The sequence below is a fragment of the Nocardia sp. FDAARGOS_372 genome (genome assembly GCF_002554515.1).
In the GTDB taxonomy this organism is placed as follows: Bacteria; Actinomycetota; Actinomycetes; order Mycobacteriales; family Mycobacteriaceae; genus Nocardia; species Nocardia farcinica.
Map to the genome: position 1 here is coordinate 5,262,704 of NZ_PDDW01000001.1, position 56,383 is coordinate 5,319,086.

53 protein-coding genes, 1 tRNA gene and 1 pseudogene (2 of these 55 cut by a window edge) are annotated in these 56,383 nt (G+C 71.0%); 35 read left to right on the plus strand and 20 right to left on the minus strand.

Annotated features, from left to right (window positions below):
• A protein-coding gene (locus tag CRM89_RS24730) for a trehalose-6-phosphate synthase (protein ID WP_060593663.1) crosses the window boundary here: on the minus strand, window positions 1–1,109 show its 5' portion. The gene continues 457 nt to the left of window position 1, outside the view; only the first 1,109 of its 1,566 coding nucleotides appear in the window; the start codon lies at window positions 1,107–1,109; its stop codon lies off the left edge, out of view.
• Between the two features lie 99 nt (window positions 1,110–1,208).
• On the minus strand, window positions 1,209–1,379 hold the full coding sequence (locus tag CRM89_RS31135) for a hypothetical protein (RefSeq protein WP_011207080.1): 171 nt from the start codon (window positions 1,377–1,379) through the stop codon (window positions 1,209–1,211).
• Window positions 1,380–1,553: 174 nt separating this feature from the next.
• Here CRM89_RS31135 and CRM89_RS24735 point away from each other — a divergent pair, with 174 nt between their 5' ends.
• From CRM89_RS24735 to CRM89_RS24750, 4 genes are all read left to right on the plus strand, one after another.
• Window positions 1,554–2,387, plus strand: coding sequence for an alpha/beta fold hydrolase (locus tag CRM89_RS24735; protein WP_011207081.1), 834 nt, complete (start codon window positions 1,554–1,556; stop codon window positions 2,385–2,387).
• A 198-nt stretch (window positions 2,388–2,585) separates the two neighbouring features.
• The gene (locus CRM89_RS24740) at window positions 2,586–2,828 is read left to right on the plus strand and encodes an MbtH family protein (protein WP_011207082.1); all 243 of its coding nucleotides are present in this window, start codon (window positions 2,586–2,588) and stop codon (window positions 2,826–2,828) included.
• Window positions 2,829–2,937: 109 nt separating this feature from the next.
• Window positions 2,938–3,009 (plus strand) — tRNA-Thr (locus CRM89_RS24745).
• 394 nt (window positions 3,010–3,403) lie between these two features.
• On the plus strand, window positions 3,404–4,513 hold the full coding sequence (locus tag CRM89_RS24750; protein WP_098086437.1) for a helix-turn-helix domain-containing protein: 1,110 nt from the start codon (window positions 3,404–3,406) through the stop codon (window positions 4,511–4,513).
• Between the two features lie 4 nt (window positions 4,514–4,517).
• On the opposite strand, the gene CRM89_RS24755 is transcribed toward CRM89_RS24750, so the two are convergent.
• The gene (locus tag CRM89_RS24755) at window positions 4,518–4,943 is read right to left on the minus strand and encodes an HIT family protein (RefSeq protein ID WP_098086438.1); all 426 of its coding nucleotides are present in this window, start codon (window positions 4,941–4,943) and stop codon (window positions 4,518–4,520) included.
• 39 nt (window positions 4,944–4,982) lie between these two features.
• Window positions 4,983–5,360 carry a PH domain-containing protein gene (locus tag CRM89_RS24760; protein WP_011207086.1) on the minus strand — a complete coding sequence of 126 codons (378 nt, stop codon included), beginning with the start codon at window positions 5,358–5,360 and terminating at the stop codon, window positions 4,983–4,985.
• 222 nt (window positions 5,361–5,582) lie between these two features.
• Between CRM89_RS24760 and purD the strand changes: the two genes are divergently transcribed.
• Window positions 5,583–6,854 (plus strand): phosphoribosylamine--glycine ligase, encoded by a 1,272-nt coding sequence (gene purD / locus CRM89_RS24765; protein WP_098086439.1) that lies wholly within the window; start codon window positions 5,583–5,585, stop codon window positions 6,852–6,854.
• A gap of 3 nt (window positions 6,855–6,857) precedes the next feature.
• Here purD and CRM89_RS24770 read toward each other — a convergent pair whose 3' ends face one another.
• A complete protein-coding gene (locus tag CRM89_RS24770) occupies window positions 6,858–7,826 on the minus strand; it encodes a M23 family metallopeptidase (RefSeq protein WP_228821908.1) in 969 nt (322 codons plus the stop codon).
• A gap of 53 nt (window positions 7,827–7,879) precedes the next feature.
• Between CRM89_RS24770 and CRM89_RS24775 the strand changes: the two genes are divergently transcribed.
• The 5 genes from CRM89_RS24775 to CRM89_RS24795 all read left to right on the plus strand — a co-directional run bounded on the left by CRM89_RS24775 (window position 7,880) and on the right by CRM89_RS24795 (window position 12,874).
• Window positions 7,880–9,055 (plus strand): pyridoxal phosphate-dependent aminotransferase, encoded by a 1,176-nt coding sequence (locus CRM89_RS24775; RefSeq protein ID WP_195039592.1) that lies wholly within the window; start codon window positions 7,880–7,882, stop codon window positions 9,053–9,055.
• A 128-nt stretch (window positions 9,056–9,183) separates the two neighbouring features.
• Window positions 9,184–9,840 carry a TetR/AcrR family transcriptional regulator gene (locus tag CRM89_RS24780; protein ID WP_011207090.1) on the plus strand — a complete coding sequence of 219 codons (657 nt, stop codon included), beginning with the start codon at window positions 9,184–9,186 and terminating at the stop codon, window positions 9,838–9,840.
• A 6-nt stretch (window positions 9,841–9,846) separates the two neighbouring features.
• The gene (purB, locus tag CRM89_RS24785; RefSeq protein ID WP_011207091.1) at window positions 9,847–11,268 is read left to right on the plus strand and encodes an adenylosuccinate lyase; all 1,422 of its coding nucleotides are present in this window, start codon (window positions 9,847–9,849) and stop codon (window positions 11,266–11,268) included.
• A 91-nt stretch (window positions 11,269–11,359) separates the two neighbouring features.
• Entirely contained in the window at window positions 11,360–11,800 is a 441-nt protein-coding gene (locus CRM89_RS24790) for an HIT family protein (protein ID WP_060593652.1), read from the plus strand.
• A gap of 114 nt (window positions 11,801–11,914) precedes the next feature.
• Window positions 11,915–12,874: an alpha/beta hydrolase family protein gene (locus CRM89_RS24795; RefSeq protein WP_098086442.1), complete on the plus strand. Its 960-nt coding sequence runs from the start codon at window positions 11,915–11,917 to the stop codon at window positions 12,872–12,874.
• A gap of 7 nt (window positions 12,875–12,881) precedes the next feature.
• Here CRM89_RS24795 and CRM89_RS24800 read toward each other — a convergent pair whose 3' ends face one another.
• Window positions 12,882–13,928: a DUF2330 domain-containing protein gene (locus CRM89_RS24800; protein WP_098086443.1), complete on the minus strand. Its 1,047-nt coding sequence runs from the start codon at window positions 13,926–13,928 to the stop codon at window positions 12,882–12,884.
• Window positions 13,929–14,005: 77 nt separating this feature from the next.
• Between CRM89_RS24800 and CRM89_RS24805 the strand changes: the two genes are divergently transcribed.
• The 3 genes from CRM89_RS24805 (at window position 14,006) to CRM89_RS24815 (ending at window position 18,511) form a co-directional block, all read left to right on the plus strand.
• On the plus strand, window positions 14,006–16,156 hold the full coding sequence (locus CRM89_RS24805) for a S9 family peptidase (RefSeq protein WP_098087114.1): 2,151 nt from the start codon (window positions 14,006–14,008) through the stop codon (window positions 16,154–16,156).
• A gap of 76 nt (window positions 16,157–16,232) precedes the next feature.
• Window positions 16,233–16,934, plus strand: coding sequence for a DUF2334 domain-containing protein (locus CRM89_RS24810; protein ID WP_060593649.1), 702 nt, complete (start codon window positions 16,233–16,235; stop codon window positions 16,932–16,934).
• A 212-nt stretch (window positions 16,935–17,146) separates the two neighbouring features.
• Window positions 17,147–18,511 (plus strand): dipeptidase, encoded by a 1,365-nt coding sequence (locus tag CRM89_RS24815; RefSeq protein ID WP_098086444.1) that lies wholly within the window; start codon window positions 17,147–17,149, stop codon window positions 18,509–18,511.
• 423 nt (window positions 18,512–18,934) lie between these two features.
• Here CRM89_RS24815 and CRM89_RS24820 read toward each other — a convergent pair whose 3' ends face one another.
• Window positions 18,935–19,585, minus strand: a complete 651-nt coding sequence (locus tag CRM89_RS24820; protein WP_098086445.1) for an MBL fold metallo-hydrolase — start codon at window positions 19,583–19,585, stop codon at window positions 18,935–18,937.
• A 156-nt stretch (window positions 19,586–19,741) separates the two neighbouring features.
• Between CRM89_RS24820 and purS the strand changes: the two genes are divergently transcribed.
• Entirely contained in the window at window positions 19,742–19,978 is a 237-nt protein-coding gene (purS, locus tag CRM89_RS24825) for a phosphoribosylformylglycinamidine synthase subunit PurS (RefSeq protein WP_011207099.1), read from the plus strand.
• The gene (purQ, locus tag CRM89_RS24830; RefSeq protein ID WP_011207100.1) at window positions 19,975–20,652 is read left to right on the plus strand and encodes a phosphoribosylformylglycinamidine synthase subunit PurQ; all 678 of its coding nucleotides are present in this window, start codon (window positions 19,975–19,977) and stop codon (window positions 20,650–20,652) included. Before purS ends, purQ begins: the two co-directional genes overlap by 4 nt.
• A 28-nt stretch (window positions 20,653–20,680) precedes the next feature.
• Here the strand turns inward: purQ and CRM89_RS24835 are convergent, their stop codons facing one another.
• Window positions 20,681–21,757, minus strand: coding sequence for an ABC transporter substrate-binding protein (locus CRM89_RS24835; protein ID WP_098086446.1), 1,077 nt, complete (start codon window positions 21,755–21,757; stop codon window positions 20,681–20,683).
• 52 nt (window positions 21,758–21,809) lie between these two features.
• Here CRM89_RS24835 and CRM89_RS24840 point away from each other — a divergent pair, with 52 nt between their 5' ends.
• Together CRM89_RS24840 and CRM89_RS24845 are read left to right on the plus strand one after the other, a co-directional pair.
• On the plus strand, window positions 21,810–22,235 hold the full coding sequence (locus CRM89_RS24840) for a MarR family winged helix-turn-helix transcriptional regulator (protein ID WP_011207102.1): 426 nt from the start codon (window positions 21,810–21,812) through the stop codon (window positions 22,233–22,235).
• Window positions 22,236–22,519: 284 nt separating this feature from the next.
• On the plus strand, window positions 22,520–23,809 hold the full coding sequence (locus CRM89_RS24845; RefSeq protein ID WP_098086447.1) for a M18 family aminopeptidase: 1,290 nt from the start codon (window positions 22,520–22,522) through the stop codon (window positions 23,807–23,809).
• On the opposite strand, the gene CRM89_RS24850 is transcribed toward CRM89_RS24845, so the two are convergent.
• Window positions 23,767–25,068: a glycosyltransferase 87 family protein gene (locus CRM89_RS24850; RefSeq protein ID WP_229434854.1), complete on the minus strand. Its 1,302-nt coding sequence runs from the start codon at window positions 25,066–25,068 to the stop codon at window positions 23,767–23,769. The genes CRM89_RS24845 and CRM89_RS24850 overlap by 43 nt on opposite strands.
• 304 nt (window positions 25,069–25,372) lie before the next feature.
• Here CRM89_RS24850 and purL point away from each other — a divergent pair, with 304 nt between their 5' ends.
• From purL to CRM89_RS24880, 6 genes are all read left to right on the plus strand, one after another.
• The gene (purL, locus tag CRM89_RS24855) at window positions 25,373–27,667 is read left to right on the plus strand and encodes a phosphoribosylformylglycinamidine synthase subunit PurL (RefSeq protein WP_011207105.1); all 2,295 of its coding nucleotides are present in this window, start codon (window positions 25,373–25,375) and stop codon (window positions 27,665–27,667) included.
• A 109-nt stretch (window positions 27,668–27,776) separates the two neighbouring features.
• Window positions 27,777–29,510, plus strand: coding sequence for an alpha/beta-hydrolase family protein (locus CRM89_RS24860; RefSeq protein WP_172964569.1), 1,734 nt, complete (start codon window positions 27,777–27,779; stop codon window positions 29,508–29,510).
• Complete coding sequence (locus CRM89_RS24865; protein WP_098086449.1) at window positions 29,507–30,157, plus strand: CPBP family intramembrane glutamic endopeptidase; 651 nt, start codon at window positions 29,507–29,509, stop codon at window positions 30,155–30,157. Before CRM89_RS24860 ends, CRM89_RS24865 begins: the two co-directional genes overlap by 4 nt.
• 263 nt (window positions 30,158–30,420) lie before the next feature.
• Window positions 30,421–30,720: a hypothetical protein gene (locus CRM89_RS24870; protein WP_098086450.1), complete on the plus strand. Its 300-nt coding sequence runs from the start codon at window positions 30,421–30,423 to the stop codon at window positions 30,718–30,720.
• A 249-nt stretch (window positions 30,721–30,969) separates the two neighbouring features.
• Window positions 30,970–31,356, plus strand: a complete 387-nt coding sequence (locus tag CRM89_RS24875) for a sterol carrier family protein (protein ID WP_062954221.1) — start codon at window positions 30,970–30,972, stop codon at window positions 31,354–31,356.
• A 94-nt stretch (window positions 31,357–31,450) separates the two neighbouring features.
• The gene (locus CRM89_RS24880) at window positions 31,451–31,921 is read left to right on the plus strand and encodes a hypothetical protein (RefSeq protein ID WP_098086451.1); all 471 of its coding nucleotides are present in this window, start codon (window positions 31,451–31,453) and stop codon (window positions 31,919–31,921) included.
• 4 nt (window positions 31,922–31,925) lie between these two features.
• Here CRM89_RS24880 and CRM89_RS24885 read toward each other — a convergent pair whose 3' ends face one another.
• A complete protein-coding gene (locus CRM89_RS24885) occupies window positions 31,926–33,203 on the minus strand; it encodes a YhgE/Pip domain-containing protein (RefSeq protein WP_255266241.1) in 1,278 nt (425 codons plus the stop codon).
• A gap of 206 nt (window positions 33,204–33,409) precedes the next feature.
• Here CRM89_RS24885 and purF point away from each other — a divergent pair, with 206 nt between their 5' ends.
• Both purF and purM read left to right on the plus strand, forming a co-directional pair.
• Window positions 33,410–34,990, plus strand: a complete 1,581-nt coding sequence (gene purF / locus CRM89_RS24890) for an amidophosphoribosyltransferase (RefSeq protein WP_041559808.1) — start codon at window positions 33,410–33,412, stop codon at window positions 34,988–34,990.
• Window positions 34,991–35,082: 92 nt separating this feature from the next.
• Window positions 35,083–36,159: a phosphoribosylformylglycinamidine cyclo-ligase gene (gene purM / locus CRM89_RS24895; protein WP_011207112.1), complete on the plus strand. Its 1,077-nt coding sequence runs from the start codon at window positions 35,083–35,085 to the stop codon at window positions 36,157–36,159.
• 644 nt (window positions 36,160–36,803) lie between these two features.
• On the opposite strand, the gene CRM89_RS24900 is transcribed toward purM, so the two are convergent.
• From CRM89_RS24900 to CRM89_RS24915, 4 genes are all read right to left on the minus strand, one after another.
• Window positions 36,804–37,010: a DUF3073 domain-containing protein gene (locus CRM89_RS24900; protein WP_041559809.1), complete on the minus strand. Its 207-nt coding sequence runs from the start codon at window positions 37,008–37,010 to the stop codon at window positions 36,804–36,806.
• 176 nt (window positions 37,011–37,186) lie between these two features.
• The gene (locus tag CRM89_RS24905; RefSeq protein WP_098086452.1) at window positions 37,187–38,134 is read right to left on the minus strand and encodes an asparaginase; all 948 of its coding nucleotides are present in this window, start codon (window positions 38,132–38,134) and stop codon (window positions 37,187–37,189) included.
• On the minus strand, window positions 38,131–38,820 hold the full coding sequence (locus tag CRM89_RS24910; protein WP_098086453.1) for an MOSC domain-containing protein: 690 nt from the start codon (window positions 38,818–38,820) through the stop codon (window positions 38,131–38,133). Before CRM89_RS24910 ends, CRM89_RS24905 begins: the two co-directional genes overlap by 4 nt.
• 59 nt (window positions 38,821–38,879) lie before the next feature.
• Window positions 38,880–39,995: a folate-binding protein YgfZ gene (locus CRM89_RS24915; RefSeq protein ID WP_098086454.1), complete on the minus strand. Its 1,116-nt coding sequence runs from the start codon at window positions 39,993–39,995 to the stop codon at window positions 38,880–38,882.
• Window positions 39,996–40,165: 170 nt separating this feature from the next.
• Here CRM89_RS24915 and CRM89_RS24920 point away from each other — a divergent pair, with 170 nt between their 5' ends.
• From CRM89_RS24920 to CRM89_RS31140, 6 genes and pseudogenes are all read left to right on the plus strand, one after another.
• Window positions 40,166–41,083, plus strand: coding sequence for an aminodeoxychorismate lyase (locus tag CRM89_RS24920; RefSeq protein ID WP_011207116.1), 918 nt, complete (start codon window positions 40,166–40,168; stop codon window positions 41,081–41,083).
• A 196-nt stretch (window positions 41,084–41,279) separates the two neighbouring features.
• Window positions 41,280–42,779 carry a cytochrome ubiquinol oxidase subunit I gene (locus tag CRM89_RS24925; RefSeq protein WP_098086455.1) on the plus strand — a complete coding sequence of 500 codons (1,500 nt, stop codon included), beginning with the start codon at window positions 41,280–41,282 and terminating at the stop codon, window positions 42,777–42,779.
• Between the two features lie 11 nt (window positions 42,780–42,790).
• Window positions 42,791–43,822, plus strand: coding sequence for a cytochrome d ubiquinol oxidase subunit II (cydB, locus tag CRM89_RS24930; RefSeq protein ID WP_086847237.1), 1,032 nt, complete (start codon window positions 42,791–42,793; stop codon window positions 43,820–43,822).
• Between the two features lie 4 nt (window positions 43,823–43,826).
• A complete protein-coding gene (gene cydD / locus CRM89_RS24935) occupies window positions 43,827–45,686 on the plus strand; it encodes a thiol reductant ABC exporter subunit CydD (RefSeq protein WP_098086456.1) in 1,860 nt (619 codons plus the stop codon).
• A gap of 50 nt (window positions 45,687–45,736) precedes the next feature.
• Entirely contained in the window at window positions 45,737–47,365 is a 1,629-nt protein-coding gene (cydC, locus tag CRM89_RS24940; protein ID WP_098086457.1) for a thiol reductant ABC exporter subunit CydC, read from the plus strand.
• A 380-nt stretch (window positions 47,366–47,745) separates the two neighbouring features.
• Window positions 47,746–48,015: pseudogene (locus tag CRM89_RS31140) on the plus strand (Uma2 family endonuclease); the annotation flags it as partial.
• An 18-nt stretch (window positions 48,016–48,033) separates the two neighbouring features.
• On the opposite strand, the gene CRM89_RS24950 reads toward CRM89_RS31140, so the two are convergent.
• The 6 genes from CRM89_RS24950 to CRM89_RS24975 all read right to left on the minus strand — a co-directional run bounded on the left by CRM89_RS24950 (window position 48,034) and on the right by CRM89_RS24975 (window position 52,120).
• A complete protein-coding gene (locus tag CRM89_RS24950; RefSeq protein ID WP_011207123.1) occupies window positions 48,034–48,741 on the minus strand; it encodes an FABP family protein in 708 nt (235 codons plus the stop codon).
• Window positions 48,742–48,935: 194 nt separating this feature from the next.
• A complete protein-coding gene (locus CRM89_RS24955) occupies window positions 48,936–49,241 on the minus strand; it encodes a DUF1416 domain-containing protein (protein ID WP_011207125.1) in 306 nt (101 codons plus the stop codon).
• Between the two features lie 5 nt (window positions 49,242–49,246).
• Window positions 49,247–50,080, minus strand: a complete 834-nt coding sequence (locus CRM89_RS24960; RefSeq protein ID WP_011207126.1) for a sulfurtransferase — start codon at window positions 50,078–50,080, stop codon at window positions 49,247–49,249.
• Window positions 50,081–50,109: 29 nt separating this feature from the next.
• A complete protein-coding gene (locus tag CRM89_RS24965) occupies window positions 50,110–50,598 on the minus strand; it encodes a DUF4395 domain-containing protein (protein ID WP_060593633.1) in 489 nt (162 codons plus the stop codon).
• 266 nt (window positions 50,599–50,864) lie between these two features.
• Window positions 50,865–51,311 (minus strand): thioredoxin family protein, encoded by a 447-nt coding sequence (locus CRM89_RS24970; RefSeq protein ID WP_098086459.1) that lies wholly within the window; start codon window positions 51,309–51,311, stop codon window positions 50,865–50,867.
• Complete coding sequence (locus CRM89_RS24975; RefSeq protein WP_011207129.1) at window positions 51,308–52,120, minus strand: LmeA family phospholipid-binding protein; 813 nt, start codon at window positions 52,118–52,120, stop codon at window positions 51,308–51,310. Before CRM89_RS24975 ends, CRM89_RS24970 begins: the two co-directional genes overlap by 4 nt.
• A 170-nt stretch (window positions 52,121–52,290) precedes the next feature.
• Between CRM89_RS24975 and CRM89_RS24980 the strand changes: the two genes are divergently transcribed.
• From CRM89_RS24980 to pstC, 4 genes are all read left to right on the plus strand, one after another.
• Window positions 52,291–53,049, plus strand: coding sequence for a response regulator transcription factor (locus tag CRM89_RS24980; RefSeq protein WP_011207130.1), 759 nt, complete (start codon window positions 52,291–52,293; stop codon window positions 53,047–53,049).
• Window positions 53,050–53,052: 3 nt separating this feature from the next.
• On the plus strand, window positions 53,053–53,964 hold the full coding sequence (gene mshD, locus CRM89_RS24985) for a mycothiol synthase (protein WP_098086460.1): 912 nt from the start codon (window positions 53,053–53,055) through the stop codon (window positions 53,962–53,964).
• 265 nt (window positions 53,965–54,229) lie between these two features.
• Window positions 54,230–55,342: a phosphate ABC transporter substrate-binding protein PstS gene (gene pstS / locus CRM89_RS24990; RefSeq protein WP_011207132.1), complete on the plus strand. Its 1,113-nt coding sequence runs from the start codon at window positions 54,230–54,232 to the stop codon at window positions 55,340–55,342.
• An 85-nt stretch (window positions 55,343–55,427) separates the two neighbouring features.
• Window positions 55,428–56,383, plus strand: the 5' portion of a protein-coding gene (pstC, locus tag CRM89_RS24995) for a phosphate ABC transporter permease subunit PstC (RefSeq protein WP_011207133.1). 19 nt of this gene lie beyond the right edge of the window; only the first 956 of its 975 coding nucleotides appear in the window; its start codon is at window positions 55,428–55,430; the stop codon falls past the right edge of the window.

Sequence of the window (56,383 nt, forward strand, 5' to 3'; positions counted from 1 at the left end):
TCGCCGTTGATGCGGCCCACCTGGCGCTCGATGTCACCGCGCATCTGGATGTAGCTCTCCACCCGCTCCCGACTGGGGGTGGCCAGCTGCACCATCACCGTCTCCGCCGGATCGAAGCGGCCCTCGACCAGCAGCTCTTCCAGCGCGTTGAGGCGGATGTCGATGCCCTTGGTGTAGTCGAGCCGGTCGACGCCGAGCAGGATGTTCTTTGGATTGCCCAGCTCCGCGCGGATCTTGGCGGCGCGCTCGCGGATCGACCGCCGGCGCGACTGCTCGTCCAGTTCGGCCGAGGCGATCGAGATCGGGAAGGCGCCCACCCGCACCGTGCGGAAGCCGACCTGCACCACGCCCAGCTTGGACCGCACGCCGACGGTGCCGCGCGAGGTCGGCTGACCGGCCAGCCGCCGCGCCAGATACAGGAAGTTCTGCGCGCCGCCGGGCAGGTGGAATCCGATCAGGTCGGCGCCGAGCAGACCCTCGATGATCTCGGTGCGCCACGGCATCTGCATGAACAGCTCGACCGGCGGGAACGGAATGTGCAGGAAGAAGCCGATGGTGAGATCGGGTCGCAGCATCCGCAGCATCTTGGGCACCAGCTGCAACTGGTAGTCCTGCACCCAGACCGTCGCGCCCTCGGCGGCCACCTTCGCGGTCTCCTCGGCGAAGCGCCGGTTGACCTGCACGTAGGCGGCCCACCAGGCCCGGTCGTAGGTGGGCCGGACGATGACGTCGTGGTAGAGCGGCCACAGCGTGCCGTTGGAGAAACCCTCGTAGTAGTCGGCGACCTCCTGGGCCGAGAGCGGCACCGGATGCAGTTCGAGCCCGTCCTCGATGATCGGGTCGACGTCGACGTCGGGGACGCCGGCCCAGCCGACCCAGGCGCCCTTGTTGTTGCGCAGCACCGGCTCCAATGCCGTCACCAGACCACCGGGGCTGCGCTTCCAGCGCGTGCTGCCGTCGGGCAGGCGTTCCAGGTCGACCGGCAGCCGATTGGCCACCACGACGAAGCCGGAACCCGCGCCCTGCGGCGCGTTCGCGCCGGTGCGCACCGCACCGGTCTCCGGGTCGGACGGGGCGTGCTGGGATTCGTCGGACGGCTGATCGGTCATCTGGTCCACTCACGCATCCTTGTTCTGTTCTTCGGGCGGCGCAGGAGCCCCTCGCTCACGCCGCGGTCGCGCTGGTCGGAATTGCCCGTTCCGACGCGGTTATTCAGCGCGGCTGTTGGGCCCGATACCCAGCATGGAGAGCAGCATCCGGCACTCGTCGGCGTCGGCGGCGTAGGCCGCGACGACCCGCTGCGCCTGCCGGGCGGTCTCGTCGGCCAGTGGTTCCAGGTCCTCGTCCGCGATATCGTTCGCGCTGCCCTTCGCGGCCATTCTTCTCGTCCTCCCGACTCGTTACGCTCGAGCGTTTCGAAGTGTCCATGGTATGCGACAAAAGTGAGCGGGTTGCCATCGCCCGCGAGCATCATCGCGCCCCCCGGCTCGATGCGGGCGCCCGGTGGTGCCTATACCGTGGGTGCGCAGCACCAACTGACGAAAGGGTCGACAATGCCGCTGGCCACGGTGAACGGAATTTCCCTGAACTACCAGGTCAAAGGTGATCGAGCCAAGGGCACCGAGGCGAAGGGATCGGCGCCGCTGGTCGTCATGATCATGGGCACCGGCAGCCCCGGCCGGGTCTGGGAGCTGCACCAGGTGCCCGCGCTGCTGGCCGCGGGCTACCGCGTGTGCACCTTCGACAACCGCGGCATCGCGCCGTCGTTCGAGGCCGCCGACGGCATCACCATCGACGACCTCGTCGGCGACACCGCGGGTCTGATCGAACTCCTCGACGAGGGCCCCGCGCTGGTGGTCGGCACCTCGATGGGGGCGCGGGTGGCCCAGGAGCTCGCCCTGGCCCGGCCCGACCTGGTGCGCAAGGCGGTCTTCATGGCCGGGCACGGCCGCCTCGACCAGTTCCAGAAGACCCTCTCCCTCGGCGAGCACGACCTCGACGCCAGCGGCATCACCCTGCCGCCGAAGTACGAGGCCGCCGTCACCGCGGTCATGAACCTCTCGCCCGCCACGCTGGCCGACGCCAACGCCGCCCGCGACTGGCTCGACCTGTTCGAGTTCACCGGCGGCCCGGTCACCCCGGGCATCCGCGCCCAGCGGCGGATGGATCACGATTTCGACCGGGTGCAGGCCTACCGCGGCATCACCGTGCCGTGCCTGGCCGTGGGGTTCGCCGACGACCGCATGATCCCCGCCTACCTCACCCGCGAGGTGGCCGAGGCCATCCCCGGCGCCCGCTACCAGGAGGTGCCCGACGCCGGCCACTTCGGCTACCTGGAGCGGCCGGAGATCGTCAACAAGATCCTGCTCGACTTCTTCGCCGCCTGAGTTCGGCCGAGGTGGATCGAATACGGCGGGGGAATCGAATACAGCCGAGGTAACCACCTACGCGTAACGTGTCCCTTGCTAGGGTCGACACAACGCTCGGGGAGTCATCCGGTGCGGGGCTCGTCGTGGCACGACCCACCGCAGCGGACGGGCCCAGGAGCCTAATCCCGTACAAGCGCCAGTATCCAGTGAGGTGAAATGAGCACCAACCCCTTCGACGACGAAGACGGCCGGTTCTTCGTCCTGGTCAACGACGAGGAACAGCACTCCCTGTGGCCCGCCTTCGCGGAGGTTCCGGCCGGATGGCGAGTGGTGTTCGGTGAGGACAGCCGCGCCGCGTGCGTGGAGTACGTCGAGAAGAACTGGACCGACATGCGTCCCAAGAGCCTGCGCGACGCGATGGCCGCCGACGACGCGGCCCGGCAGGGCGCCCAGTCCTGACGCCGCGGTAGTCGATACTGCGCCGGGAATCTCTCGCTTGACCGCCGCCGCGTGCACCGATATCCGGTGCCACGCGGCGCGCGGGCGCGGTTATGATGACACCGCTCCCGCCTCCTTAGCTCAGTGGTAGAGCACTCGCCTTGTAAGCGAAAGGTCGTCAGTTCAATCCTGACAGGGGGCTCTCTCTCCAGAAAATGGCTCCGACCCGAGGGTCGGAGCCATTTCCTTTCCCAGGGGTGTTCGCACCGCTCAGGGTGCCCGATCAATGGAGGTCGGCCCGGCGATGGGGCGAGGCATTGAGCGGGCCCGCGGTGGCCGTGGCCGGGGGCGCACCCGCTGCTCGGGGTGTTCGAGCGCTTCCAGCGTGCTCGCGTGCTGGCGCTGGTCGGTGAGCGCCTGGCCGCGGAATCGGCGGTGCACCTGGCGGATCGCGCCCAGGAGGCCGCCGAGGGCGGATCGAGAGTCGGTGCATCGGAAGGCGTTGGTGGCGAACGACGGTGGGGCCGAAAGGTGTGCGTGCTTGGCGGGCAACGGCTTACGGTGGTGCCGGGGTTCCGGCTGAACCGGAGGATCGTATGCACAGGGGTGCTCGGTTGCGGGCCGCGCGGGAGGCGGCGGGCGTCGGCCTGCGCGAGATGGCGAGGCTCACGCATTACTCGCCCGCGTATCTGTCGCTCGTCGAGTGCGGGAAGCGGCCGGTGCCGCCCGCGGTCGCTGCCGCCTACGGCGCGGTGCTCGGCGAGGCCGCCGACGGGGACCCTGCCGGAGCGGAATGGGTGGCGCGGGTCGCGGCATCCGATGTCTGCGGCGCGACACTCGAGCGGCTGGAGACGGCGGTGGACGATCTGGCGGTGGCGTACGCGACGACACCGCCCGCGGAACTCCTGGTCGACATCCGCCGGCAGCTCGGCGGCGCAGCCCGCCTGCTCGCCGGACGGACCACGCTCGTGCAGCATCGCCGCCTGCTGGTGGCCGCCGGGTGGCTCGCGCTGCTGGCGGGCACCTGCCACATCGACCTCGGGCACCGGCGGGCCGCCGATGTCCGGCTGCGCGCGGCTCGGGAGATCGCCCGGGAGTGCGAGCACCGGGAGATCGCGGCGTGGACGCTGGAGACCCGGGCCTGGCAGCACCTCGTCGATCGCGAGTTCGGGCCGGCCGCCGAGTTGTCCGAGGCCGCGCGCCGGATCGCCCCGGGCGGCGGTTCGGCCCGCATCCAGGCCACCGCGCAGCGGGGGCGGGCCCTGGCGCGGCTCGGCGACAGCGCGGGCAGCTACGGCGCACTGCGCGGCGTCGCGCGCCTGGTGTCCGGCCTGCGCGCCCCGGAGCGGCCCGAGCACCACTTCCGTTACGACCCGGCGAAGGCCGACGCCTACGTCGCCACGACGCTGTCCTGGCTCGGTGATCCGGCGGCGGAGTCCTACGCCCGCCACGTCCTGCTGGATCTGGAGCGCGCGGCGTGCGTGCGGCCCCGTCGCATCGCCATGGCGCGGCTCGACCTGGGGCTGGCACTGGTGGCGGCGGGCAAGCCGGAGGAGGCCACGGACGTGGCGCTGGCCGTGGTCACCTCCGGCCGGTTGGTGCCGTCGCACCACTGGCGGGTGGCGGACGTCGTGGCCGCGATCGGGCAGCACGACCGGCGCGGCGCCGCGCTGGTGTGCGCGGCGTTCCGGGACACCTACGCCTGACCGCTCAGTCCGGGACGTTGGCCGAATGCCCGAGATCCCGCAGGGCCTGCTTGATCTTGGCCTGGGCTTCGTCGAGGGATTCGGGGGAGGGGTCGGGGTCGGCGCCGGAGATGTCGAAGTTGCCCATCTCGTAGGCGGGGAAGACGTGCAGGTGCAGGTGCGGGACCTCGAGGCCGGCGATGAGCAGGCCGGCGCGCGGGGCGTCGAAGGCGGCGCGCACGGCCTGGCCGATCTTCTGGGCGACGCCGGTGAGCCGGGCGAACAGCTCGGGGTCGACGTCCTGCCACTGATCGATTTCCGCGCGCGGCACCACCAGGGTGTGGCCCTGGGTGACGGGGGCGATGGTCAGGAAGCCGACGAATTCGTCGTCCTCCCAGACGAATCGACCAGGAAGCTCACCGGCGATGATCGCGCTGAAGACAGATGCCATAGTCCGCAGACTAGTCAGGCCGCGGACCGGCCGCCCGCGCTACACCGCCACGAAGTGCGACAGGATGCCCTGCACCTCGTAGATGTCGACCTGTCGGTTGAACCGCTTGTGCACCGGTTCGGCGGTGCCGGCGATCCAGATCAGCAGTTCGGCGTCGAGGTCGAACGTGCCCGCCGTCTCCACCGCGAAATGGGTGATGGCCCGGTAGGGGATGCTGTGGTAGTTCACCTTCCGCCCGGACAGCCCCTGCTTGTCGACGATGATCAGGCGGCGGTTGGTGAACAACATCGCGTCCCGCACCAGAATGTAGGCGGCGTAGACCTGCTCCCCGTTGCCGAACAGCTTGGCGTACTCCTGCTGGGCCTGTGCCGGGTCGACCCGCCCGGCGTTGCCCATCAGTCCGTCGATCAGACCCATGATCTCCCCGTGTCCCCTCGCGGTGCCGGACCCCGGCGGCTGCTCGGGGCCTCCCTCTCCACTATCCCCGGCGCGGGCCGCGCGTGGGGGAAACGGCGACAAGCGTTTTCGCGGAGCACTGCGAACGGCGGGTGAACGGGCCCGTCCGGCCGGGCGAACGGGAGCCGTCCGGAAGGCCGATGCCCGGCGGAGCGGCACCGCGCTTCACCTAAGCTGTTGCGGGTGCGCGTACTCGTCATCGGATCCGGAGCCCGTGAACATGCCCTCGTCCTGGCACTGCGCCGGGACCCCGCCGTGACCGCGCTGATCGCGGCACCCGGCAACGCGGGCATCGCCCAGCACGCGCAGGTGCGCCCGGTCGACGCCTCCTCCGCCGACGCGGTGGTCGCGCTGGCCACCGAGGTCTCCGCCGACCTGGTCGTCATCGGCCCTGAGGTGCCGCTGGTGCTCGGCGTCGCCGACGCCGTGCGCGCGGCGGGCATCGCCTGCTTCGGCCCCTCCGCGGCGGCGGCCAGGATCGAGGGGTCCAAGGCGTTCGCCAAGGACGTCATGGCCGCGGCCGGGGTGCGCACCGCGCACAGCGAGGTGGTCGACTCGCCCGCCGAACTCGACGCCGCGCTGGACCGCTTCGGCCCCACCTGGGTGGTCAAGGACGACGGCCTGGCCGCGGGCAAGGGCGTGGTCGTGACGGCGGATCGGTCCGCCGCCCGCGACCACGGCGCCGAGCTGCTCGAACAGGGCCATCCGGTGCTGCTGGAGTCGTTCCTCGACGGACCGGAGGTGTCGCTGTTCTGCCTGGTGGACGGTGCGACGGTGGTGCCGCTGCTGCCCGCGCAGGACCACAAGCGGGTCGGCGACGGCGACACCGGCCCCAACACCGGCGGCATGGGCGCCTACACCCCGCTGCCGTGGCTGCCCGCCGAGACCGTCACCGAGATCGTCGAGGACGTGGTGCGTCCGGTCGCCGCGGAACTGGTGCGGCGCGGCTGCCCGTTCTCCGGTCTGCTCTACGCGGGGCTCGCGATCGGTGCGGCCGGTCCTGCCGTCGTCGAATTCAATTGCCGCTTCGGCGATCCCGAGACGCAGGCGGTGCTGGCGCTGCTGGAGAGTCCGCTGGGCGAACTGCTGCACGCCACCGCCACCGGCACCCTGGACAAGGTCGCGGCGCCGCGCTGGCGCGACGGCGCGGCGGTGACCGTGGTGCTCGCGGCGGAGAACTACCCGGGCAGGCCCCGGCTGGGCGATGTGATCAGCGGCGCGGGCGAGAGCTCCGGCGACGACACCGCGACCGTGTTGCACGCCGGGACCGCCACCAGGGAGGACGGCGCGCTCGTGTCCTCGGGCGGCCGGGTGCTCAACGTCGTCGGTGTCGGCGCCGATCTGGCCGAGGCGCGGGCGAAGGCCTACCAGCGGATGAGCGGAATCAAGTTGCCGGGCGGGCATTTCCGCACCGACATCGGGCTGGCGGCGGTGGAATCGCGCATCAGCGTGTAGTGCTCAGTAGCTGAGGCCGCGGGCGGCCAGCCAGGCCCTCGGGTCGACGTGCTGGCCGTTGACGATCACCTCGAAATGCAGGTGCGGCCCGGTCGAATCGCCCCGGTTGCCCATGCGCGCGATCTGCATACCGGCGGGGACGCGTTCGCCCACCGAGACGAAGAAGTCGTACATGTGGCCGTAGACGGTGATCGCGCCGTCGTCGTGCCGGATGCGTACCCAGAGGCCGAAGCCCTGGGCCGGTCCGGCGTCGATGACGGTGCCCGCGGCCACCGCGTAGATCGGGGTGCCGATGGGGCCCGCCACGTCGATGCCGTTGTGGAAGGTGCCCCAGCGGGAGCCGAAACCGGAGGTGAACATGCCGCGCGCGGGCAGCACGAAACCGCTGATGTCGGGGATGACCGAACCGGGGACGATGACGGTGCCGGGCTCGTTGATCCACGGCTGCCATTCCCCCGCGGCCGCGGCGGCGGCCTCGGCCTTGGCGCGCTCCAGGGTGGCGCGGGCGGCCGCGGCGACCACCGCCTGCTCGCGCAGCCGCTCACCGTTGGCGATGGCGTTGAGGTAGCGGCGCACCGAGGGCGGGGTGGACTGGAACTGCTGCGGGTGCGCGAAGAACACCCGCTGCGCCTCGTTCGGGCCGAGCGGACCGGTGCCCGGACGGGAAGCGACCCCATCGGCGGCGGCGACCAGCAGCACCGCGGCCAGGCCCGCGATCAGCCACTTGTGTGTGCGCAGCAGCGCGCGATACTCGGCCTTCTTCTGCTCGGTCCACCACCGCCGCGGGTCCGGGCGCGGCTTGCGCCCCAGGGCACGCGCCTCGCGGCGAGCGCGCCGCCACAGGGCGATGAGGTCGCGGCCCGCGGCCGTGGTGCGCGGGCGGGCGCGGGTACGCCAATCCGGCGGAACGACGACGATGCCTCCCGCTTCGCGTACCCGATCCAGCCCAGCGCGGCGAGCCTTGTCAAGCATTACGCCGACCATAACCCGGACCGCCGCCGCGACGGTGCTCTACCGTCGGACGGGTGTCACGAGAATCTCGCCGGTCGACCATCCCACCTTTCTACGTGATGGACGTCTGGAAAGCCGCCGCGGAACGCGCCAGAACCCACGGTGACGTCCTGGTGCTGGCCGCCGGCCAGCCCTCCACGCCCGCGCCGGCGCCGGTGCTGCGCGCGACCAAGGCCGCCATCGACGCCGAACTGCTCGGCTACACCGAGACGTTCGGTATCCTGCCGCTGCGCCGCGCCATCGCCGAACACCACAGCCGCACCTACGGGTACGCCGTCGACCCCGACGACGTGGTGGTCACGACCGGCTCCTCCGGGGCGTTCACCCTGATCTTCCTGGCCGCCTTCGACGCGGGCGACACCGTGGTGGTGGCCCGGCCCGGCTACCCGGCCTACCGCAACACCCTCACCGCGCTCGGCTGCCGCGTTGTGGAGCTGGACTGCGGTCCCGACACCCGCTTCCAACCGACCGTGGCGATGCTCGACGCGCTGCCGGAGCCGCCCGCGGGGCTCGTCGTGGCCAGCCCGGCCAACCCGACCGGCACCATGATCGACCCCGCCGAACTCGCGGCGCTGGCGCGCTGGTGCGACGAGCACGGCACGCTGCTCGTCTCCGACGAGATCTACCACGGCATCACCTACCCATCCGCAACTACGGGCGCCGACAGCCGCACCGCCTCGGCCTGGGAGACCTCGCGGACCTCGGTGGTGATCGGCTCGGTGTCGAAGTACTTCTCCATGACCGGGTGGCGGCTGGGCTGGATGCTCGCCCCGGCCGATCTGCGCCCGGCCCTGCAACGGCTGGCCTCGAACATGACCGTGTGCCCGCCGGCGATCTCGCAGTACGCGGCCGTGCACGCCTTCGGCGCGGAGGTCAAGGCCGAACTGGACGGGCACGTGCGCCGCTACGCCACCAACCGGCGGCTGTTGCTGGACGGATTGGCCGCGCTCGGCATCACCGATCTGGCGCCCGCCGACGGCGCGTTCTACGCCTACGCCGACATCGGCCACCTCACCGACGACTCGCTGAAATGGTGCGCCGAACTGCTCGGGCAGACCGGGGTCGCGCTGGCGCCCGGCATCGACTTCGACACCGTGGCCGGGCACCGGTTCGTCCGGTTCTCCTTCGCGGGCGCCACCGCCGAGATCGAGGAGGCGCTGGCCCGTCTCGGTCGCCATCTGGCCTCGTGAGTCGTTGGCGGCCAACAAGTTAGCCCGGTCCGGCACCCGTCCGGGCCGGATGAGGTAAAACAACCTCGGCTGGGTTTTCTCTTTCGATTTCGCACGGATGAACTGATGACGACTGGCACGATGGCACGGTGATAACCGCGACGACCCCGAAAGGCGAACGGCGTCGCCAAGCCCTGGTCGCCGCCGCCGCCGAGTTGCTGCTCGAAGGTGGTTTCGATGCGGTGCGGCATCGCTCGGTGGCCACGCGGGCGGACCTCCCGCTCGCCTCGACGACCTACTACTTCGAGTCGCTGGAAGACCTGATCGCGCGCGCGGTGGAGTTCAGCGGCAACGCCGAGCTGGAGGCGATGCGCCGCCGCATCGGCGAGGTGAGCCATCGTCGTCGCGGCGCCGAGGCCACCGTCGAACTGGTGCTCGACCTGCTGATCGGCGGTGACTGGCAGGACGAGGCCGCGCGCGGGCAGCTGATCGCGCGCTACGAACGCTCGGTCGCCTCGGCCCGGCATCCGGAGCTGCGCGAGGTGCAGCTACGACTACGCGCCCAGCTCGAGGAACTGCTCGCCGACGTGCTGCGCCGCTCCGATCGCGGCGTGCGGGCCGAGCATCTGCGCAGGCTCGTGGCGGTGGTGGACGGGGCCGTGGTCGCCGCGCTCACCGAGAACGACCCCGATCCCCGCCGGATGGCCAGGGCCGCGCTGCTGGAGGTGATCGACATCGTCGCGCCGCCGCTGCGCTCGCCCGGCCCGGAGCACGTCAACGGCCACGGAGTGCGGCAACTAGACTGACCCCACGTGAGCCTCGTCCCCAACGTCCTCGCCACCCGTTACGCCAGCCCCGAGCTGGTGCACCTGTGGTCGCCGGAACACAAGATCGTGCTGGAGCGGCGGCTGTGGCTGGAGGTGTTGCGGGCGCAGTCCGAGCTGGGCATCGACGTGCCCGACGGGGTGCTCGCCGATTACGAGCGAGTGGTCGACCGGGTCGATCTCGCCGCCATCGCCGAACGTGAGCGGGTGACCCGGCACGACGTCAAGGCCCGTATCGAGGAGTTCAACGCGCTCGCCGGGCACGAACACGTGCACAAGGGCATGACCAGCCGCGACCTCACCGAGAACGTCGAGCAGCTGCAGATCCGGCTCTCGCTCGAGCACGTGCACGCCCACGGCGTCGCGATCGCCGCGCGGCTGGCCGAGCGGGCCGCCGAGTACCGCGCGCTGGTGATGGCGGGCCGCTCGCACAACGTCGCCGCGCAGGCCACCACCCTGGGCAAGCGCTTCGCCTCGGCCGCCGACGAACTGCTCATCGCGCTCACCCGCCTGCGCGAGCTGATCGACCGCTACCCCCTGCGCGGCATCAAGGGCCCGATGGGCACCGCCCAGGACATGCTCGACCTGCTCGGCGGCGACCCGGCCAAGCTGGCCAGGCTCGAGCAGCAGGTGGCGCGGCACCTCGGCTTCGCCACCGTGCTGACCAGCGTCGGCCAGGTGTATCCGCGGTCGCTGGACCACGACGTGCTCTCGGCGCTGGTGCAGGTGGGCGCTGGTCCGTCGTCGCTGGCGCACACCATCCGGCTGATGGCCGGGCACGAGCTGGTCACCGAGGGCTTCCAGCCGGGTCAGGTGGGCAGCTCGGCGATGCCGCACAAGATGAACACCCGCTCCTGCGAGCGCGTCAACGGCCTGCAGGTGGTGCTGCGCGGTTACGCCTCGATGGCCGCCGAACTGGCCGGGGCGCAGTGGAACGAGGGCGACGTGTTCTGCTCGGTGGTGCGCCGGGTCGCGCTGCCGGACGCGTTCTTCGCCGTCGACGGCATGATGGAGACCTTCCTGACCGTGCTCGCCGAGTTCGGCGCCTACCCGGCGGTGATCTCCCGTGAGCTGGATCGCTACCTGCCGTTCCTGGCCACCACCCGCATCCTGATGGCGGCGGTGCGCGCCGGTGTCGGTCGCGAGACCGCGCACGAGGTCATCAAGGAGCACGCGGTGGCGGTGGCGCTGGCGATGCGCGAGCAGGGCCGCGAACCCGACCTGCTGGACCGGCTGGCCGCCGACGACCGGCTGCCGTTGGACCGGGCCGCGCTCGACGCCGCGCTGGCGGACAAGTCGGTCTTCGTCGGCGCCGCCGACGACCAGACCGGCGCGGTGATCGCCCAGGTGCAGAAGCTGGTCGAGGCCTACCCGGAGGCCGCTCGGTACACGCCGTCGCCGATCCTCTGAGGTCGTGTCCCCGCTGCCGCGCCCCGGCGTGCGAATCCGGTTGCGGCGCACGCTGCCCCGGCTGGCGCGGCGGCTCCGGTTAAGGTTCGGTGTGGATCCGTACACGATTTTCTCCGACATCATCGCCGGTCGCGCGCCCGCCTCGACGGTGTACGAGGACTCCGACGTGCTGGCGTTCATGGACATCCGCCCGATGACACCCGGCCACCTGCTCGTGGTGCCGAAGGTGCCCGCCCGCAGCCTCGCCGAACTCGATCCGGCGATCGGCGGCAAACTGTTCCAGGTGGGGCAGAAGCTGGCCGCGGCTCTGCGCGCCAGCGAGGTGGCCTGTGACGGGGTGAACTTCTTCCTCGCCGACGGGGTGGCGGCCGGGCAGGAGGTCTTCCACGTGCACCTGCACGTCATCCCGCGCACCGCGGGGGACGGTTTCGGCCTGCGCGGACGGCCGACCAGCCCGCCCCGCGCCGACCTGGACTACCTGGCCGGTTCCATTCGTGGCGCGCTGACCAGGGCGGAATCGGCGTCGTCCTGAGCCGCACGGACCTTCCGGTTTGCTGGCGAAACGCCGGGGTACCGGGGTGCGGGTGTGTCATGATCACCTGGGTTACGTTTGACGGCGTTGTCTTGCGGTGACGGAGGTGGGGACGTGCGGCGGAGAAGAATTGCCGGTGCGGTGCTGGCGGCGGTGCTCGCGGTACTCGGCCCGCTGGGCGCCGTGCAGGCCCCGGCCTCGGCGGCGCAGGTGGTGCGGGTGGACGAACTCAGCCCCACCCGGTCGGCGGTGTTCGTCGACTCGCCCGCGATGGGCCGCGTCATCCAGGTGCAGGTGCTGCACCCCGCGGGCGGCGGCGCCCGCCCCTCGTACTACCTGCTCGACGGCCTCGACCCCGGCGTCGGGCAGAGCACCTGGACCAACGCCACCGACGCCGAGGCGTTCTTCCGCGGCAAGAACGTCAACGTCGTGCTGCCCGTCGGTGGGCAGGCCAGCTACTACACCGACTGGCAGACCGACGATCCCAAGTTCGGCCGCTACAAGTGGGAGACCTTCCTCACCAGGGAACTGCCGCCGATCATCGACGCGCAGTTCGCGGGCAACGGCGTCAACGGCATCGGCGGGCTGTCCATGGGCGGCAACGCCGCCTACATCCTGGCCGCGCGCAACCCGCACCTCTACACCGCCGTCGCCGGTTACAGCGCCTGCCCGGACACCGGCCTGGCCACCGGCGCGGTGATGTTCTCCATCGCCAACCGCGGCGGCAACCCGCTGAACATGTGGGGCCCGCCCGGCAGCCCCGCCTGGGCCGAGCACGATCCCGCGCGGCTCGCGGGGAACCTGCGCGGCAAGACGCTCTACCTGTCCACCGGCACCGGCATCCCCGGGCCGCACGAAGCCGAACTCAAACCCCAGCTGGCCGAGAACATCTTCCTCGGCGGCCCGGTGGAAGTCGGGGTCAACATCTGCACCGTCGCCTTCGAACAGCGCCTGCGCGGCCTCGGCATCCCCGCCCGCATCGACTACAGCCCGGTCGGCACCCACTCGTGGTCGTACTGGCAGGACACCCTGCACGCCTCCTGGCCGACCATCGGCCGCGCCCTGGGAGCCTGAGCGCGGCTCACGCCCCCGGGCGGGCGCGGGCGACGCGGACGACCGCGATCACCACGACGGCCGCCGCCAGGCCGGCCGCGCCGAGGACGACGTATCCCGCGGGGAGGCCGAACAGCATCACCTCGTCGGTCTGCACGAACCGCCTGCGGTAGTCGGCGTCCTCGGGGGCGGCGGTGAAGGTGAAGTCGGTGGTGACGGTCGCGGGATCGGCGATGTGGACCTGCATTTCGGTGAGGTAGTCCTGCCCGGCGGCGGTCAGTTCGCGCAGCAGCGGGTCCGCGACGTCGGCCGGGTCGACGCGCCCGGCGAATTCGACCGACGAATAGTGGTGCGCCGCATCGTCGTCGGCGCGCGCCACCCGGTGCCGGTCGAGGACGTACAGGTGCACCGACTGTGGCGTGCGCGCGGCGGCCGACATCCGCATCGGATAGACGAGCCGGTCGGAGTCGAAACTCAACCGCACCGGATCGAGCGCGCCGTCCAGCGGTTGCGCCCCGGTGAGCCGCATCGCCACGAACGACCAGCCCTCGCGCACATACGGCGCCAACGTGGCGGTGACCTCGGGGCGGAGCGCATAACCGTTGGCGCCCAACCAGGTTCGCAGCCCGGTCAGATCGCCGCCGGACAGCGTGGTGGCTTCCAGCGGGCCCAGGCGCACCTGGTCCAGCACCGTCGGTGCGACCGCCGCGGGGGCGCCGGAGCCGTCCGCCGCGTCGGCGAACCACTCGGTCTCCACGACGAATTCCGGTGCGGTGAGCCGGGAGAGCTCGGCGAAGGTGTCCGGTGACCCGGCCGTGACGGTGGCGGGCCGCGGGGTGGGCACGATCAGCGCCGCGTGCTCGGACTCGGCGGTCAGCGCCAGTCGCATGAGGATCGTCTCGCGGCGGCCGTCCCAGGCCAGCACGGCCGTCTCCTGGTCGACCCGGGCGGTGTCGCCGGGGCTGACGACGCCACCGCAGGCGCACGCCGAGGCGGGCGCCACCGCCCCCATCCCGAGCGCGGTGCACAGCACCGCCGCGGCGGCGGCGAGACGGGCGGCCGTGGCGGTACGCATTCCCCGAGCCTAGTGGGCCGGTGGGTGGGCGGCGGATCGGCCGGGCGGGTCGGGCGGGGATCAGTAGGGTGGAGCCCATGTCTGTCGAGAGTGGGGTGGCGGCGCCGATCGCCAAGCGGGTGCCGACCGAACGGGTGCATCACGGCGACGTGTTCGTCGACGAGTACGAATGGCTGCGGGACAAGGAGAACCCGGAGGTCATCGCCTATCTCGAGGCCGAGAACGCCTACACCGAGGCGCAGACCGCGCACCTGTCCGGACTGCGCGAGAAGATCTTCGAGGAGATCAAGTCGCGCACGCAGGAGACCGATCTCTCGGTGCCCACCCGGATGGGCGAGTACTGGTATTACTCGCGCAGCTTCGAGGGCAAGCAGTACGGCGTGCACTGCCGCTGTCCGATCGACACCACTGCCGACGCGGCCGCGGCCTGGAACCCGCCGCAGCTCGAGGCCGAGGGCGAGATCCCGGGCGAAGAGGTGCTGCTCGACAGCAACGAACTGGCCGAGGGTCACGAGTTCTTCGCCCTCGGCGCGTTCTCGGTCAGCCACGACGGCACCCTGCTGGCCTACTCGGTCGACACCGTCGGCGACGAGCGCTACACGTTGCGGTTCAAGGATCTGCGCACCGGCGAACTGCTCGCCGACGAGATCACGGGCACCGCACCGGGCGCGACCTGGTCGCTGGACGGCACGCACGTCTTCTACCAGACCGTGGACGAGTCCTGGCGGCCCGACACCGTGTGGCGGCATCGCCTCGGCACCGGTACCGACGCCGACGTGCGGGTGTTCCACGAGCCCGACGAGCGCTACTGGGTGAGCATCGGCGCCACCCGCTCGGAGAAGTACCTGATGATCTGGGTCGGGTCCAAGATCACCACCGAGGGCTGGGTGCTCGAATCCGACGATCCCGAGGGCGAGTTCCGCGTGCTGCTGCCGCGGCGCGAGGGCGTCGAGTACTCCGCCGAGCACGCGGTGATCGGCGGGCAGGACCGGTTCCTGATCCTGCACAACGACGTCGTCGACGGGGTGAAGGCACAGAACTTCGTGCTCGCCGAGGCACCCGTGGACAACCCCGCCGACCTGCGGATCCTCATCGGTCACCGCGACGACGTGCGGCTGGAGGACATCGATGCCTTCGCCGACCACCTGGTGCTCAGCTACCGGCGCGAGGCGCTGACCCGGCTGGCGGTGTGGCCGCTCACCGAGACCGGCTACGGCGACCTGCGCGAGCTGGAGTTCGATCTGGAACTGTTCGCCGTCGGCATGGGCGGCAACCCGGAGTGGGCGCAGCCGACGCTGCGGCTGGGGCTGACCTCGTTCATCACCCCGATGCGGGTCTACGACTACGTGCCCGCGACCGGGGAGCTGCTGCTGCGCAAGGAACAGCCGGTGCTCGGCGGCTACGACGCGGGCGACTACCGGCAGCGCCGGGAGTGGGCGGTCGCCGCGGACGGCACCCGGGTGCCGATCTCGCTGGTGTGGAAGACGGGCGTCGCCGACCCGGGCGCCGAGCCCCGGCCGCTGCTGCTCTACGGCTACGGCTCCTACGAGGCCAGCATGGATCCGTCGTTCTCGGTGGCGCGGCTGTCGCTGCTGGACCGCGGCATGGTGTTCGCGGTGGCGCACGTGCGTGGCGGCGGCGAGATGGGCAGGCTCTGGTACGAGAACGGCAAGACGCTCACCAAGAAGAACACCTTCACCGACTTCGTGGCCTGCGCCCGGCACCTCATCGACACCGGCGTGACGGCACCGGACCGGCTGGTGGCCGACGGTGGCAGCGCGGGCGGGCTGCTGATGGGCGCGGTGGCGAATCTGGCGCCGGAGCTGTTCGCGGGCATTCTCGCCAACGTGCCGTTCGTCGACCCGCTCACCTCGATCCTGGACCCCTCGCTGCCGCTGACCGTCATCGAATGGGACGAGTGGGGCAACCCGCTGGCGGACAAGGATGTCTACGAGTACATGAAGTCCTATTCGCCGTACGAGAACGTCGAGGCCAAGGACTACCCGGCGATCCTGGCGATCACCAGCCTCAACGACACCAGGGTGCTCTACGTCGAGCCCGCCAAGTGGGTCGCCAAGCTGCGCGCGACCAAGACCGGTGACGCGCCGTTGCTGCTCAAGACCGAGATGAGCGCCGGGCACGGCGGGGTGAGCGGGCGCTACGCGAAGTGGAAGGAAGTGGCGTTCGAGTACGCGTGGGTGCTCGACACCGCGGGCCTGGGCGAATAACGGTCGTGACGGGGTGTTCGTCGCCCCGTCATCCGCCCTGCACGGGGCGTACATGTCGATCCGGCACCGTTGGTGCATGAACGCCGAGCTGATCGTGTCCGTGTCGGGGATCCGGGACACCACGCGGGACGCGGCGATCGAATTCGCCGCCGAGATGGACCGTCGCCAGGTACGGCTGTCGCTGCTGGTCGCGCCCCGGCTCAAGGGCAAGTACCGGCTCACCGACGACCCGGCCACCCAGGCCTGGCTGCGGGGCAGGCGTGCCCGCGGCGACGCCATCGTGCTGCACGGCTACGACCAGGCCGCCACCAAGCGCCGCCGCGCCGAGTTCGCCACGCTGCCCCGGCACGAGGCCCGGCTACGGCTCACCGCCGCCGATCGGGTGATGGAGCAGGTGGAACTGCGCACCCGGCTGTTCGCCGCGCCGCGCTGGAACGCTTCGACGGGCGCGCTGGCCGCCCTGCCCGAGGTCGGCTTCCGGCTCGCGCTCGGCCTCACCGGCATCCACGACCTGGAACGCGACACCGTGCAGCGGGCCCGCGTGTACGGCATCGGCGAAGGCTTCCGCGCCGAGCCCTGGTGGTGCCGCGCCCTGGTGATGGGCGCCGCCCGCACCGCACGCCGCGGCGGGGTGCTGCGGCTGGCCATCTCCGGCGCGCAGCTGCAACGGCCCGGACCCCGGCAGGCGATGCTCGACGCGGTGGATCTGGCGCTCTATCACGGCGCGGTCAGCGAGGTCTACCGCTGGCAGCCGGGTCCGGTCGCGCAGGCGGCCTGACCCCCTTCGGCGGCCGCGGTGCGCCGCGGCCGATCGGCGCCGCCGCAGGCGACCCGGCGAGCAACCGGCGGCGGCGCCGATCCCAGCCGGCGGGCGGCGCCCCCGGTGCGGCACGCCCGACGATGACCCGGCCCGCGCAGCGGCGGGCGCGATACGGTGACCGCACCGGTCGCCGCCGCGGCCGGGTGGAGCCATGAAGTGAGGCGCTGACGATGACTTCCGAGGAACCCCACGTCGCCGCACTGCGCGCGCGGGTCGCCGGGCTGATGGGCCAGGCGAAACAGGATCTCACCCAGCTGGTGTCGTTCAAGTCGGTTGCCGACGCGCGCCAGTTCCCGCCGCAGGAGTGCGAGGACGCGGCGCAGTGGGTGGCCGACGCGTGTGCCTCGGTCGGTCTCACCGACGTCGGCCTGCACGAAACGCCCGACGGCACCAAGGCGGTGATCGCCGCGCGCCCGGCGCCGCCCGGCGCGCCGACGGTGCTGCTGTACTGCCACTACGACGTGCAGCCGCCGCTGGACGAGGCGGCGTGGCGCACGCCGGTGTGGACGCTCACCGAACGCGAGGACGGCCGCTGGTACGGCCGCGGCGCGGCCGACTGCAAGGGCAACATCGTCATGCACCTGACCGCGCTGCGCGCGCTGGGCCCGGATCTGCCGGTGGGCGTGACGCTGGTGTCGGAGGGCTCGGAGGAGCAGGGCACCGGCGGCCTGGAGAAGTTCGTGGTGACCAACCCCGAGCTGCTGCGCGCCGACGCCATCGTCATCGGCGACTGCGGCAACTTCGCCCCCGGTGTCCCCACCCTCACCGAGACCCTGCGCGGCAACGTCAACGTGGTGGTCACCGTGGAGACGCTGGCCGGGCCGATGCACTCGGGCATGTTCGGCGGCGCCGCGCCCGACGCGATGACGGCACTGGTGCACCTGCTGGCCACTCTGCACGACGCCGACGGCAACACCACCGTGGCGGGCCTGGCCGCCGACCAGGGCTGGGACGGCGTGCAGTACCCGCCCGAGCAGTTCCGGCTCGACGCGGGCGTGCTCGACGGCGTCGACCTCGCCGGTTCGGGCACGGTCTCGCAGATGCTGTGGGCCCGGCCCGCGCTGACGATTCTCGGCATCGACGCACCCCCGGTGGTCGGCTCGGCCGCGGCCGTGCAGGCGGTCGCGCGCGCCCGGCTCAACCTGCGCATCCCGCCCGGTGTCGAGCCCGAGGACGCCCACCGCGCGCTGGTGGCCCACCTGCACGCGCACATCCCCCTGCACGCGCGGCTCACCGTGGACCTGGAGGGGCTCGGCGCCCCGTTCCGGTCCTCCACCGGCGGCCCGGCACGTGCCGCGATGGAGGCCGCGCTGACCGCCGCCTACGGCAGGCCGACCACCACCCAGGGTCAGGGCGGCTCGATCCCGCTGTGCAACGTCTTCGCCGAGACCTACCCGGCCGCGGAGATCATGCTGCTCGGCGTGGAGGAGCCCAGCTGCCTGATCCACGCACCGAACGAGAGCGTCGACCCGGCCGAGATCGAGCGCATGGCGTTGGCCGAAGCGCTGTTCCTCCGCGACTACGCGGCACGCTGACCGGACATTCGACCGAATCCGGCGAAACGACACCGAATGCCCGCCGGACCGCCGAATTTTCGGAGTTTCGGTCGGATCTTTCCGGATCGAGCCGAGCCGGTGACGCGAAAATCCTGGCGCCGGAAAGAAATTCGAGAAATTCCTGGGCGGTGGCGTTTGCGCTCCCGCGAAACAGCAAATCCTATGAGTGCAGTACCCATCCGAGAGTGAAAGAAAGGAAAGCTCTATGTTCGACGACTTGCTCGCCGCGATCGTGCTACTGATCGACACTCTCAGCGCCGGTGACGACGTGATCACCTGACCGGCACTGCCAGGCTTGCGACCCCGCCCCGCTCCCGGTATCCCCCGCCGGAGCGGGGCGGTTTCGTCTGGTCGCAGGCCGATTCCCCCGTGCCGGGCGGGATTCGGCGCAACAATCGCGGCTCAGGCGGAGAAATCCCGGCTGTCCTCCGGGTTCAGCACGGTGAACTCGGTACCGTCCGGGCCCATTTTGGTGAGCCTGCCGAAGTAGATGCCCCTCGCCTCGGGCGCCACCACGCCGAAATGAATGGGGATGGCCGTGCGCGGGTTGACCGCGCGCAGATAGTCCACCGCCTCGCTGATCTTCATCCACGGCGCGGCCGCGGGGGTGGCCAGCACGCCGACCGGCACCGGCGGCACCCACAGCGAATCGCCGGGGTGCACGAGCTGCGCCGGATCGTCGGCGGTGCCGAGCTGGAAGACCGTGTTATCGATCACGGGAATCTCCGGGTGGATCACGGCGTGCCTGCCGCCGCCACCGGTGATCCGCAGCGCGTCGAGGTCGAGCACGGCGCCGGCGTGCACCGCTTCCCAGCGGCCGCCGCGCTGGGCGGCGGTCTGCGGGTCCGAGAGCAGGCGCGCGCCGGGATTGGCCTCGACCAGCGCGTCTATCCGCTCGGGATCGATGTGGTCGGGGTGCTGGTGGGTGACCGCGATCGCGTCCAGACCGGTGATGCCCTCGAAGCCGTGCGAGAACGTGCCCGGATCGAACAGGATCTTCTTGCCGTGCAGCTCGACGAGGATACAGGAGTGGCCGAAGTGGGCTATGCGCATGCCGCCATGCTATTGGTCGGCGGCGGATTGTCACCCTACCCCGGAGCGCGCGCGGCGCGGCCGGACGACTAGGCTACCCAGGTAATCCCCCCACTCCAGCGCTGCGGCCGGGCGCCTGCCCGGACTCCGCGCAACCACCACCCCTAGGAGCAACGCGTGGCACGAGTCGTGGTCGAGGTGATGCCGAAGGCCGAGATCCTGGATCCCCAGGGGCAGGCCATCGTCGGCGCACTCCCGCGCCTGGGTTTCGCCGGCATCTCGGATGTGCGGCAGGGCAAGCGATTCGAACTCGACGTGGACGACAGCGTCAGCGACGCCGAGCTCGAGCAGATCGCCGAGAGCCTGCTGGCCAACACGGTCATCGAGGAGTGGAAGGTGGTCCGGCTCTCGTGAGCGCGCGCATCGGTGTCATCACCTTCCCCGGCACCCTCGACGACGTGGACGCCGTGCGGGCGGTGCGGCTGGCCGGCGCCGAGGCGGTGAACCTCTGGCACGCCGACGCCGATCTCAAGCAGGTCGACGCCGTGATCGTGCCCGGCGGCTTCTCCTACGGCGACTACCTGCGCGCGGGCGCCATCGCCCGGTTCGCGCCGGTGATGGGGGAGGTCGTGCGCGCGGCCGAGCAGGGCATGCCGGTGCTCGGCATCTGCAACGGCTTCCAGGTGCTGTGCGAGGCCGGGCTGCTGCCCGGTGCTCTCACCCGCAACGAGGGCCTGCACTTCATCTGCCGCGACCAGTGGCTGACCGTCGAGTCGGTGTCCACCGCGTGGACCTCCCGCTACGAGCCGGGCGCGCAGATCCTGATCCCGCTGAAGTCCGGTGAGGGCCGCTACCAGGCCGCCCCCGCCGTCCTCGACGAACTCGAGGGCGAGGGCCGGGTCGTGTTCCGCTACTCCGGCGACAACCCGAACGGCTCGCAGCGCGGCATCGCGGGCATCTCCTCGGCGAACGGCCGCGTCGTCGGCCTGATGCCGCACCCCGAACACGCCACCGAGGCCCTCACCGGCCCCAGCGACGACGGGCTCGGGCTCTTCCTCTCGGTCCTGGACACGCTCGTCACCGCCTGACCGGGTCAGCGGCCGGAGGCGGTGGTCTCTACCAGATGCGGTCGACGATCTCGAAGTCGACGCCGTTCACCCTGGCCAGGTATCCGGTCTGCACCGCCTGATTGCCGCGGAATCCCCGGGTTCCGCCGGGGGTCTGGTATCGGACGCCGTCGAGCAACGCCCGGTGCAGTCGCGGTACCTCGAGCGAGCCCACGGCCCCGGCCAGCCCGGCCAGCGTGTGCAGCGCCTCGTAGGCGGCGTTGCTGAAGGTGGTCAGCGCCGGGGCGAAAGCGCCGTAGCGGCGGCGGTAGCGGGCCCGCCGGGCGGCGCCGTCGGGGCAGCGGTCGCCGAGGAAGAAGCTGGACGGCACGAACAGATTGCGGTGCGCGGCGGGCCCGGCGGCCAGCAGCACGTTCTCGTCGGCGGCGGGGCTGAGCCGCATCTGCCGGTCGGCGCGTCCGGTGGCGGCGAACTGCCGGTTGAAGGCGGCCACCTCGGCGCCGACCATGAGGATCAGCACGCCGTCGGCCCGGTCCAGCGCGGGGTGGGTGAGGAAATCGGTGTGGTCGGGCAGGCCGTGCGGCACGAACTGCTCGAGCACCACGTCGGCCGGGTCGGTGAGCATGCGGCGCACGGCCTTGGCGATCTCGCGCGGCCAGATGTAGTCGTTGCCGATGATCGCCCAGCGGCGCACCCCCAGCTCCCGCCGAGCCCAGCGCACCGCCGCCAGGGTGTGCCCGGCCGGGTGCTCGCCCAGCATGAGGACGCCGGGCTGTTCGTCCGGCAGCCCTTCGTGGCTGGTCGCGAACAGATAGGGCACCCGTCCGCCGTTGGCCGCGGCCACCGCCCGGCGGACGGCGGAGGTGTGCCAGCCGGTGATGGCGTCCACCATGCCGGTGGCCAGCAGCGCGGCGACCTCGGTCGCGACGAGCTCCGGCGCGCGGCCACCGTCGATATTCGTGGTACGAATTTCGCGGCCCAGAATTCCCGCGCCCGCGTTGATTTCCTCGGCCGCCAGCGAAATGGCCGCCTCGCACGACGGCGCGAGGATACCGCCGGGCCCACGCATCGGGACGATGTTGAGGATCTCGATAGTGCCCTCTGGGGTCTCGCCGAACGCGGCCATTCGGTACTCTTCTTCTCGTTCGAGCGAAATTCTTGGCAGGCGGGGAAAACCGATGACCACCATTGTAGGCGGCCATGCGACGCTGCATGGCGCGCTGCGGGCCGCGGAACGCCGGTGGCTGCGGCATCTGGACGCGGCGCTGTGCGCCCGGCAGCTCACGGCGGACCAGTGGTCGATGCTGTGCAATCTGTCCGCCGAGGCGGGCATCACGATGAGCGAACTCGCCGCCCGGTCGCAGCTCGCGCCCTCGTCGGCCACCCGGCACGCCGACTACCTGGCCGAACGGAGCCTCATTTTCCGCGTCGCCGCCGAGGAGGACCGGCGCCGCATTCTGATCGGCCTGAGCAAGCGCGGCGCCGAGCTGGTCGCCGCGGTCCGCGCCGACGAGGAACAGGCCGAGCAGGCGCTGCGCGCGAAGTTGGGTGCGCGCCGCTACGCCGAGTTGCTGCGCCTGCTCGACGCCGTCGCCGAGCAGTAGCCGACGCCCTCGAGCGCGCGAATGCGCAAGAGGCGAAACGTAATCCACGTTATCGTTGTGTGATCGGGCCGTGTGCTCACGAATAGCGCCCTGCGGCGGTGCGATCGCGCCCCCGCATTCTCGTCCGCACACGCGCTGGCGGATAACGACATTCGGCGTCCGAATTGTCCGGTGGGTGCCATTGTCCGGCGAGTGCCGGTCGGGTGAGTGCCTGGGAACGAAATATGCCGACGCGGAGAATCGGTGCCGCGACCGGCCCGCGGCGCGTTGCCTAGGATCGGCGTATGCCAGTTGCCACCACCGACGCCACGGCCGCGGGCCTGTGCGCCTTCGTCGACGACTCGCCGTCCCCGTTCCACGTCTGCCACACCGTCGCGGGTGAACTCGAGGCCGCCGGATTCACCCGGCTGTCGGAATCGGCCGCCTGGGCGGGCGGGGAGCCGGGCCGGTACTACGTCGTGCGCGGCGGCTCCCTGGTGGCCTGGGCCGACCGGGACGGCTCGCCCTCGGCGCCGTTCCGGGTGGTCGGCGCGCACACCGACAGTCCGAACCTGCGCGTCAAGCAGCATCCTGATCTGGCCTCGGCCGGCTGGCAGGTGGTCGGGCTCGAACCCTACGGCGGCGCCTGGCTGAACTCCTGGCTGGACCGGGAACTCGGCCTGTCCGGCCGGCTCACCGTGCGCGAAGGGAACAGCGTGCGGGCGCGGCTGGTTCGCATCGACGACCCGATCCTGCGGGTGCCGCAGCTGGCGATCCACCTGTCCGAGGACCGCCGCGGCGTGAGCCTGGACCCGCAGCGGCACGTCAACGCGGTCTGGGGCGTCGGCGAGAAACCGCGCTCGTTCCTGGCTTTCGTCGCCGAATACGCCGAGGTGGACCCGGACGCCGTGCTCGGCTGGGAGCTGATGACCCACGACCTGGCGCCCAGCCGCCTGGTCGGGCGCGACCGCGACCTGGTGAGCGCACCCCGGCTGGACAACCAGGGCACCTGCTACGCGGGCCTGCGCGCCTTCCTCGCCGCCGTGGCCGAGCCGGGCACGGCGATCCCGGTGCTGGCCATGTTCGACCACGAGGAGGTCGGCAGCCAGTCCGACCGCGGAGCCCAATCCGACCTGCTGCCCGCCGTGCTGGAACGCATCGTGCTGGCCCGCGGGGGTGGCCGCGCCGAATACCTGGCCGCGCTGGCCGGTTCGGTGTGCGCCTCCGGCGACATGGCGCACGCGACCCACCCGAACTACCCGGAGCGGCACGAGCCCGCGCACCGCATCGAGGTCAACGCCGGGCCGGTGCTCAAGGTGAACCAGAACCTGCGCTACGCCACCGACGCCACCGGCGCGGGCGCGTTCGCCCTCGCCTGCGCGCAGGCCGGGGTTCCGTTGCAGCGCTACGTGCATCGCGCGGATCTGCCGTGCGGCTCGACGATCGGCCCGATGACCGCCGCGCGCACCGGGATGCCCACCGTGGACGTCGGCGCGCCGCAGCTGGCGATGCACTCCGCGCGCGAGTTGATGGGCGCGGCCGACGTGGGCGCCTACGCCGCGGCGCTGGCGGCGTTCCTGACCCCGGAGGGATAGGGCCGATAGGTCAGCGCCGCCACCACCAGCACCGCGAAGGTGACGAGCACGTAGCCGCTGCCGACGATCTGCTGCCACCAGGCCCAGTCCAGCTCCCGGTCGTTCGAGTGCGGCAGCAGCCACTGCGGGCCGATCAGGTACAGCACGGTGAGGGCGGCCACGGTCGCGGTGAGCAGGCGCACCGGTCGCCTGCCCGCGCGCCTGCGCAGGATCGCGTCCACCGCGACCAGCAGCGCCGGAGCCACCCAGATCCAGTGGTGCGACCAGGACACCGGCGAGACGAGCAGGATCGCGGCGGCGTTCACCAGCAGCGCGGCGACGGACTGGCCCGCCTCGATCAGCCGGTGCATCCACAGCGCCGCCAACGCCACCGCGATCACCGCGAGTCCCAGCCAGATCAGCGTCGCGACCGAATCGGGGACGCCGAGCCGGAAGGCCAGGCCCTTGAGCGACTGGTTGCCCGCGAAGTACGGCGGGCCGATGCGGCCGGTGTCGGCGAGGGTGCGCAGCCAGTACTCCGCCGAATCCGAAGGGAACAGCAGGAATCCGAGCCCGACCGCACCGATCGCGGAGACCACCATGGTGCCCGCGGCCTTCCAGTCCCGGCGCAGCAGGAAATACAGCAGGAACCCGGCCGGGATGAGCTTGATGGACACGGTGATGCCGATCAGCATTCCGCGCGGCCAGAACGGCTTGCGCACCAGGCAGTCCAGCGCGACCGCGGCCATCAGCACCAGATTGATCTGGCCGAAACCGAAGGTCTGGCGCACGGGTTCGAGATAGAGCGCCAGCGCGACCGCGGCGATCACCAGCGTCGTCATGGTGCGCGGGTCGAGGCCGGGGCGCAGCCGCGCCAACACCAGCCACAGCGTGAGGCCGAGGCAGCCCAGCGAGGTCGCCAGCACCACGACCTCGGCCAGGACCAGCGGCATCAGCGCCAGCGGAGCGAAGAACAGCGCGGCCAGCGGGGGATAGGTGAACGGCAGGCCGATCCCGTAGACCGGCGGCATCGGGCCGTAGAGCTCGCCACCGTCCAGCCAGACCCGCGCGCCGTTGCGATAGACCTGCAGATCGATGAACCCGTGCCACCAGTGCGCCAGCAACGACACGAGCGCCGAGACGGCGAACAACGCCAGCGCGGCCAGCAGCAGGCGCGTGCGCGCGGGCGAATCCGGCGCGGGCCCCGCGACGCGGGGGTGCGTGGTCTCCGTGGCAACAGGCTGCTCGGCCGAATCGGCCACCCCCGATCGTTCGCTCACCCGCACAGAGTATCCGGTACGTTTCCGCCGTCGGGGGCTGGTCCCGGGCCCGCAACCCCGGCCGTGCGGCGGTGATCCCGGCTCCGACCTCGCCGGACCGCGACGGTCCATACGGCCGGGCAACAATGCAGCGACCCGCACGGGTGTGCGCCCGGTCGCGGTGTCGCCCCGCCCGTCCCGCGCACCCGCCCTCACCTGCGGGGCCGCCGCCGGTGCCCCGTAGACTGGTGCCCGGCATCTCGCCGCCGCCCCGTGACAACGCTCGTCGCTTCACCTTGCCCGGCCGAAAGGACCCTGGTACTCCGTGACTCCGCAGGTCGACACCGTCAGCGCAGCCGCAGCAACCCCCGATGTGGCGCAACCGTACAAAGAGCTGGGCCTCAAGGACGACGAGTACGCCCGCATCAAGGAGATCCTCGGCCGCAGGCCCACCGACGCCGAACTGGCGATGTACTCGGTGATGTGGAGCGAGCACTGCTCCTACAAGTCGTCCAAGGTGCACCTGCGCTACTTCGGTGAGACCACCACCGAGGAGATGCGCAAGTCGATGCTCGCCGGTATCGGCGAGAACGCCGGCGTGGTCGACGTGGGCGACGGCTGGGCGGTCACCTTCAAGGTGGAAAGCCACAACCATCCCTCCTACGTGGAGCCGTACCAGGGTGCGGCCACCGGCGTCGGCGGCATCGTGCGCGACATCATGGCGATGGGCGCCCGCCCGGTCGCGGTGATGGACCAGCTGCGCTTCGGCGCCGCCGACCACCCCGACACCCGCCGCGTCGTCGACGGGGTGGTGCGCGGCATCGGCGGCTACGGCAACTCCCTCGGCCTGCCCAACGTGGGCGGCGAGACCGTGTTCGACGCCTCCTACCAGGGCAACCCGCTGGTCAACGCGCTGTGCGCGGGCGTGATGCGGGTCGAGGACCTGCACTTGGCGTTCGCCTCGGGCACCGGCAACAAGATCATCCTGTTCGGCGCGCGCACCGGACTCGACGGCATCGGCGGCGTGTCGGTGCTCGCCTCGGACACCTTCTCCGGTGACGAGTCCGGCGCGGGCCGCAAGAAGCTGCCCAGCGTCCAGGTGGGCGATCCGTTCACCGAGAAGGTGCTCATCGAGTGCTGTCTCGAGCTCTACGCGGCCAAGCTGGTGGTCGGCATCCAGGATCTCGGCGGCGCCGGGCTGTCCTGCGCGACCTCCGAACTCGCCGCTGCGGGCGACGGCGGCATGCGCATCGAGCTGGACAAGGTGCCGCTGCGCGCGGCCGACATGACCCCCGCCGAGATCCTGTCCTCGGAGTCGCAGGAGCGCATGTGCGCGGTGGTCACCCCGGAGAACGTCGAGGCGTTCATGGCCGTCTGCCGCAAGTGGGACGTGCTGGCCACGGTGATCGGTGAGGTCACCGACGGCGACCGGCTCGTGGTCACCTGGCACGGCGAGACCGTGGTGGACGTGCCGCCGCGCACCGTCGCGCACGAGGGCCCGGTCTACGAGCGGCCGGTGCAGCGCCCCGACTACCAGGACGCGCTGATCGCCGACACCCCCGACACGCTGCCCCGCCCGGCGACCGCCGACGAACTGCGCGAGACCCTGCTGCGGATGATCTCCAGCCCGCAGCTGTGCAGCCGCAAGTGGATCACCGAGCAGTACGACCGCTACGTGCGCGGCAACACCGTCCTCGCCGAGGACGCCGACGCCGGGGTCATCCGCATCGACGAGCAGACCGGCCGCGGGATCGCCCTGGCCACCGACGCCTCCGGCCGCTACACCAAGCTCGACCCCTACGCCGGTGCGCAGCTGGCGCTGGCCGAGGCGTTCCGCAATGTCGCCAGCACCGGTGCCACCCCCAAGGCCGTCACCAACTGCCTGAACTTCGGCTCCCCGGAGGACCCGGGCGTGATGTGGCAGTTCCAGCAGGCCGTGCGCGGCCTCGCCGACGGCTGTGTCGCCCTGGGCATTCCGGTGACCGGCGGCAACGTCAGCTTCTACAACCAGACCGGGCAGGACGCCATCCTGCCGACGCCGGTGGTCGGTGTGCTCGGCGTGATCGACGACGTGCACCGCCGCATTCCCACCGGCATCGGCCTCGAACCCGGCGAGACGCTGATCCTGCTCGGCGACACCCGCGACGAGTTCGGCGGCTCGATCTGGGCGCAGGTCGTGCACGACCACCTCGGCGGCGTGCCCCCGAAGGTCGACTTCGCCCGCGAGCAGTTGCTCGCCGAGGTGCTCACCGCCGGCTCGCGCGACGGCATGATCAGCGCCGCGCACGACCTGTCCGAGGGCGGCCTGGCGCAGGCCGTCGTGGAGGCCGCGCTGGCGGGGGAGACGGGCTGCCGCATCCTGCTGCCCGAGGACGCCGACCCGTTCGTCACGCTGTTCTCCGAGTCGGCGGGCCGCGTGCTGGTGGCGGTGCCGCGCTCGGAGGAGACCCGCTTCACCCGCATGTGCGAGGCCAGGCAGCTGCCGTGGGTGCGCATCGGCGTGGTCGACCAGGGCTCGGATGCGCTGGAGGTCCAGGGGCACTTCTCGATCCCGTTGACCGAGCTGCGGGCGGCCTTCGAGGGCACCCTGCCGAAGCTGTTCGGCGCCGAAACCGCCTGAGCGAGCGGCGGCCGCCGCCCCCCGCAGTGGCCTCTCTCACAGCGGACACACGCCCGCTGTGCGATGCCACGGCGGACGGGCGGGGATTGTGACCGCGCATACTGTTCGGGTGCTCGAGAAGGCGGACACCCTGACGAGGCTGCGTGCGCGCGGCGTCGTCGTGGTGCGCCGGACCGAGGACGTCATCGATCTGAACTACGTCGGCCTGGTCGTGGCCACCGTGTTCTTCGCGCTGTCGGTGACGCCCTCGCTGGTGCCACGCGACTGGCTGTTCCAGGGCTTGATCAGCGGTATCAACGCCGCCCTCGGCTACGGCCTCGGCTGCCTGCTCGAATGGCTGTTCCGGTTGTGGGTGCGGCCGCGGCTGAAAGTGCCGCCCGCCCCCACCTGGGTGCGCTACGCGGTCAAGACGGCCGTGCTGCTCACCGCCGTGCTGACCGCTGCGCTGATGCTCGTGCAGTCGGCGCGCTGGCAGCGCGAGATCACCGCGCTGATGGGGATGGAAGGCACCACCACCCCCGCCTACCTGCGCACCGGCCTGCTGAGCCTGGCCGTCGGCGTGCTCGTGGTGGCCGGGTACCGGACCGTGCGCGAGATCATCCTGTTCCTGGCCAGGCAGCTCAACCGCTGGGTGCGGGTGCCGCGGGAACTGGCACCCGCGGTCGGCGCGCTGGTGCTGGTGGTGGCGGCGGTGACGATCTTCAACGGGGTCGCCTCCCGTGCGTTCTTCGCGGTCGCCAACTCCGCGTTCAGCGTCCGCAACGACCACACCTCGCCGAACGCCGTGCAGCCGCAGCAGCCCGAGCGGTCCGGCAGCCCGGAATCGCTGGCCGCCTGGGACACCCTCGGGTTCGAGGGCCGGTGGTTCGTCTCGCACGGGCCGACGGCGAGCCGGATCGCCGCCGTCACCGGCAGGCCCGCGCGTGAACCGATCCGCGCCTACGTCGGCTTGGAGTCGGCCGAGGACGGCGAGGACCAGGCCGAACTCGCGGTGCGAGAACTCGAACGCACCGGCGCGTTCGACCGTCAGGTGATCGTCGTGGTGACCACGACAGGGACCGGGTGGGTCAATTCGCTGGCGGCGGGCGCGATCGAGTACATGTTCGGCGGCGACACCGCGATCGTCGCGTCGCAGTACTCGTATCTGCCCAGCGTGCTGTCGTTCCTCGCCGACCGCGGCAAGGCGGCCGCGGCCGGCGAACGGCTCTTCGACGCCGTACACGAACACTGGTCGCAGCGGCCGCCGGACCAGCGGCCCAAGCTGTTCGTCTACGGCGAGAGCCTGGGTTCGCAGGGCTCCGAGGCCGCCTTCGACGGACTGGCCGACCTCCGCGCCAAGGTCGACGGTGCGCTCTGGGTCGGACCACCGAACTCCAACCGGCTGTGGGAGCAGTTCGTGGCGCGCCGCGACCCCGGATCGCCGGAGGTGCTGCCCGTGTACGCCGACGGGCTCGTCGTCCGGTTCGCCGCCAACCCACCCGATCTGGCCGTGCCCGGCCCGGAGTGGCGTTCGCCGCGCATCGCCTACCTGCAGCACGCCTCCGACCCGATCGTGTGGTGGTCGACGGACCTGATCTTCTCGCGCCCGGACTGGTTGTCCGAGCCGCGCGGCTCGGATGTGTCCTCGCAGATGCGCTGGGCGCCGTTCGTGACGTTCTGGCAGGTGACCGCCGACCTCACCAACGCCCAGGGCGTCGCCGACGGCCACGGCCACCGCTACGGCAGTCTGGTCCTGGACGCCTGGGCCGCCATCGCCCAACCCCCCGGCTGGACACCGGAACTCGCCGAACAGGTGCGCTTCCAACTGGAGGCGGCCGAGGAGTTCGAACGAGTGGTGAAGTGAGCGTGCGGCGTTCCGGCAGGCACGCGAAAGCCGCTGCGGCCGTGCTGCTTCCCCTCGCCTGGAACAACCGGCTCCTGCCCGCCCTCGGCCTCGGCATCCGCGGCCGCACCGCCGCCCACCTGACCTTCGCCCTCGGCTACGCCACGGCGTTGGGCGCCCACCCGAACTGGCTGTCGCCCCGTGGCTTCCGCCCCGGCCTGCTCATCAGCGCCGTCGTCGCCGCCGGTTCCGCCGCCGCCCTGACCTGCCCGCGCACCCGCGCCGCCCTCGCCGCCGCCCCCGACCGCACCCCCGAAGTCCGCACCGCCGAATGGATCGCCGTCCACATCCCCCTCGGCACCGCCCTCCCCGAAGAACTCATCTTCCGCGCCACCCTCGACCCCCTCCTCACCACCGCCCTCGGCCCCCGCCCCGCCCTCCTGATCGGCCCACTGACCTTCGGCCTCTGGCACATCCACTCGGCCCGTGCGGCGGGGGATCCGATCCTGCCGACCATCGCCGCGACAACGGCGGCGGGCGTGGTCTTCAGCTCCCTGTATCGCCGCACGGCCGGCGCTGTCGCCCCCACCCTGGTGCATCTGACACTGAACACAGCAGGCGCCGTGATCACCACATCAGCCAGGAAGCGCGCGCGTCGCGGGAGGTGAACGACCCGCCGCTAGTGCTCGGGGGGACAGCACGGGGTCGCAGATCTGTGGTCGAGTACATCCGATCCAACGACAGACGATCTGCATACCAGTCCGGGTGCGGTGCCGGGGGAAGAATCGAAAAATATGGGGGCACAGCATGATGAGAACAACCTGCGGTGTGATGCGGGTGCTCCAACCCACCGGATGATCCGTCACGGGTAGTACGAGGCACTCTGATGAGAGGCTCCATGTTGATTACCAAAGTTCAGATCATCGGCGAAGTGAGTGACGAGGAGTCGGTCCAGCACTTCCAGCCGTTGCTCGACCGGGTCCCCGAACGCCCCACCCTGGCCACCCTCATCCGCAAGCACGGGGTGGAAGGCAGCGACAACCTCGAAATCGAACTGCTCGACAAGTTCCAGAACAAACAGCGGTTCTCTCTGGCCCCCTTCGCCGATGTCGATCCTGATGCCTACATCAAGATCCAGTTCCTCAGCGGTCCCGTCGACCTGGAGTTCCCTGCTCTCGAGCCCGGTGCGGTCCTCCTGAAGGAATACCTGGTCGCCGGCCCTGAGGACTGAACTTCCGGGCGGCACGCTCGAAGACGCCCCAGGGGACAGCCGGTGGTCGCGCCGTACCGCGCGCAGTCGCGCGGTGAGATCGCGCGCCTGCTCGACCACGTGGGAGGTGAGCATCGCGACCGCTTTCCGTCATGAACCCGGGGTGGCAGCAGGACGTCGCCCTCGCGTTCGAAAACGGTCACTTCATGGATCGGTGAAAGGGATTGCCGCTCCGATTCGGCGTCGGTATCCGACGGTAATCTCGGCCGGGTGGGACGTCGGAGTGTGGATGCGGGGGAGTTGCGGGCGGCGGTCGGCGCTGTGCGGGGGTGGTTGGTCGAGGCGGGGGCGGGGGAGCCGGGGCGGAAGGAGGTGGGGGCGGCGGTGCGGGCGACCGCGCGGGCGTTGGCCGGGTCGGCGCCGGGGCATTCGGTGGAGGTGCGGGTGCCGCCGTTCGTGGCGGTGCAGTGTGTGGAGGGGCCGCGGCATACGCGGGGGACGCCGCCGAATGTGGTGGAGACCGATCCGCGGACGTGGTTGCTGTTGGCTACCGGCTTGCGCGATTTCGACGAGGCGGTGGCGGCGGGGGAGGTGACCGCGTCGGGGAGCCGGGCGGGGGAGATCGCGCGCTGGCTGCCGGTGGTTCGGGTCGAGTGAGCGGGTGAACGCGCCGCGACGGTCGGCGTCATCGGAGGCGTCGGTCCCCTGTGAGACAGTGCCGGGGACATCCCCGCCGAGAGGAGAACCCATCGTGTGGCCGTCGGACTGGCCCCGGGAACCGCGCGAGATCGCGACCGCCGTGGACGCCGCGGTGGCGGCGGCACGGGCGGGTGATGCCGCCGCGTTCCGGGAGGCGACCGGGGAACTGGCCGAACTTCCCGGCGAGCAGGTCGGGCTGGTGCTCGCCGCGATCGTGCGGGAACTGCTGGAGACCGCGCACCCGGACGGGCTCACCGGCGACGACGCGCGGGCGGTGCTCGAGCAGGTGGTGCGCGGCGCGGCGGCGTGGTTGCCGGAGGTGGACACCGGCGCGGTGGTGGCCGCGCTCACCGGTGCGCTGGGTGTCGCCGATCCGGAGGACACCACCGCGCCCGCGTCGGTGCCGCCCGCGGCGGTGTTGTTGACCGCGCACCTGGCCGACCTGGCCCGGGTCCCGGTGCGCGACTACATCCGCCGCGCCCTGGGCGAGATCGCGCGCGCCGAGACCGTCGAGATGCCCTGACCGCTCAGGCGGCGCCGTTGTTCGCGCCCCGGTGCAGTCCCTTGTAGTCGTAGTACCGGGTGATCACCACGCCGAAGACGAGTCCGATGACCAGTCCGAGAATCGTCATCAGCAGGCCGCGGGTGAGGCCTGCGGAGAAGTCGGCGTTGAAGTAGAGGATCGCCCGTACCGCCAGGAACACCTGGTGCATCGGCTCGAAGGTGGCGAGCCAGCCGAAGTAGTGCGGGGTCGCCTCGATCGGCACGGTGCCGCCCGAGGAGGGCAGGCCGAGGACGACGAACAGGATCAGGTTCACCAGCAGACCGGCCGAACCGATCGCCGCGAGCGTGGACAGGCCGGTCACGCCGACCGCGATCATCGCGAACGCGCTGTAGAGATACAGCGCGAGCGGGTGCTCCAACGGCATGTCGAGGGCCTTCGCCACCAGCAGGAAGATCCCGGCGACGATGGCCGCCATGAGGGCGAACACGCCCCACTTGATCAGCAGGGTGCGGAACCGGGAGATCGGCGTCGGCGGATAGTGCACGTACCACGGGCCGTACTCGGTGGGCACGAAACCGAGCGCCGCGTCGACCATGGTGTGGATCGTCATCGCGCCGACCACGCCGACGAGCAGCAGCAACAGCGCGTAGAAGAAGGCCGTGAGGCCCTGGCCGGTGCCGCTGGGCAGCGGCCGGAACTCCTCGACCACCAGCCGCAGCGGGCTGTCCAGCGACAGCCGCGTCGCCCCGCTCAGCTCGGTCGGCTGCCCGCCCTCGGGCGGGGTGAGCTGCGCTTGGACCTGCTCGGTCAGCTGCTTGCCGACCTGCTCGTTCACCTGCGGGAACATCTGATCGGCCATGCGGGTGACGATCGCGGTGGCGTAGGGGCCGACGCGCGGATTGGTCTGCACCGTGAGGATCGGCTGCTCGATCTCGCCGGGAATCACGCTGCCCACCCCGAGAATGCCCAGCCGCTTGCTGAAGTCGCCGGGGATGATGATCGCGCCGTACACCTGGCCGGTACGCATCTGCTGCTGGGCCTCGTTGATACCGAGCACGCGCAGATCGATCTGGTCCTTCGGCACGGCCTCGCGGATGCCGTCGGCGACCTGTGTGCCGAAATTCACCTGCCGGGGCTGCTCGGGCGTGCCGAGCGTCTCGCCCACGTCCAGGTTCACCAACGCGATCGGGAAGTCGTGCAGGTTCTCCTGCGGATCCGCGACGTAGGCCAGGTACATGTAGCCGAGCAACGTCGTGAGCAGGGCGAGCACCACCACCGGGAACACCACGATGCGGAGCACGGGATGGGTGACCGGGGGTTGCAGGGGGCCGCGGGCCGTCGGAGTGTCCTTCTCGCTCGTCACGGTCGAACCGTACCGCCGCGCGGACGGCGTTTCGACGGAAGACACGTGTGATTGCCGTCGGTATGCGGAAGCGGTGATCGCCGAGGCGTGTTGCACCCGTAGAATGGCGAAAGCCCCCAGCCCGCCCGAACAGGGAGCACACGGTGACCAACGCCGAATCTTCGGTCGACAGCCTCGCATCCGCCTCCGATCAGGACGAGAACGAACCACGCGAGGAGTGTGGTGTGTTCGGTGTCTGGGCGCCGAGCGAGGACGTGGCCAAGCTCACGTACTACGGCCTCTACGCGCTGCAGCATCGCGGCCAGGAGGCGGCGGGCATCGCGGTCTCCGACGGTCAGCAGATCCTGGTGTTCAAGGATCTGGGCTTGGTCAGCCAGGTGTTCGACGAGCAGACGCTGGCCGCCATGCCCGGCCACATCGCCGTCGGCCACTGTCGCTACTCCACCACGGGCGGTGTGACCTGGGAGAACGCCCAGCCGATCTTCCGCACCACCGCGGTCGGCTCCGGCCTGGCGCTGGGCCACAACGGCAATCTCGTCAACACCGCCGAACTGGCCGGGCGTGCACGCGAACTCGGGCTCATCGGCACCCCCGTGTCCGGCGGCCGGCCGCAGCCGGTGGGCGCGACCTCCGACTCCGACGTGATGACCGCCCTGCTGGCGCACGCCGCGGCCGACTCGAGCATCGAGCAGGCCGCGATGGAACTGCTGCCGCAGCTGCGCGGCGCGTTCTGCCTCACCTTCATGGACGAGCACACCCTCTACGCCGCCCGCGACCCGCACGGGGTGCGGCCGCTGTGCCTGGGCAGGCTCGACCGCGGCTGGGTGGTGGCCAGCGAGACCGCCGCGCTCGACATCGTCGGCGCCGCCTTCGTCCGTGAGATCGAACCCGGCGAACTGCTGGCGATCGACGCCGAAGGCGTGCGGTCGATGCGCTTCGCCAACCCCGAACCCAAGGGTTGCGTCTTCGAATACGTCTACCTGGCCCGTCCCGACTCCACCATCGCCGGGCGCTCGGTGCACGCCACCCGCGTCGAGATCGGCAGGCGGCTGGCCAAGGAGCATCCGGTCGAGGCCGATCTGGTCATCCCGGTGCCCGAATCCGGCACCCCGGCCGCGGTCGGCTACGCCCAGGGCTCGGGTGTGCCCTACGGCCAGGGTCTGATGAAGAACGCCTACGTGGGGCGCACCTTCATCCAGCCGAGCCAGACGATCCGCCAGCTCGGCATCCGGCTCAAGCTCAACCCGCTGCGCGAGGTGATCCGCGGCAAGCGGTTGATCGTGGTCGACGACTCCATCGTGCGCGGCAACACCCAGCGCGCGCTGGTGCGGATGCTGCGGGAGGCGGGCGCGGTGGAGATCCACGTCCGCATCGCCTCGCCGCCGGTCAAGTGGCCCTGCTTCTACGGCATCGACTTCGCCTCCCGGGCGGAGCTGATCGCCAACGGTGGCGGCGCCGACGACAGCTACGACGACATGGTCGAAGCCGTGCGGCGCTCGATCGGCGCCGACACCCTCGGCTACATCTCCACCGAGGGCATGATCGCCGCGACCGAACAGCCGCGGACCCGGCTGTGCAGCGCGTGCTTCGACGGCCAGTACCCGATCCCGCTGCCCACCGAGGCCTCGATCGGGAAGAACCTGCTCGAGGGGATGCTCACCGGGCAGCCGGAATCGGTGCTGCTCGGCGACAACGCCAACGCCAGCGCGTTGAGCCGCCCCTGACCGGCCGGTGGACACCATGCGTGCCCGAGATCCGGTTCGGGTAGCGTGAGCAGGCATGTATCCGCCGAACCGGTTTGGAGCTTTCCCCGAAGATGACTGAACAGACCCCCACCGGTGGCGCTTCGTACGCCGCGGCCGGCGTGGACATCGAAGCCGGTGACCGCGCAGTCGAGTTGTTCGGGCCATTGGCGAAGAAGGCCACCCGCCCCGAAGTCCAGGGCGGCCTCGGCGGATTCGCCGGTCTCTTCGCGCTCAAGGGTGGCTACCGCGAGCCGCTGCTCGCCGCCTCCACCGACGGCGTGGGCACCAAGATCGCGGTCGCCCAGGCGATGGACAAGCACGACACCGTCGGGCTCGACCTCGTCGCGATGGTGGTCGACGACCTCGTCGTCTGCGGCGCGGAACCGCTGTTCCTGCAGGACTACATCGCCATCGGCAAGGTCGTCCCGGAGAAGGTCGCCGAACTGGTCTCGGGTATCGCCGAGGGTTGTGTGCGCGCCGGGTGCGCGCTGCTGGGCGGGGAGACCGCCGAACACCCGGGCCTGATGGATCCCGACGACTACGACCTGTCCGCGACCGGCGTGGGTGTGGTGGAAGCCGACGCCGTGCTCGGCCCCGACCGGGTGCGCCCGGGCGATGTCGTCATCGCGATGGGCTCGTCGGGCCTGCACTCCAACGGCTACAGCCTCGCCCGCAAGGTGCTGCTCGACATCGACCGCATGTCGCTGACCGGCCACGTGGAGGAGTTCGGCCGCACCCTCGGTGAGGAACTGCTCGAGCCGACCCGCATCTACGCCAAGGACTGCCTGGCGCTGATCGCCGAGACCGACGTGCGCACCTTCGCCCACGTCACCGGCGGTGGCCTGGCCGCGAACCTGGCGCGCGTGATCCCCGCCGGGCTGGTCGCCGAACTCGACCGCGGCACCTGGAATCCCGCCCCGGTGTTCAAGATGATCGCCCAGCGCGGCCGCGTCGAGCGCGCCGAGATGGAGAAGACGTTCAACATGGGCGTCGGCATGGTCGCCGTGGTCGCGCCCGAGGACGTGGACCGCGCGCTCGCGGTGCTGACCGCCCGGCACATCGAGTGCTGGACGCTGGGCACCGTGAAGAAGGCCAAGGACGCCGACGCGCCGCGCGCGGAACTGCTGGGCGAGCACCCGCGGTTCTGAGCGGCGTCCGTTCCCAGCCGGTCGGGGGCCTGCCGCCGGGGCATGCCCCCGCTGATTCGATTCCCGACGCTGACGACGGCGCGGTGTGCGGCCGCGCCCGAGGTCGGGTGTATGACCGAGTTCGGCTCCGCCGGCGGCGCGGTGCGGACCGCGTTCAAGGGCGAGCCCCCGGGGTGCGGTGACCCACGTTCGGCGCGGCCGACGGCGCGATGTGGACTGCGTCCAGGGTCGGGCGGGGTCGTACGGTGACCAGGCTCGGCGAGAACCAGGGAGCCCAGCCGACGGTGACGACTCACCGAGCCGATTCGTCCCGCCCGCTGCTGCCGAATCGGCGAGCGATCGGAAACGGCGATCGGACGGGTGCCGAGTCCCCGTGCGCTCGCCGCATCGCAGCGGTGCTAGCTGGGATGTTGCCGACGGGGCGGCCGAACGGGGTCGGCGGACCGCCGGGGGCGGGTTGCTCCGGATCGGGGCGTCGCGAGAGACGCGCCTGGGGAGTACCCGGTGAGAGTCGTTGTCCGGCAACCTATCCGGCTGCCGGCCGCCGACATGTCATGGCAAGCCTTCTCGACGGAGGCCGCGGTCCCGGCAACGTGGAAAGGGGAGGCCCGGTCGGCCTCCCCCTTCTTGACGTTGTATCCGAGTCAGCGGCGCCAGTCGTCGTAGTCGTCCTCGTCCCAGCGGGACAAGGAGTCGTCCGAGTCGTGCTCATCGGACAGCACACCACCACTGCGCTTGGTGGGGTGTCCCGAGAGCTCGCGCTGAAGGCTCGCGAAGTCGGTCGTCGGCGAGCTGTACTTCAGCTCTCGTGCGACCTTGGTCTGCTTTGCCTTAGCCCGGCCACGGCCCATGGCTGACCCCCTCGCGTCACAGCGGGGCGGCCTGGGGTTTGTTGGCGGCCCCGTTCGAATTAATACTCTTCCTGACAGACACTTTAGCGTGTGTCCGGCGGTCGCGCCTCCATGAGTCGGGGAAGTGCCGCTACCAGGGGTTCCGTTTGCCGGGGCTTCGCCGTATGTCGTGTCGCTCAGAGTACGCCGGGAATCGCCCGGATCACTCCCACCCGGGCGCCGCCGCCGAGCACCGGCTGGGCCGCCAGCTCGGCGTGCGTGGTCGTCCACTCGACGCCCATCCGGTGCAGAATCGCCAGCGTCAGGGGCATCCGCGCCCGGTCGCCGCCGTCGTCGATCTTGTAGGCGAAGGCGGTTCCGTCGGGCAGCGCACCGGCGTGCACACCGTCGGCGCCGATCTTGCACACCAGTCCGGGGGTCGCGGTCATGATCTGTAGATCGGGCGCGTTCGTGCCCGAAATCACTCGCGGATGCGCGCGGATCGCATCGGCGATTCGCCGTTCGGGCGTGCCGGGCGCCGCGGTGGCCAGCCGGGCGTAGGCGCGGGCCAGGTTCACCAGCGAGACCGGGATGATGGGCAGCCCGCAGCCGTCGATGCCGAGGTCGGTTTCGGGTTCACCTGTCAGCTCGACCACGGTGTCGGCCACCGCCTGCTGCAGCGGGTGCTTCTCGTCGAGGTAGTCCTGCACCGACCAGCCGTTGACCGCGCAGGTGGCCAGCATCGCGGCGTGCTTGCCCGAGCAGTTCATGTAGATCGGCCGCGGCCCGCCCGCCAACGCCGCCGCGCGCGCCCGCTCCTCGATGGGCAGCTCGGGCGGGCACGCGAGGGCGCGTTCGTCGAAGCCGAACCGCGCGAGCAGCCGCTCGACCAGCCGGACCTGGTCGGCCTCGCCGTAGTGCGAGGCGGTGGCGATGGCCAGCTCGGGGTCGTCGAGCGGCTCGAAGCCGTTTCGCAGCAGGGCCACCGCCTGCATCGGCTTGTTGGTGGAGCGGGGAAAGATCGGCAGGTGCACCTCGCCGAGCGCGACGATCGGCTCCCCGGCCGCATCGAGCACGACCAGTGACCCCCGGTGGACGCATTCGCGGAACCCGGAGCGCACCACCTCGACCAGTTCCACGCTCACGACACGGCCTCCTCCGCCAGGTCGTCGCCGATTTCCGGTAGTGGCCGGCCGTGCCTGCGGGCGTGCCGTTCGATCTGCATCCGCACGGTGTCGGTGACGGTCGGCTCGACGGTGAGCAGGGTGACCAGGCGGTCCAGATCGGCACCGGTGAACACGTCGCGCACGGTGATGCCGTGCGCGGGGGTGTATTCGACCCGCACCGGATCGCCCGCGCCGATGCTGCCCGCCCGCAGCACCCGCAGATACGTGCCGGTGTCGCTGCGCAGGGTGAACCGTTTGACCCACTGCGCCTCGCCGGACCAGTGCCCGAACGTGGCGCACGGTACTCGCGGCGCGCTCACCTCGAGCAGGGTGTCGCCGATCGACCACCGGGCACCGACCACGGCGTCGCTGACGTCGAGCCCGGCGATGCGCAGGTTCTCCCCGAACCAGCCCGCGGGCAGGTCCCGGCCGAGTTCCTCGCTCCAGCGTCGCGCGTCCTCCTCGGCATAGGCGTACACGGCCTGGTCGACGCCGCCGTGATGCTTGGTGTCGCAGACGTGGTCGCCGGCCAGGCCGAGCGAGCCGACCGCGACGCGGCCCGGCACCGGGCGCTTGTCGATCGCGGTGCGCCCCACGCGGGTGGGCACGGTGAGTTCGGCGTGCACCACGCACACCGCCAGTACCCGGGCGTCCTCGGACGTCATCGTTTCCCCTCCCTGTCGCGGCCGGTCCGCCGGCCCGCCGTGCTGCGGCACGCGCCCCGTCACCGGCCGCGCAGCCGGTCGACCGCGAGCCGGCCCGCCTGCGGGGTGTCGTCGACGGGCACCGAATCCGGGTCGATCGCGGCCGCGCTCGGACCGGTGGTGAGTTGCGCATCGGCCGGGACCGCGCGTTTGACCAGCGCCAGCGCGATCGGCCCCAGCTCGTAGTGGTCGACCACCGAGCCGAGGCGGCCCACCGTGCGGCCACCCGCGATGACATCCGCACCCGGCTGCGGCCGCTCGTCGGCGGAGCCGTCCAGGTGCAGCAGCACCAGTTGCCGGGGCGGCTTGCCGAGGTTGTGCACGCGGGCGACGGTCTCCTGGCCGCGATAGCAGCCCTTGTCCAGGTGCACCGCGCCGTGTTCGGCCGGGCCGCCGATCCAGCGCACCTCGTGCGGGATGGTGCGCTCGTCGGTGTCCAGGCCGATCCGCGGCCGCAGCGCCGCGACGCGCAGCGCCTCGAAGGCCCACATGCCCGCGGGTTCGGCGCCCGCCTCGGTGAGGGTCGTCCACCAGGCACCGAGCCGCTCGCGCGGGACGACGAGATCGTAGGAGTCGGCCGTCGGCCAGGGCATCCGGCGCAGGAAGCCGCAGTCCGGCAGCGGCGTCACCGCGTAGATCTCCGGCAGTTCGGTGATGCCGAGGGCCTCGCGCAACCGGGCGACCTCGGGGCCGAGCAGGCTCAGCACGGCATGGTCGGTGGCCTCGGAGGGCTTGGCGTCGGCCCAGAAGACCATCTTCGTCAGGAAGTCCAGCAGGGCGGGCCCGCGGTCGGCTTCGGTGTCGATCCAGACGGTGCCGTCGAGGTCGCTGAGCACGAAATGGTGCTGGATGCGGCCGTTCAGGTCGAGGTCGAGGTTCTCCGCCGACTGCCGGTCGCCGAGGTTCGCGACGTGCTGACTGGAGATGGTGTGCAGCCAGCTCAGCCGTTCACCGCCGGTGATGCGCAGCACGAACCGATGGGAACGATCCACGATCGCGACTCGCTCGACCGCGGCGCGCTGCTCACCGAACGGATTGCCGTAGTGCCAGGCCACCGTGGCGTCCGGCGAACCGGGCGGACCCGCGACAGCGCCCGCGACGGAGAGGAGGGGGCTGGGTGCATCGAGCACGGACACACGTCCACTCTAGGCGGTCCTCGCCGCACCTGCGTGCGGCGGCCTCGCGGTGCGTCCGAGTTTCCCCCTCCCGGTCGGCTCGGCGATTCCCGCGTGGGCGCGCCGAATCCGGCAAAACGAACTCTGCGTTGACATAGGCACGGGCAGTGCATTCCGCCTACGCTCGTCGCATGGTAGATCGAGTTCTTGTCACACTCGACGGTGTGGTCCGCGACGCGGACGAGCCGTTGTTGTTCGCCGACGACATCGGGGTGCTGCGCGGTGACGGTGTCTTCGAAACGGTGCTGGTGCGTGACGGTGACGCGTGTGCGATCGAATTCCACCTGGGCCGGTTGCGTCGCTCGGCGCAGGCGCTCGATCTACCCGAGCCGGAACTGTCGCGTTGGCGCGAGGCGGTGCAGACCGCGGCCAAGGAGTGGGGCAGCGAGCGCGAGGGCATGATGCGCCTGGTGCTCACCCGCGGCCGCGACACCGAGCTGGGCGCCCCGTCCAGTGTCACCTCCGGCGATCTCGCCGCCGCGGTGCCGGTGCCGACCGCGTATGTCCTGGTGGTGCCGGTGCCCGAGCGCGTCGCCAAGGCGCGCGCCGAGGGTGTCTCGGTGGTAACCCTGGCCCGCGGCATCTCGATCGACCTGGCCCAGGCCGCGCCGTGGCAGCTGCTCGGTGCCAAGACGCTGTCCTACGCGACGAACATGGCGGCGCTGCGGTTCGCGCACCGGATGGGCGCCGACGACGTGATCTTCACCAGTACCGAGAACCGGGTGCTGGAAGGCCCGCGCTCGACCGTGGTGATCGCCAGGGACAAGGAGCTGATCACCCCGCCCGCCAAGAACGGTGTGCTGCCGGGCGTGACCCAGCGCGCGCTGTTCACCGAAGCGAAGAAGGCGGGCTGGGAGTGCCGTTATGCCCCGCTCTTCACCGCCGACCTGCTCACCTGCGACAGCATCTGGATGCTGTCGAGCGTCACGCTGGCCGCTCGGGTGAATTCCCTGGACGGCCTTCGCATGTCGGCGCCGGACAACGCCGAGGAGATCATCGAACTCGTCGACCGCGGCGTGCAGCGCGGGGGCGCGATCGGCGACTGGTGAGCGCTGCGGCCGTGGTGCGCGCCACCGCCCGGGCGTGACCCTGCGCACTCCCGGGCGGCGCCGACCTCGCGCAGGGCGGAAAACCGCTGGTCATCGGTGGGTTGTCGCGCGTCATAGTGATGCGCGCCTCCTAGGGAAAGGTCTCCGCCGGAGTTATCTTTACTACGACACGTCGTAGTAAGGGGTTGGAGGCCGGATGAGCGTTCTGGACATCTCCCGGTGGCAGTTCGGAATCACCACCGTCTACCACTTCCTGTTCGTGCCGCTCACCATCGGCCTCGCCCCGTTCGTCGCGGGCATGCAGACCGCCTGGGTGATCACCGGCAACGAACGCTGGTACCGCTTGACCAAGTTCTTCGGCAAGCTGTTCCTGATCAACTTCGCGCTCGGTGTCGCGACCGGCATCGTGCAGGAATTCCAGTTCGGCATGAACTGGAGCGAATACTCCCGCTTCGTCGGTGACGTCTTCGGCGCACCGCTCGCACTCGAGGCACTGGTCGCGTTCTTCCTGGAGTCGACCTTCATCGGCCTGTGGATCTTCGGCTGGTCGCGGCTGCCGAAATTGGTGCACCTGGCCACGATCTGGCTGGTCGCGATCGGTGTGAACGCCTCGGCGTACTTCATCGTCGCCGCCAACTCCTTCATGCAGCATCCCGTCGGCGCCCGCTATAACCCCGAGCGCGGCCGCGCCGAGCTCACCAGCATCTGGGAAGTGCTCACCAACAACACGACCCTGGCGGCGTTCCCGCACGTCATCGCCGGTTCCTTCCTGGTCGCCGGCACCTTCGTGGCGGGCATCGCGGGCTGGTGGATGGTGCGCAACGCGCGCAGCGCCGATCCGGTGCGGCGCGAAGAGGCGCGCACCATGTGGCGGCCCGCCGGACGCGCGGGAATGTACGTGATCCTGGTGTCGATGGTCGCCGTGGTGCTCACCGGCGACATCCAGGGCAAGCTGATGTTCGAGCAGCAGCCGATGAAGATGGCCTCGGCGGAATCGTTGTGCCACACCCAGACCGACCCCGATTTCTCGGTGCTCACGGTCGGCACGCACAACAACTGTGACAGCGTCACCCACCTCATCGAGGTGCCCTACGTGCTGCCGTACCTGGCCGAAGGCAAATTCGAGGGCGTCACCCTCGACGGTGTGAAGGACCTGCAGCAGGCCTACATCGAGAAATTCGGTCCCGGCGACTACCGGCCCAACCTGTTCGTCACCTACTGGTCGTTCCGCGCGATGATCGGCCTGTCGGCCGGTTCGGTGCTGCTGGTGCTGGCCGGGCTGTGGCTGACCCGGCGCGGGCGGGTGCCCGATCAGCGCTGGTACTCGTGGCTGAGCCTGCTGGCCATCCCGACGCCGTTCCTGGCCAACAGCGCGGGCTGGGTGTTCACCGAGATGGGCAGGCAGCCCTGGGTGGTCGTGCCCAACCCGACCGGTGATCCCGCCCTGCGCATGACAGTTCAGCAGGGCGTCTCCGACCACTCGTTCAGCACGGTGCTCATCTCGCTGGTGGTGTTCACCCTGCTCTACGGCGCGCTCGCGGTGGTGTGGTTCTACCTGATCCGGCGCTACGTGATCGAGGGACCGGAACCGGCCGCGCCGCCGAAGCCGGACCGCACCGGCGACAGCGGTGGCCCCGGCAGGACGTCCGGTGCGGCCGAAGAGCCTGCCGTCGAACAGCTTTCGTTCGCCTACTGAGGAGCCCGACGATGAGTCTCGCAGAGTTCTGGTTCGTCCTGATCGGCGTCCTGTTCACCGGCTACTTCGTGCTGGAGGGCTTCGACTTCGGCGTCGGCATGCTGATGCCGGTGCTTGGCAAGGGCAGTGACGCGCGGCGCCGGGCGGTGCTCAACACCATCGGCCCGGTGTGGGACGGCAACGAGGTGTGGCTGATCACCGCGGGCGGCGCGCTGTTCGCCGCGTTCCCCGAGTGGTACGCCAGCATGTTCTCCGGCTTCTACCTCGCACTGCTGCTGGTGCTGGTCGCGTTGATCCTGCGGATCTGTGCCATCGAGTACCGCGGCAAGATCGACGACCCGCGCTGGCGGGCCCGCTGCGACATCGGGATCGGCATCGGCTCCTGGGTCCCCGCGTTCGCCTGGGGCTGGGTGTTCGCCAACATCGTGCGCGGGGTGCCGCTGGACGCCGACAAGCAGCTGGTCGGTTCCATCGGTGACCTGTTCAGCCCATACGCGCTGCTCGGCGCGCTGGCCACCGGCCTGCTGTTCGCCCTGCACGGGGCGATCTTCCTGGGCCTGAAGACCGGTGGTGACGTCCGCGCCGACGCGGTGCGGGTGGCGAAGCTGCTGCTCGGTCCGGCCGCGCTCGTCGTCGGCGGGTTCGGCCTGTGGACCCAGCTCGCGTATGGTGCGGACTGGACCTGGATTCCGTTGGGGGTGGCGGTGATCGGGCTGGTGGGCGCCGCGGCCGCGGTGTTCGCCGACCGCGACGGGTGGGCCTTCGCGGGCACCGCGCTGACCGTCGCCGCCGCCACCGTGCTGCTGTTCGGCTCGCTGTTCCCGAACGTGCTGCCCTCCACCCTCGGCGACGCGTTCTCGCTGACCGTCGACAACGCCTCCTCCACGCCCTACACCCTGAAGGTGATGAGCTGGGCGGCCGTGGTGGTGACCCCCGTCGTGCTCGGCTACCAGGCGTGGACCTACTGGGTGTTCCGCAAGCGCATCTCGGTCGAGCACATTCCCGCCCCCGTGGGGCTCACCCCGCGTCCGGACAAGGACTGACACCGTGGCCCGCCCGCCCGTCGACCCGCGCCTGTGGCGGCACGCTCGCACGGCGCGCCGCTACCTCGGCTACAGCGTGGGACTGTCGTTGGTGACCACCGTCTGCATCGTGGTCGCCGCGACCGCGCTCGGGCGGGTGTTGGCCGGCGTCATCACCGACCCCACGCGGCGGCGGATCTCCGACTGGACCGCAGAACTCGTGGTCCTCGCCGTCGCCCTGGCCGGGCGCGCGGTGGCGAGCTGGTGGCAGGCGCGGATCGCGCACCGGGCCGGAGCGAGCGTGGTCGCCGAACTGGAGACCGCTGTGCTGGCGGCGGGCGCGGCCCTGCCGCCACGTGAACTCGACCGGCGCCGAACCGAACTCGCGGTCGTCGTGGGAACCGGGCTGAGCGGCCTGCGCGCCTACCTCACCGGCTATCTGCCTGCCCTGCTGCTCGCGGTGCTGGTGCCCCCCGTGGTGCTGGCGGTGATCCTGGCCCACGACCCGGTCTCCGCGGGCATCGCCGTGGTGACCCTGCCGCTGATCCCGATTTTCATGGTCCTGATCGGGCTGCTCACCCAGGGTCGTGCCGCCGCCACCCTGGCGGCGACCACCCGCCTGTCGGACCAGCTGCTCGACCTCTTCGCGGGCATGCCGACCCTGCGCGCACTCGGTCGCGAACACGCCGACGGCGGCCCGGCGGCCCGCACCATGGAGCATCGGGTGCGCGCCCTCGGCGACGCCCTGCGGGTGCGCACCATGCGCGCCCTGCGCATCGCCTTCCTGTCCTCGATGGTGCTGGAACTGCTCGCCACGCTCAGCGTCGCGCTCATCGCCGTGTCCATCGGCCTGCGGCTGGTGTACGGCGGCATGAACCTCTACGACGGGCTCGTCGCGCTCATCCTGGCGCCGGAGGTGTACCTGCCGCTGCGGATGGTGGGGGAGAGGTTCCACGCCGCGCAGGACGGGATGGCGGCGGCCGACAAGGCATTTGCCGTGTTGGAGCCTGAGGGGGTGCGGCGGGGTCGGATCGATGACCGGACGCTCGTCGGGGCGACGGACCGCCCGGCAGTGGATGAGCGGGGTGGTCTGGCGGTGGGTGGGCCGGGTGACCTGGCGGTGGGTGGACGGGGTGGCCCGGCGCTGGGTGGGCCGGGTGACCTGGCGGTGGATGGGCGGGGTGGCCCGGCGGTGGATGGTCGGGGTCCGGCGCTGGTCGAGTTGGCCGGTCTGGGTGTGCGGGCCAGGGACGGATGGGCTCCGGCGGACTTGTGCGCGGTGATCCGGCCCGGGGCCCTGACGGTGCTGGCCGGACCGAACGGCAGCGGCAAGTCCACGGCGCTGGCCGCGATTCTCGGGCTGGTGGACGCGGACGCGGGCCGGGTGCGCGTCGACGGGATCGACGTGCGCGAGCTGGACCCGGACGCGTGGTGGCGCCGCCTCGCCTGGCTGCCGCAGCGCCCGGTGCTCGTGCCCGGTACGCTGCGGGAGAACCTGGAACTGCTGGGCGCCGACCTGGTGGACCTGAATCGCGCTTGTGCGGCAACGGGATTCGACGCCGTCCTCGACGAACTGCCGCACCGGTGGGACACCGTGGTCGGCGTGGGCGGAGTCGGATTGAGCCTCGGCCAGCGGCAGCGGCTCGCCCTCACCCGGGTGCTCGCCGCCGACCGGCCGGTCCTGCTGCTCGACGAGCCGACCGCGCACCTGGACGAGGCGAGCGAGGCCGGCGTCCTCGCGGCGCTGCGCGAACGTGCGGCGGCGGGGGCGACGGTGCTCGTCGTGGGGCACCGGCCGACCGTGCTCGCGGCAGCCGACCAGGTGATCGAGGTGCGGTCGGCGGTGCCGGTGGGGCAGTCGGTGGAATCCGGCGGTGCGTCGTGAATTCAACGCCGGCGGAGCGGGTTCGGGCCGTCCGGACGGACCTGCGGCGGATGGGGGAACTGCTGGAGCCCGCGCGTGGCCGCCTCGCGGTGGCCGTGACGTGGGGTGTGGTCGCGCTCGGTAGTGCGCTCGGGCTGGCGGCGCTGGCCGCCTGGCTGATCGCCCGGGCGTGGCAGATGCCGCCGGTGCTCGACCTCAGCGTCGCGGTGGTGTCGGTGCGGGCGCTGGGCATCTCGCGCGGGCTCGCCCGCTACCTCGAGCGGCTCGCCACCCACGACGTCGCACTGCGCTCGATGACGAACGCGCGGGCCGCGGTGTACCGGAGGCTGGCCCGCTCGGACGTCTGGTTGCGCCGCGAGCGGCGCTCCGGCTCCGGCGCGGCCGCCGACAGCGCCGCCCGGCTCCGCCGTGGCGATCTGCTCGTGCGGATCGGCAGCGACATCGACGACCTCGGCGCGGTGATCGTGCGCGCCCTCGTGCCGATCGCAGTGGCCGCGGTGCTCGCGCTGGCCGCGGTGGGATTGATCGCCACCATTTCGGTGCCCGCCGCGATCATCCTGGCCGCCTCGCTGGCGGTGGCGGGCGTGCTCGCGCCGTGGCTGTCGGCCCGCGCCGCCCGGTCGGCGGAAGTCGCGGTGCGCGCCGACCGCGCCGAGTTCACCGCGCGGGCGCTGACCGTCCTCGACCACGCCGCCGAACTGCGGGTGGCGGGCCGCTTGGCCGGTACCGTCACCGCGGCGCGTGACGCGGGCCGTCGCTCGGTCGCCGCGGAGGACAGCGCCGCCGCCCGCACCGCCTGGTCCGCGGCCGCCACGCCGCTGGCGCTGGGTGCCAGTGTCCTCGGTGCGCTGCTCATCGGCGTCGTCGCCTACGGACCCGGCGGCGGACTGCCCGGCGGCATGACCCCGATGGCCCTGACCATCCTGGTGCTGCTGCCGCTGTCGGCCTTCGAAGCCACCGCGGCCCTGCCCGCCGCCGCCCAGTCGCTCACCACCGCCCGCGCCGCACTGCACCGCATCGAGGGCGCCACCCGGGCCGCAGTCGCGACGGACGGCGACGCGGCGCCGGTCCGGCCCGATCTGCCACCGGGCCGCCGCATCGCCGTCGTCGGTCCCAGCGGTGCGGGCAAGACGACGCTGCTCATGTTCTGGGCGGGCTTGTTCGACACGCCCCGGCCCGACGTCACGTTCTTCGCCGAGGACGCCCACCTGTTCGGCACGAGCGTGCTGGAGAACCTGCGGGTCGCGCGGGGCGACGTGACCGAGGCGGAGGCCGAGCGCGCGTTGCGTTCGGTCGGTCTGGGCGACTGGCTCGACGCCCTTCCCGACGGGCTGTCCACCGACCTGGCGGGCGGCGCCGCGGCCGTCTCCGGCGGGCAACGCCGCCGCATCCTGCTCGCCCGCGCGCTGGTCTCCCCGGCCCGGGTGCTGCTGCTCGACGAACCCACCGAACACCTGGAGGCCGGGGCGGGCGCCGACCTGCTGCGCGCGCTGCTCGACGCCGACTCCGGACTGGTCGAACCGGACCGCGTGGTGGTCGTGGTCACCCACCAGCTGCCCGCCGACCACCGCGCCGACGTCGTCGTGCGGGTGGACACGTCCTGGCAGGTCGCCGTCGAGCGTTCGCCCCGGTCGGCCCCGGATTCCGCCCCCCGCGAAAATACGTTGCCGACCTCCTGACGGCCGACTACCTTCGGGCGTACACGAGGAAGGAGGTGGTTCGAAGAATGGATAGTTCTAGGACACGTGAGGTGGCTGTCCGCTAGCGCCACCGCTGCAGGTGGTATCCGCCCGCGCGAGCGCTGAGCGAATACCAGGCAGTCACCCGGCCCCCGAGCCCCCGGTCCTGTCCGACCGGGACCCGTGCAGGCACCCGCCGCACCGGTACGGCTCGGGGGCCGTTCCCTTTCCCGACCAGGTCCGCCCCACGGGCGCTACGCAATGACCGTCGAGCCGCTACCCGACTGGGTGATCCCTCCTGCGGGCGGCTACACCGTCGACGCGTTCCTGAAGCTGCGTGATCTTCCGAAACACACCGAACTGATCGACGGGGGTCTGGTCTTCGGGACCTGGTCCTCGCCGTCGAAGCGGTGTCCCCGGACTCCGAGGAACGTGACCGGGAAACCAAGCCGCTGAAATACGCCAACGCCGGGATCCCGCATTTCTGGCGGGTCGAGCGGGGCAGCGACGATCGAGTGGTGGTCTACGCCTACGAGCTCGACCGCGTCTCCGCCCGGTACGTGCCGATCGGCATCTTCCACGACCGGCTGAAGCTGCCGGTCCCGTTCCCGCTCGACATCGACCTCGAGGCCCTCGGTCGTCGCGGCTGAGCCGGTGCTGCGGGTGGTTCAGCCGATGTAGCGCTGGAGGCGGGCGGAGAGGCGCGGTTCCAGGGGGCCGTCGGCGACGACGCGTTCTTCGACGTAGGCGAGGTCGCCGCCCTCGACGATGCCGTACAGGCGCTTGGCGCCGCCCACGACGACGCCGGACTGGCTGCGGATCACCACGTCGGTGGCCAGCTCCCAGGACGACTGGGTGAGCGCGGTGCCGTAGAAGAGTTCGACGATGCCGGAGCTGTGCGTGAGCAGCAGTTCGATGACCTCGTCGTCGCCGTCCACACCGACCCGCCAGAACCCGGTCTCGCGCAGGTCCGGGCCGCCGTAGCTGCCGTCGGCTTCGATGAACCAGCTGCGCGACTCCCAGGACAGGTAGTCGCCGCCGTCGTGGGAGACGATGATCTGCTGGCCGAAGCGGTAGTCACCGCGGGCGGGATCGTTGCCCTCGCCCTCGCCGCGCCACACGCCGACCATCGGCAGCAGCGCCAGCATGGCGGGGCTGAGATCGGGGCCGAGGCGCAGATTCGCGGTGTCCTCGGGCAGCGGAAGATCCGGCAGCACCGGAATGTTCCGGCTGCCGGTGGCCTTGGCGCGCTCGGCGGCGTCGGCTACGGCCTGGTCGCCGCTGCGCCGCGCGGGCCGGTCGGCCGGCGCGTTGCCGTTGCTGTGTTCACTCGCGCGCTCGGCCGGATCGGAACCTTCGCTCGCGAGATCGCTCATGACTCGGTGAACAGCCGGTAGAAGACGTACAGGCCGAACCAGCCGATCAGCAGCGACACCAGGACCAGCAGAATCTCGAAGAAGAGGACCACGCAACCGAGTCTATCCACGTCGGTGCCCGGCAACGAAACGGCCCCGCGGCAACCCACCGGTAGAACCGGCGGGAGCCGCGGGGCCGTCGTGCCCTGCTGGTCTTACTTGGCGACCGCGACGTCCACGGTGTGGATGCCCGCGCCCTCGGGGCGCACCTCGGCCGAGCCGTTGCCCGCCGAGGACAGCGCGCGCACGGTCCACGTGCCCGGCGCCGCGAAGAAGCGGAAGTCACCGGTGCCGGAGGCGACGACCTCGGCGGTGAAGTCACCGTTGCCGTCGAGCAGGCGGACGAACGCGCCGCCCACCGGCTGCCCGTCGGAGGCCAGGACGCGGCCGGTGATGACCGTCTCCTTCTCCACGTCGACGCCTGCCGGAATGGCCTGTCCCTGGGTAGGTGCTGCACACATGCTGATTACGCTCCCAACTCGATCGGTGCACCGACGAGGGAGCCGTACTCCGTCCAGCTCCCGTCGTAGTTCTTGACGTTCTGGTGGCCCAGCAGCTCCTGCAGGACGAACCAGGTGTGCGAGGACCGCTCACCGATGCGGCAGTAGGCGATGGTCTCCTTCTCCGGATCCAGGCCCGCTTCCTTGTAGATCTCGGTGAGTTCCTCGTCGGACTTGAAGGTGCCGTCCTCGTTGGCCGCCTTGCTCCACGGCACGTTGATGGCGCCGGGGATGTGGCCGGGACGCTGGCTCTGCTCCTGCGGCAGGTGCGCGGGGGCGAGGATCTTGCCGGAGAACTCGTCGGGCGAACGCACGTCGACGAGGTTCTTGGTGCCGATGGCCGCGATGACCTCGTCACGGAAGGCGCGGATCGACAGGTCCGGCGCGGAGGCCTTGTACTGGGTGGCCGGGCGGTTGACCGGCTCGGTGGACAGCGGGCGGCCGTCCAGTTCCCACTTCTTGCGGCCGCCGTCGAGCAGCTTGACGTTGTTGTGGCCGTAGAGCTTGAAGTACCAGTAGGCGTAGGCGGCGAACCAGTTGTTGTTGCCGCCGTAGAGGATCACCTCGTCGTCGTTGGAGATGCCGCGCGCCGAGAGCAGGTCGGAGAACTGCTGCTGGTTGACGAAGTCCCGGCGAACCGGATCCTGCAGGTCGTTCTTCCAGTCGAGGCGGACGGCACCCTCGATGTGGCCGTTGTCGTAGGCGGAGGTGTCCTCGTCGACCTCGACGAAAACCACGCCGGGGGTGTTGAGGTTCTCTTCGGCCCAGTCCACGGAGACCAGGACATCGGAGCGAGCCATTGTGTTCCTTTCAGCGATGACGAGCAGGGTCAGTTCGATGCCGGGGACCCGGCGGGGCGGAAGCGGGCGACCAGCGGATAGATCCGGCAGCCCAGGCAGAGGCCGAACGCGGCGTTCAGGAACGCCGCGAACAGCGCGAAGCCGGCGAACACGGCGCCGACGACGGTGGAGCCGAGCACGAAGCCCAGCAGTGACACGGCCGCGAAGACGAAGCCGAGCAGTTGGGCGAAGCGCAGCGGCGGGGTCGGCTCGGTCTCGCGCACCGGCCCGAGTCGCGGTGCGACCAGGGCGGCGAAGACCAGTCCGTAGGGGTGCTTGCGCGGCCCGGCCAGCGCGCCGATCGCGAACACGACCGCCTGCACGGCGATCAGGACGGCGGCGAGCCCGGGGGAGACGGCGGCGGCGAGCAGGACCAGCACCAGCACGGCGGTGGTGATCCAGGCGACGAACCGCGGCCCGCGCACGTCGACCCGGTCGAGGGCGCCGTCGGCTTCGGTGGTGGTGGAGGTGGTGGACATGGTGCGTACTCCTGCGCTGATTGCTTCGATGGCGGGATTGCCAGATCGCCGGGGGATCGTGAGATCACTCGCACGGCGGGCAGCGGTCGGCGTCGGAGAGACGAGAGGACGGCCGACCGATCAGCGGCACAGGCAGCAACAACCACCGAGCCGACACAGATCCACTGTGCGGCGTCGGGTGAGCATCAGCTCGTGGTTGGCTTGCACGTGAGGCAGTTTACCCAATCGGCGCGGGAAATTGGACCGGGGGTGCGCGGCCGGTGTTCTCAGCCCTGGTCCGCGGCCGTCAAGGGGGCCAGCGCGGAACGCAGATCGCCGGCCTTGGGCACGCCGGAGATCCGGAACCGCTCGCGGCCCGCGGCATCGAAGACGAAGGTCGTCGGCAGCGACAGCACATTGAGTTCGCGGGCCAGCGCGGGCTCGGCGTCGATGTCGATCTCGATGTCCTGCGGCGGGTGCGGCTCGGCCGCCAAATCCGCTGTGACACCGGCGACGACGCGGCGCACGGCCGCGCACGGGCCACACCATTCCGCGGAGAAGTGCAGTACCGCCGGGCCGGTACCGGTGACGCCCGCGGCGGCGAGCAGCCCGGGCCGCTCGGGGTTGGTGCTCGCGGGCGCCGCCGGGCGCGCGCGGCCCTCGCGGCGCCGGATCAGCAGCCCGATCAACACCGCCAGCACCAGCACGACGATCAGAATTGTGATTTCGGTCATGGCCGCTGCAACTGGTCGAGATCGATGGTCACGTTGTCTCCTCTGCCGTCGACCACGATCTGGCCGCCGAGCGCGATCACCTTGGTGGGGTGCACGCCGAACGGCAGATCCTTCGTATCGATGGTGCGCGTGAAGCGGGCCAGCACGGCGGGCTGCTCGGCCTCGGGCACCACCGCGGTGGTGCTCAGGTCGCTGTCGCTGCTGCGGTGCAACTCGGTGGCGGTGATCCGGATCTGGTCGCCGTCGAGCACGAGTTCGGCGTCGACCGCGACCTTCTCCCCGCCCTGGCCCGCCGCCTTGCCCGGCTGCGTGCCCGTGCCGGGCAAGGTGCCGGTGAGCACCAGCGCACCCTCGGTGGTCATGCCGGAACCGCCCGATCCGCCGGTGCCGTCCGATTTGTCCGCCGGACGCGAATGCACTTGCAGATCCGGGATGTTGAACAACCTGCCCAGCTCGGTGGGCTCGATGCGCATCGCCGCCTCCACCCGCTCGACCGGCACCCGCCTGCCGCCGCCGTCGTTGAGCTCGCTCAGGCTCAGTTGCACGCCGGTGAGGGTGGCGTCGACGGAGATCTCGCCGGGGATGTCCGGCCGCTTGACCGCCGCGCGGATGACCACACTCTGGTACCGGCCGTCCAGCGCCTGGGCGAGGAAGGGGAACCCGTGGATGGTGACCTCGGGGTCGGCGCTGAGATCGGCTCCCTCGCGCAGCGTCCGCGAGACGCGGTACTCCGAGTAGGCGGCCGCGGCGAAGTCCACGAGCACGGCCACGCCCGCCAGGCACAGCAGGCCGATGATCAGCTTGCGCATGCCTTGCACACTAATGCGGGAAGGGCACGGTGGCGGCGACGGTGCCCGATGGTGGCCGGAGTGCGAGGTCATCGGGCTCTACGCGCTAATCTTGCTCCGATCACCTGTATCAGCAATGTGGCTTTCGGCGGTGCTGCTGTTGCCCGTGCTATGAGATGGGAGGAGGGCTTGTGGAGCTGCTCCTGCTGACCTCCGACCCCAACCCCGAGTCGGTGTTGCCCTCGCTCGCGCTGCTCGCGCACACCGTGCGACCGGCGCCCACCGAGGTGGCCTCGCTGCTCGAGGCGGGGACCGCGGATGTCGCCCTGGTCGATGCCCGCACCGACCTGGCCGCGGCTCGCGGCCTGTGCCGACTGCTCGGCAGCACCGGTTCGTCGGTTCCCGTCGTCGCGGTACTCACCGAAGGCGGCCTGGTCGCGGTCAACGCCGACTGGGGCCTGGACGACATCCTGCTGCCCGGCACCGGCCCGGCCGAACTGGACGCGCGCCTGCGCCTGCTCGTCGGCCGCAACGGCGGGGTGGCCAGCCCCGAGAACACCGGCAAGATCACCCTGGGTGAGCTGGTGATCGACGAGGGCACCTACACCGCCCGGCTGCGCGGCCGCCCGCTCGATCTCACCTACAAGGAGTTCGAGCTGCTGAAGTACCTCGCCCAGCACGCGGGCCGGGTGTTCACCCGCGCCCAGCTGCTGCAGGAGGTCTGGGGTTACGACTTCTTCGGCGGCACCCGCACCGTCGACGTGCACGTGCGGCGCCTGCGCGCCAAGCTCGGCAGCGAGTACGAATCGCTGATCGGCACCGTGCGCAACGTCGGATACAAGGCGGTGCGCCCGGCGCGCACCCCGGCCAAGGGTGAGGCGGTGTCCTTCCCCGAGGACGACAGCGAAGGCGACGATTCGTTCGCCCCCGTCAACGGATCGGCGCAGTAATCCATGGGCGACATCACCTTGCGCTGGGCGCAGCGGCTCGACGGCGAGACCGCCGACGCGGTGCGCGAACTCCTCGCCGCCGCGAGCGCGGCCGACGGCGTCGCGCCCGTCTCCGAACAGGCGGTGCTCTCCCTGGGCGAGCCCGGTGCGGCCAGGCATCTGCTGGCCGAACACGACGGCGAACTGGCCGGCTACGCGAATCTCGTTCCGGCACATGGAGATCACCCCGCCATGGCGGAGGCCGCCGTGGCGCCGGCGCGGCGCGGCCGTGGCATCGGCACCGCGTTGGTACGCGAGGCGCTGGCGGCGGGCGGTGCGGACGCGCGGGTGTGGGCGCACGGTGACCGGCCCGCGGCCAAGGCGGTCGCCGCCCGGCTCGGGCTGCGCACCGCCCGCGAGTTGTGGCAGATGCGCCGCAGTCTGGCAACGCCGCAGTTACCGGAGTTGGTGGTTCCGGACGGGATCGTCCTCCGTACCTACGCGGGTCCGGCCGACGACGCCGAACTGCTCCGCGTCAACAATGCGGCGTTCGACTGGCATCCCGAACAGGGCGGCTGGACCGAGCGCGACATCGCGGTGCGCCGGGCCGAGTCCTGGTTCGATCCGGCCGGCCTGTTCCTGGCCACCGACACCGCCGCGCCCGACCGCGTCCTCGGCTTCCACTGGACGAAGGTGCACGCCGACGAGCAGCCGCCCGTGGGCGAGGTCTACGTCGTGGGGATCGATCCGGCGGCGCAGGGGCGTGGCCTGGGCCGACTGCTCACCCTGGCGGGTCTGCACCACCTGCGCGAGCGCGGGCTGGGCGGGGTGCTGCTGTATACCGAGGCCGACAACACCGCCGCGGTGAACACCTACACCAAGCTCGGGTTCGCGCCCGCGCACGTGGACGTGGCGTACGCCGCGAACGGGGCCTGACCGGGGGTCGATCGCGGAACGCGAGGTGGCGCGGGAGTGTCCGCCGGTAAAAATGCGGCAAATATCACGCAATTCGGACGCAATCGGACGGCCCTGTTCACCTCGCGTTCACTCCGGCTCGTCCAACTGTCAACCGGGCGACTCTACGTTATTTGTGGGCAGCAGGCCGTTGCCCGGTGCGCAAGTTCCCCGTGAACGGCCACCACAACCACCCGCCCGGGCCGGTGAGGGACCGGGCGTGTCGGACGCGATTCCCGGAGGAATAGTGAATTTCAAGCGCAGCAGCGCCCTGGTGGGTGCTCTGGCCGTCGTCGCCATGCCTCTCGCCGCCTGTGGCAGTGACGACAACACCAGCGGTGACACCAGCAACGCGGCCAACAGCAGCGTCGCCTGCGGCGGCAAGGAGTCGCTGAAGGCCAGCGGCGCCTCCTCCCAGAAGAACGCGATGGAGCGCTTCATCGCCGCCTACGAAGCCAACTGCGACGGCTACACCCTCAACTACACCTCCAGCGGCTCCGGCGCGGGCGTCAACGAGTTCCTCGGCGGCCAGACCGACTTCGGTGGCTCGGACTCCCCGCTCAGCCAGTCCAAGGGCGAGCCTGCCAAGGCCCAGGAACGCTGCGGCGCCCCGGCCTGGAACCTGCCGACCGTGTTCGGCCCCATCGCCATCACCTACAACATCGACGGCGTGACCGACCTCGTGCTGGACGGCCCGACCGCGGCGAAGATCTTCAACGGCACCATCAAGACCTGGGACGCCCCCGAGATCAAGGCGCTGAACCCGAACGCGCAGCTGCCCGCCGCGCCGATCGCGGTGATCTTCCGCTCCGACGAGTCGGGTACCACCGACAACTTCCAGCTCTACCTGGACGCGGCCTCGGGCGGCGCCTGGGGCAAGGGCGGCGGCAAGACCTTCAACGGCGGTGTCGGTGAGGGCGCCAAGGGCAACGAGGGCACCTCGGCCGCGATCAAGAACACCAAGAACTCGATCACCTACAACGAGTGGTCCTTCGCCAAGTCGCAGAACCTCTCGGTCGCCCAGATCGTCACCTCGGCCGGGCCGGAGCCGGTGAAGCTCTCGGTCGAGACCGCGGGCAAGGCCATCGACGGCGTGAAGATCAAGGGCGAGGGCAACGACCTGGTCCTCGACACCAGCTCGTTCTACCAGCCGACCGTGGCGGGCTCCTACCCGATCATGATGGCGACCTACGAGATCGTGTGCTCGAAGTACGCCGATGCCGCCACCGGCCAGGCCGTCAAGGCGTTCCTGACCTCGGCGGTGACCAACGGGCAGAACGGCCTGGAGGACAACGGGTACATCCCGATCCCCGAGCAGTTCAAGACCCGGCTGACCACGGCGATCAACGCCATCTCCTGAGCCAGCCATGACCGTGCACCCTGAGGTGGCCGCGACGGGCTCGTCGGATTCGACGGGCCCCTCCGCGGCTGGAGATACTGCGCACATGCCGAGTGAACCGAACACCGAATCGGCCCCCACGAAGACCAGGACGCCGCACAGCGGGCGCGCGGAGACGATCTTCCGGTCGCTGGCCACCGCCGCCGGCGCCGTCATCGTCGCCGCCATCGCGCTGATCGCGCTGTTCCTGCTGATCCGCGCGGTGCCTTCGCTCAGGGCCGACACGGTGAACTTCTTCACCAGCACCGAGTTCAGCACCAGCGACCCGGACAACCTGCGGTTCGGCATCCGCGACCTGTTCATGGTCACCGTGTTGAGCTCGGTGTTCGCGCTGGTGATCGCGGTGCCGATCGGTGTCGGCATCGCCCTGTTCCTCACCCACTACGCGCCCAAGGCGCTGGCCAGGCCGTTCGCGACCCTGGTCGACCTGCTGGCGGCGGTGCCCTCGATCGTGTTCGGTCTGTGGGGCTTCCTCGTGCTCGCGCCGAAGATCGAGCCGGTGCAGCGTTTCCTGAACGAGAACCTGGGCTGGTTCTTCCTGTTCTCCGACGGCAACGTCTCGATCTCCGGCGGCGGCACCATCTTCACCGCGGGCATCGTGCTCGCCGTGATGATCCTGCCGATCATCACCTCGGTCTCGCGCGAGGTGTTCAACCTGACCCCGGTCGCGCACATCGAGGCCGCCCAGGCCCTCGGCGCGACCAAGTGGGAGGTCGTGCGGATGACCGTGCTGCCCTACGGGCGCAGCGGTGTCATCGCCGGCTCCATGCTCGGTCTCGGCCGCGCGCTCGGTGAGACCATCGCCGTGCTCGTCGTGCTGCGGACCTCGGCACAGGCGGGGAGCTGGTCGCTGTTCGACGGCGGCTACACCTTCGCCTCCAAGATCGCTTCGGCGGCATCGGAGTTCAGCTCGCCGCTGCCGACCGGTGCCTACATCGCGGCGGGCTTCGTGCTCTTCGCGCTGACCTTCGTGGTCAACGCGCTGGCCCGGCTCGCGGCAGG

What these genes read in the sequence shown, in the direction of transcription:
- CRM89_RS31135 (WP_011207080.1), bottom strand. Translation starts at nt 1,379, where the DNA reads ATGGCCGCGAAGGGCAGCGCGAACGATATCGCGGACGAGGACCTGGAA.
- CRM89_RS24900 (WP_041559809.1), bottom strand. Translation starts at nt 37,010, where the DNA reads ATGGGCCGTGGCCGGGCTAAGGCAAAGCAGACCAAGGTCGCACGAGAG.
- CRM89_RS24740 (WP_011207082.1), top strand. Translation starts at nt 2,586, where the DNA reads ATGAGCACCAACCCCTTCGACGACGAAGACGGCCGGTTCTTCGTCCTG.
- CRM89_RS24925 (WP_098086455.1), top strand. Translation starts at nt 41,280, where the DNA reads ATGAGCGTTCTGGACATCTCCCGGTGGCAGTTCGGAATCACCACCGTC.
- CRM89_RS24805 (WP_098087114.1), top strand. Translation starts at nt 14,006, where the DNA reads ATGTCTGTCGAGAGTGGGGTGGCGGCGCCGATCGCCAAGCGGGTGCCG.
- mshD (WP_098086460.1), top strand. Translation starts at nt 53,053, where the DNA reads ATGGGCGACATCACCTTGCGCTGGGCGCAGCGGCTCGACGGCGAGACC.
- CRM89_RS24735 (WP_011207081.1), top strand. Translation starts at nt 1,554, where the DNA reads ATGCCGCTGGCCACGGTGAACGGAATTTCCCTGAACTACCAGGTCAAA.
- CRM89_RS24835 (WP_098086446.1), bottom strand. Translation starts at nt 21,757, where the DNA reads ATGGCCGCGTTCGGCGAGACCCCAGAGGGCACTATCGAGATCCTCAAC.
- CRM89_RS24840 (WP_011207102.1), top strand. Translation starts at nt 21,810, where the DNA reads ATGACCACCATTGTAGGCGGCCATGCGACGCTGCATGGCGCGCTGCGG.
- CRM89_RS24970 (WP_098086459.1), bottom strand. Translation starts at nt 51,311, where the DNA reads ATGACCGAAATCACAATTCTGATCGTCGTGCTGGTGCTGGCGGTGTTG.
- CRM89_RS24960 (WP_011207126.1), bottom strand. Translation starts at nt 50,080, where the DNA reads ATGGCTCGCTCCGATGTCCTGGTCTCCGTGGACTGGGCCGAAGAGAAC.
- CRM89_RS24965 (WP_060593633.1), bottom strand. Translation starts at nt 50,598, where the DNA reads ATGTCCACCACCTCCACCACCACCGAAGCCGACGGCGCCCTCGACCGG.
- CRM89_RS24760 (WP_011207086.1), bottom strand. Translation starts at nt 5,360, where the DNA reads ATGGGTCTGATCGACGGACTGATGGGCAACGCCGGGCGGGTCGACCCG.
- cydC (WP_098086457.1), top strand. Translation starts at nt 45,737, where the DNA reads ATGGGGGAACTGCTGGAGCCCGCGCGTGGCCGCCTCGCGGTGGCCGTG.
- CRM89_RS24975 (WP_011207129.1), bottom strand. Translation starts at nt 52,120, where the DNA reads ATGCGCAAGCTGATCATCGGCCTGCTGTGCCTGGCGGGCGTGGCCGTG.
- CRM89_RS24920 (WP_011207116.1), top strand. Translation starts at nt 40,166, where the DNA reads ATGGTAGATCGAGTTCTTGTCACACTCGACGGTGTGGTCCGCGACGCG.
- CRM89_RS24750 (WP_098086437.1), top strand. Translation starts at nt 3,404, where the DNA reads ATGCACAGGGGTGCTCGGTTGCGGGCCGCGCGGGAGGCGGCGGGCGTC.
- CRM89_RS24910 (WP_098086453.1), bottom strand. Translation starts at nt 38,820, where the DNA reads ATGACGTCCGAGGACGCCCGGGTACTGGCGGTGTGCGTGGTGCACGCC.
- CRM89_RS24755 (WP_098086438.1), bottom strand. Translation starts at nt 4,943, where the DNA reads ATGGCATCTGTCTTCAGCGCGATCATCGCCGGTGAGCTTCCTGGTCGA.
- CRM89_RS24770 (WP_228821908.1), bottom strand. Translation starts at nt 7,826, where the DNA reads ATGCTTGACAAGGCTCGCCGCGCTGGGCTGGATCGGGTACGCGAAGCG.
- CRM89_RS24845 (WP_098086447.1), top strand. Translation starts at nt 22,520, where the DNA reads ATGCCAGTTGCCACCACCGACGCCACGGCCGCGGGCCTGTGCGCCTTC.
- CRM89_RS24810 (WP_060593649.1), top strand. Translation starts at nt 16,233, where the DNA reads ATGAACGCCGAGCTGATCGTGTCCGTGTCGGGGATCCGGGACACCACG.
- CRM89_RS24815 (WP_098086444.1), top strand. Translation starts at nt 17,147, where the DNA reads ATGACTTCCGAGGAACCCCACGTCGCCGCACTGCGCGCGCGGGTCGCC.
- CRM89_RS24820 (WP_098086445.1), bottom strand. Translation starts at nt 19,585, where the DNA reads ATGCGCATAGCCCACTTCGGCCACTCCTGTATCCTCGTCGAGCTGCAC.
- purM (WP_011207112.1), top strand. Translation starts at nt 35,083, where the DNA reads ATGACTGAACAGACCCCCACCGGTGGCGCTTCGTACGCCGCGGCCGGC.
- CRM89_RS24955 (WP_011207125.1), bottom strand. Translation starts at nt 49,241, where the DNA reads ATGTGTGCAGCACCTACCCAGGGACAGGCCATTCCGGCAGGCGTCGAC.
- CRM89_RS24800 (WP_098086443.1), bottom strand. Translation starts at nt 13,928, where the DNA reads ATGCGTACCGCCACGGCCGCCCGTCTCGCCGCCGCCGCGGCGGTGCTG.
- CRM89_RS24950 (WP_011207123.1), bottom strand. Translation starts at nt 48,741, where the DNA reads ATGAGCGATCTCGCGAGCGAAGGTTCCGATCCGGCCGAGCGCGCGAGT.
- cydB (WP_086847237.1), top strand. Translation starts at nt 42,791, where the DNA reads ATGAGTCTCGCAGAGTTCTGGTTCGTCCTGATCGGCGTCCTGTTCACC.